The following is a 42,376-nucleotide window of genomic DNA, read 5'->3' as shown; positions in this document are numbered from 1 at the left end:
CATGTATTAGGCACGCCGCCAGCGTTCGTCCTGAGCCAGGATCAAACTCTCCAATAAAGTGTTTGACTTGCTCATTTTGAAACTGACTTGCTTACGAGAACAATGTTCTCTTTAAAAATTTAAGCGATCCATTTGTTTAGTTTTCAAGGAACTTATCTGTTCTTTATCATGTTGTAAGTTATCATGTTGTGTCGAACAGGAATTTAATAATATCATTTGTTTCGACGCTTGTCAACATCTTTTTTTCTTGTTACTTTCAAAAAAGTTATTGTCCGAAGCGGCAAGAAGTAATATACCATGATTCGACACGAAGATGCAAGCTTTTTTTCAAAATTAATATTTCACCTCAAAATACCTCATAAAAAAGCACCAAGGAATCATGAATCAAATTCAGTGATATCCTTGATGCTATTTCCTGTTATCTTCTATATATAGAGAGATTAATCATTATTCCGTCTCAGATAGCATGTGTACCGCCAAAATAAACATCGCGTGTGACCATGTCAACGGAACAACCCACGCCGTGTCGCCCGAATGACGATCCACTTGCTCTGGCAGTAATCCCATCTCCGTCTGATGATCCACAGCCCACTGCAGCAATTCCATTGCAGCTTCCTTCTGCCCATTCATCACGCGGTATTGCGCAAGCCATAGCGTCGTAAGAATCCAAGGGTTGCCTCCAATATACTGATCATTCTCATAACGCTTAATTCCACCAACGCTCGGAGATGTCAACGCACGTTCAATCGTATCCGCAGTCTGTACCGCATAGGGATGCGATGCCGGCACGACGCCAAATGGAACGGAAATGCCGAGTAGACTTACATCGACGATTGGGTCGTACTCCAATTGGTAGACTGGGTAACCTTTTTCACGCGTCTGAATGCCAGTAGGAATTCCTTGTTCCTGCGCTTGACGATAAGCAGCTTGATTTACCTCAAGCTTCAAGCCGCGGTAAAAGACGCTTTGCGATGCATTCCAACAGCGATCGGTAATGGACTGGGCAATGCCTTGTGCAGCAGTACGCCAAGCGTTCGACAATTCAGCATTTCCTGCTAGGTCAGCCAAAGATGCCGCTGCATCAAGTCCAGCATAGACCGCTGCTGCGGAATACGTATGCTGGCCATCCCGCTCTTCCCACAAATCTCGGCTTGCACGTGGCAGTCCAGTCTCACCATCGATTTGCTTCGTTAAGAAATTTGCCCCCGCTTCGACCGCTGGCCATATTTGATGAAGGAAACGTGTTTGCTCCCGCTCTGAAAGGAACAATAAGTGCTGATACATCCCCCATAGAATGGATGCTCCTTCATCTAATTGAATGCCCCAAGAAGGCGCCAATGCTCCATCATGATAATGACGTTGCTGCCATGCACCATCCGGATCTTGTGCTGTTAACGTCCATAAGTAGAAGCGATCTGATAAATCGGTTAATCCCGCACGGTCGAGTGCCGTCGTAATGAAGGCTGCATCTCTACCCCAACAGTAGGCATACCCACCACACTGCGCGAAATTCTCATCGAATTCAGGTGCAGCGATAATGCTGCCTGTCTCTTCATCCGTCATCAGCTTCATCGCAAGCAGTGATCGCTCGTAGAGTGCAGTAATTCGCTCGTCCTCCATCGGGCAAGGTTTAGCGGATTTCAGGAAATCGATCCAATATTGAACCGTTTCTGCTGTCCAAGCTTCTACGGCGCGTTCCTTCGCTTCATGCATGACACTTTTTGCTTCATCTATTGTGTGACCCGCTGTGATATAAACGGGAAGAGACACGGTCTCGCCTGGCGCGATATTCGTAAAAGTCCATTCCATCGCACCATCCGGCGCCATTTGAATGCGGCTTCCATCAAGAGCTCCATGGTTCGCGTTATCCCAAGCGTTCGCGGCTTGAAACTTTGTGCACACGTTTGCACTCGAAGCCATAAAAAAATAACGATGCCTGAAATGAACAAGCGCATCCGCTTCCACATCGAACTGCGTCGTATGATAATAAGGACTTTCCGACACGGTCATGGACGTATAATGAACGAAGTGGAATGTTGCTGGCTGCTCACTTCGGTTCGTGAATTGATAATGGAATACGAGTAAATCTTGGCTCGGAACAGCAAATGAGGTCTTTTCAACTTCAATAGGACATTGACTAGAATGTGCATTCACGCGATATAGATTCGTACGGGGTACATAAGCTGCATCATGCTGCCAGCCGTGTTCTTGCTCCGCGCTATCAAACCACGATGTCTGCGCACCCTCCATTCGAATACCTGTGCGGATCATATCCACGTGCTGCGGAAACCCGACGTTCGGCCACCATAAGCGCACCAAACGTCCAGTCCGAGTTAGAGAAGCAAGAAATTTAGAATTTCCAATGACAGCATCAACAAGATAAGGTTTACGTTCCAAATATGTCGTCAACCTATTCAACTCCTTTTCGATTTCGTATAGAGGGATGATTCGCGAATCATCAGTCGATGCGGAACGATTGTTCTCGCTTGGGATAGGGTCTCTCCCTGGATTCGCTTAATTAATAGTTGTGAAGCCATATAACCCAGTTGGTAGATACCGATATCAATACTTGATAGCGGCGGTGTCGATAATTCGGTAAGCGAGATGTTATTAAATCCAATGATATTCAAATCTTCAGGTACACTGTACCCCAGCTCCGTTAGGCCGCGCATAATACCGAATGAGACCACATCATCAATCACGACAAGTGCTGTTGGACGTTCAGGCAAGCTCATGAAAAATGACATCGCCCGATAACCGCTCTCCTGCAGGAATTCCCCTTCGACGATCCACTCCGGCTTCATGTCCAGTTGGTTCTCAATTAGCGCATGTTTGTAACCTTGAAGACGATCTTGAGAAACCGATAATGACGGCGGTCCGCTGACGAACCCGATCCGAGTATGTCCTTGCGCAATTAAATGACTGGTTGCGTCAAATGCAGCTTGAATATTGTCATTATCAACACAGAGCACCGTTGGGTCATCTTCAAACCGCCCAATGAGCACAAACGGAAACTGCTGCTCTTGCAAGAAGGCAATGATCGGATCTGATTTGCGAGATTGAAGCAAGATGATGCCGTCCACCCTCCGGCCCTTCACCAAACGTGTAATCGCTTCCATTTCATCACTCTCGCTGGACCCCGTTGTCATCAATACATCGTACCCATTCCGAGAAGCTTGTGTTGTAATCCCACGTATGTTCTCTGCAAAGAAATGATTCTGGAACAGTTCCTCAGCAGGACGTGGCAGGATCATGCCTAATGTATATGTTTTATTCGAGACAAGACTACGGGCCATCATATTCGAATGATAGCCCATCTCATTCATAATACCTTTCACTTTCAACGCCGTCTCTTTACTGATTCGGGGATGATTCGACAAGACGCGAGATACAGTTGAAGGAGAAACGCCAGCTTTCTTGGCAACATCTTTGATAGTAACTGCCATAATGCCCTCCACTTTGTGCAATCGTTTGAATTAATCTATGCATAATGTTAGCGCAAATTAACGTGCATGTAAACAGAATGAACTCACATCCAAGCTAAAATGACATTCTCTCCTAATTCATAAATGAGTTAGAAAATCGAAGAAAATCAAAGATTTAAGAAGTTAACCCCCTATTTTCCAAGCAAAAACGATTGTGCAAACGGTTTACCAAATTTCAGGTGTTGTGTATGATAGGGCATATAAAAGCGTTTTCAGACGTCGTACAAACGGATCAAACCGCTATTTTTTTTCGCATTTTGTACAAACGTTTGCACATAAACGCTTTTCATAAGAACTAGATATGTATCATACCAATTGGAGGGGTACTCACAATGAAAAAAATGTTGGTTCTCATGTTGACTTTGACGATGGTACTCGCAATCGCAGCATGCGGCGGGAAAACGAAGGAGTCCACAACGGAAAGCACGCAACAACCTACCTCACAAACAGAGGACACCGCTAAAACAGAAAAAACAGATGAGTTAGTACCTGAACCAGGTGCAAAATTAGTCGTATGGAGCAGCGGAACGGAAAAAGCGCTCGTCGACGAAGCGGCTAAAGCATTCAAAGAAAAATACGGCGTTGATGTTGAGTTCCAAGAAGTTGGACCTGACAAATCCATCGAGCGTATGACAACAGACGGACCTGCTGGCGTAGGTGCTGACGTGTTCCTAGCGGTTCACGACCGGATCGGCAGCGCGGTGCAAGCCGGTATTATTTTACCGAACGACTATTTTGAAGAAGAAACGAAAGCGAATAACAGCGATAAAGCGATCGAAGCTCTCACGATTGACAACATCCTCTACGGATACCCGAACTCCGTTGAGACAACAGCGGTATTCTACAACAAAGATCTTGTTCCTGAGGCACCAAAAACTTGGGACGATGTCATCAAATTCGCAAAAACGTTCAATGACCCGAAAAAACAAAAATATGCTTACATGTGGGAAAACGGGAACGGCTATTGGAACTTCGGCTTCCTCGGCGGATATGGCGCTTATGTATTCGGTAAAGATGGTTCCGATCCATCCGATATTGGTCTGAACTCGGAAGGCGCGGTTGAATCGATGAAGTTCTTCCAATCCTTGAAAAATTCCGTTCTACCGCTTAAAACAGCGGACGTTACTTCCGACATCAAGAAGAGCTTGTTCACCGAAGGTAAATTGGCAATGAACGTTAGTGGTCCATGGGACACGATTTCACTAAAAGAAGCGGTTAAGAACCTTGGTGTCATGGAATACCCAACACTTCCAAACGGCAACCCAATGAAACCATTCTCCGGCGTTAAAGCGTTCTTGGTTAATGCAAACTCGAAATATCCGAATGCTGCTAGATTATTTGCACACTTGATCACATCAGAAGAGTTCCAAATTAGAGATTTCGAATTGCTAGGCAATCTTCCATCGAATAAAAAAGCTGCAGAAAACGATAAGATCAAAAACGATCCATTCGCATCTGTGTTCTTGAAGCAGTTCGAGAACTCTGTACCAATGCCTAAAATTCAACAAATGAATGCTTTCTGGAGCGTACATGAAGCTACCTTCACATCGATCTGGAATGATGGCGTAGATCCAAAAGTTGCAATGGATGACATGGTTAAGAAAATGAAAGACAGCATCGCATCCAACAAATAATTGTCACATCATCATATCGGTCTAAATCACTCACCCGCCGTCCATCGGCGGGTGACACTGCTCATGGAAGGGATTGATCACATTGAATCGATATGCTAGAACAGCTGGCTGGTTATCTGTTCTCAGTATGGGATTAGGACAGCTGTATAATCGTCAATGGACCAAGGGCGTGTTATTCTTACTCGCTCATATTACTGGCATTACCTTAATTACAACCGTACTCAGTACCCATATTGTTGGCTTCTTTACCCTCGGAGAACAAGGACAACACTTCGTTAAAGTCGGAAAAATCACTAAAACCGTTCCCGCGGATCACTCGATCTTCATGATGATCTATGGACTGCTATCAATGATTGTCGTTCTACTCTACGTCTTCATCTATGTTATGAATGTACGTGATGCGATTGCGAATGGACGCTTGCGGGAGAAAGGGCTCCCAACCAAAACATTTATCGATTCGATTAGAAACGGCGTGCATAACAAATTCCCTTGGTTGATCTTAGCCATTCCAATTCTCGGCGTTCTTTTCTTCACCATTATGCCGATTCTGTTTATGATTTTCATGGCGTTCACCAACTACTCTGCACCAAACCATTTACCGCCTAAAAACTTAGTTGATTGGGTCGGCTTGCAGACTTTCAAAGATTTATTTACCTTAAACGTCTGGAGCGATACCTTCTTCGGCGTACTAACTTGGACAATTATCTGGGCTGTATTGGCGACGGTTACTTGTTATTTTGGCGGAATTCTGGTTGCACTGCTCATTAACCAACAAGGCATTAAGCTCAAAGGATTATGGAGAACGCTGTTCATTGTCCCTTATGCCATTCCACAATTCGTCTCACTGCTCGTCATGCGGAACATGTTAAATGATAAATTCGGACCGATTAACCAATATTTCCGATTCTTTGGGCTCGATGGCCTGCCATGGCTAAGTGACCCGTTCTGGGCAAAAGTGTCGGTTATCGTCATCAATATGTGGATCGGGATTCCGGTCTCCATGGTACTCGTGATGGGAATTCTGACTTCGATTCCAAAAGATCTCTATGAAGCAGCTGATGTGGACGGCGCCACACCATGGGTTAAGTTCCGTCACATTACGATGCCGTTCGTACTCTTCTCGACAGCGCCGATTCTGATCACACAGTTCGCCGGCAATATCAATAACTTTAACGTTATTTACTTGTTAACCAAGGGCGGACCATCATCCATCGATTACAATATGGCGGGTAAGACCGACCTGCTCGTAACTTGGCTCTACAAGCTTACACTTGAAAATAATAAATACAACGTTGCATCCGCCGTAGGTATTATGATCTTCTTGATCGTTGCATCGGTGTCTATCTTCAGTTATACAAGAACAAGATCATACCGAGAGGAGGATATGATCCAATGAAAACGAAACGATCGGTACGCTTATTTTTCAGTTATCTCTTGTTAATCCTGATCGGGATTGCCTCCGTCTATCCGGCATTGTGGACGGTCATGTCCTCGTTCAAAGTCGGCGATTCGCTTTTTAGTGATACATTCTTTCCAAAGCAATTTACGCTGAAGCATTATTCGGATTTATTCCATCCCGAGAATATTGCCGGAAAACAGGTTCCTTATGTGAAGTGGTATTGGAACACTCTCAAGATCGCAACAATGAGTATGATTATTGGTACATTCATTCAACTCTTAACGGCCTATGCCGTGTCTAGATTCCGGTTCAAGGGACGGAAGGCAATCTTATCCACCGTACTCGTCCTTGGTATGTTCCCTGGGTTCATGGCTATGATCGCGATTTATATATTCCTAGTTCAGCTTAACCTGCTCGATACGCCATGGGCTCTGATCATTGTGTATTCGGCAGGAGCCGCTCTTGGACTATTCGTCGCAAAAGGGTTCTTCGATACGATCCCGAGAAGCTTGGAAGAAGCCGCTACCATCGATGGTGCGAATCACTGGCAAGTATTTACGAAGATCATTCTGCCACTATCGAAACCGATTATTACGTATATTTCCTTGATGACATTTACAGGAGCCTGGATGGACTTCATTTTCGCAGGATTGATTCTACGTTCTCGTGATCAATGGACACTAGCGGTGGGTCTATTCAATCTCGTCGATTCTTACTCGAGTACAGCATTTACGCTCTTCGCAGCTGGGGCCGTTCTGGTCGCTGTGCCGATTACGATTCTATTCGCGTTCACGCAACGCTTCTTGGTGGAAGGCTTAACATCAGGGGCAAGTAAAGGATGATGAATCCGGTGAAAAACCATCGCTTGATTCGGTCGAGATGGTGGATTCGAAGTGGAGTGGCTGTATTCCTCCTCATGTTAGCGGTTGTGGCAGGCTGTGCAAATAATGGAGGATCGGAGAAATCTGCTGGTGATGCTGGAAAAGAAGCTGCAACGGTTAAGACAACTCCCGTGCAGACAGCTGCTCCCGAAATCGATGAGCAGCCTTCGACGGTCTACTATGAGATTTTCGTTCGAAGCTTCTATGATACGAATGGGGATGGTATCGGGGATCTGAATGGTGTGACAGCCAAGCTAGATTACTTGAAAGATCTCGGGATTGGCGGCATCTGGTTGATGCCGATTAACCCCTCCCCTAGCTATCACGGCTATGATGTAACTGATTATTACGGCATTCAATCGCAATATGGCACGATGGATGATTTCAAAAAATTGTTAGATGAAGCGCATAAACGCGGCATTAAGGTCATTATGGATCTGGTCGTCAATCATACGAGTAGCGAGCATCCTTGGTTCAAAGCTGCCGCCTCTGACAAAAACAGCCCTTATCGAGATTGGTACACCTGGTCAAAACCAGGCGAGACGCTCGCCTCGGACGGAGCAACCGGTGCGCAACCTTGGCATAAGTCCGGGGATGACAATTATCTCGGTATCTTCTGGGAAGGCATGCCGGATCTGAATTTCGATCACCCGGAAGTCCGTAAAGAAATGATCAAGATCGGTCAATTCTGGCTGAAGCAAGGCGTGGATGGCTTCCGTCTCGATGCTGCGAAGCATATCTATGAGGATTTCAAATCGCAAGGAAATCTCCCTGCGACAAAGGAAAAAAATCAGGCGTGGTGGCAAGAATTCCGTAAAGGAATCGAGGAAGTTCATCCTGGAGCCTATCTCGTAGGTGAGGTATGGGATTCCACGGCGAAGATTGGTCCTTTCCTAGCGCAAGCATTAGACTCTTGCTTCAACTTCGATCTGTCGAAGACGATTCTATCCACAGTAAACTCGGAAAAAGCGACGGATATAGCTTTTAACCTGGAACGAATTTATGGCTTCTATGCCAAAAACTCTAACGGCAAATTCGTCGATGCACCATTCTTAACGAATCATGATATGAATCGAACGATGTCTGAAGTAAAGGGTAATCCGGATCATGCCAAGATGGCAGCCTCGATCCTACTCACGCTGCCAGGCAATCCGTTCCTCTATTATGGTGAAGAAATCGGCATGCTTGGCATGAAACCGGATGAGCAAATTCGAGAACCGATGGTGTGGTCCGCTGCTACTGCGGGTGGTACGAAGGGACAGACCTCGTGGGAGCCTCTCGTCTATAATAAAGAGATGAAGCAAGGCGTTGCTGAGCAAGAGAAGGATAACGCGTCATTGTATAATCACTATAAGAAGATAATTCAATGGCGGAACGCTGAACCTGCACTACATGATGGCGGAATTGCTTCCTACAAATTCGAAAATGCGAATGTTCTCGCTTATCAACGTTTGACTACGCAGGCTAAGGTGCTCGTCGTTCATAATCTATCCAAAGAGGTTCAGAAGGTCGTGCTGCAAGATGATGTCTATAAGACGTTGGCTCTGCAAAGCAAAGAAGGCGCCGTGTTGGAGGGTACTTCGCTTGAACTGCCGCCATACAGCACCGTTATACTGAAATAATTGTTGGTGAAGTAAGCTTCGCGCCGAACAAAATCGGCGCGATAGCTTATTTGCGTTATATAAGATGAATTGATAAAGGAGCTTGATCTATTCATGTTACTCGAAGCGATTTACCACCGGCCCAAACAGAACTGGGCCTACGCATACGATGAGACAACAATCCATTTACGTATTCGCACCAAACGAAATGATGTGGAACGCGCTGAAGTCGTCTATGGCGACAAATATTTGCCTTGGGATCAAATGATGACGAAGGATATGCGTATTGTCGGACACGACGAATTATTCGATTACTGGCAGGCCGAAGTGCAGCCGAAATATCGACGCCTCAGCTATGGCTTCAAGCTGTATCAAGGAAAAGAAACAATCTGGCTGACAGAACGCGCACTTGGTGAGCAAACGCCAACAGGCCATCTGGGAAACTTCGAATTTCCATTCTTGAACCCTGTGGATGTGTTCACGCCCCCTGCTTGGGTGAAAGATGCAGTCTTCTATCAGATCTTCCCGGAACGGTTCGCGAACGGCGATCCCTCCAATGATCCTGAAGGTGTGGAGCCTTGGGGCGGTAAACCGACACCAAGTAATTTCTTCGGTGGGGATCTGCAAGGTGTCATCGATCATCTGGATTATATTCAAAAGCTAGGTGTGAATGCGATCTACTTCACGCCGGTCTTCGAAGCAACGACGAACCATAAGTATGATACACAGGATTACATGAAAGTGGATCCGCATTTCGGTACGAATGAGACGCTGAAGGAATTGGTGCAGCAATGCCATACTCGCGGGATTCGCGTATTGCTCGATGCGGTATTTAACCACAGCGGACGAACTTTCGCTCCATTCCTTGACGTGGTGGAAAAAGGAGCTGATTCCCCTTATGCAGACTGGTTCTATGTGCGTGAATATCCACTAACGGTTGTGGACGGCGTCCCGACGTATGAGACGTTCGCATTCGAACCGAAAATGCCGAAGCTCAACACAGAGCATCCGGAAGTGAAGAAGTATTTGCTCGATGTCGCAAAATACTGGATCGAAGAAGTAGGCATTGATGGCTGGCGCCTTGATGTGGCCAATGAGGTGGACCATGCCTTCTGGCGTGAGTTCCGTAAGGTCGTTAAGAGCGTTAATCCTGAAGCTTATGTTTTAGGTGAATTGTTCCACGAAGGCATGATGTGGCTACAAGGCGACCAATTCGATGCGCTGATGAACTATCCGTTCACGGGCGCTGTGCTCGACTTTTTCGTGAACGAGAGCACGGACGGAGCACAGTTCGCCGGCAAAATGTACGGGCAGTTGTTCCGTTATCCGCATCAAGCGAATGAAGTTACATTCAACTTGCTCGACAGCCATGACACGGAACGCTTATTAACATTATGTAAGGGCGATGTTCGGAAAATGAAGCTCGCTGCCCTCTTCCAGCTTACGTTCCTCGGTACACCGTGTATCTATTATGGCGATGAGATTGGCTTGACTGGCTCCCATGATCCGGATTGCCGGAAATGTATGCCTTGGGATGAAGCAGAATACGATATGGACTTGCTTGGATTCTATCAACGGACGATTGCGCTGCGCCATCAATATAGCGCACTACGCAGCGGAGATTTCCGATTCCTCTATGCGAAGGAAGGCGATTCACGCATTGCTTATGAGCGCCAGGATGCGGATGCCACATTCGCAATCCTCATGAATGTGGACAAGCGTGCCCGTTCTATGACTATCAAGCTGCCTGCAGGAGAATGGCAGGATGAGGTGACAGGTGTACGTTACACGTCAACAGGTAAGAGCTTAAAGTTCCCGCTTGCTGCATACGGGGCGATGGTGTTAAGAAAAATAATGTAATGTAACGAAAATACGAAAGCCCTCGGGCAATCCAGGCATACGAATGATCAATGCGCTGGATGTTCCGAGGGCTCTTTTATGTGTTACGGTAATGAATGGCTGGCGATGATGATGTAGAACTTAGACGTTCTACTCTCCCAGCAATTGCAGTAATTCTTCTTCGCTGTCGATGATACGAATGCCGAGCTGCTGCGCCTTAGTCAGCTTGCTGCCCGCACTCTCGCCGGCAATGACAAAGTCGGTCTTCTTCGAGACGCTGCCTGTCACTTTTGCGCCGACAGCTTCCAGCTTCTTCGCAGCTTCATCACGGCTGAGGGTAGGAAGCGTTCCGGTTAGTACGACGGTTTTGCCAGTAAATACGGTCTCCCGCTTCGGTTCCGATGTAGTCGGCGCTGCGGCCGGGGACACGCCAAGCTCGATCATCTTGCGAATGCTCTCTTGCATTCGCGGATCCGCAAAGAAGGATACGATGCTCTCCGCTACGATCGCGCCAACGTCTTGAATCGTGACCAACTCTTCCGCCGTTGCCGCCATCAGCTTATCCAAGCTGCCGAAGTGATCGGCAAGTGCCTTGGTAGTCGTCTTACCGGTATTCGGAATACCTAGGGCGAACAAGAAGGACGATAAATCACATTGTTTGCTCTTCTCTAACGCTTCAAGCAGCTTATTCGCTTTCTTCTCGCCAAACCGATCCAAGTCGATCAATTGATCAAACGTCAGACTGTAAAGATCTGCTGGATCACGAACGTCGACCTCGTCATAGAGCTGTTCCGCTGTCATGACGCTGAATGCCTCGATATCCATCGCATCACGTGATGCGAAGTGTGTAATCCGTCCGATCAGCTGCGGCTTGCAGCCAAGTCGATTGTTACAGAATAGATGCGCGCCGCGCTGCTCAAGCTCCGATCCGCATGCAGGACATGTCGTTGGGAAGACTATTTCTTCCCCGTCGTTCTCCTCTGTTGCTTTACCTAGAATCTCTGGGATGACATCGTTCGAACGTCGGATAAAGACGCGTGATCCGAGTGCGTACTTGAGGTTCTTGCGTTCAATGTCACCAATATTATTCAGCGTACAATTCTGCACCGTTACCCCAGCGAGTTCCACCGCTTCAACGCGGGCGACTGGCGTTATTTTTCCCGTACGGCCGACTTCCCAGGATACCGACTCTAGCACGGTTGTCGTCTCTTCCGCTTCGAACTTGAAGGCAACCGCCCAACGCGGGAATTTATCCGTATAGCCAAGCACCTCGCGCGTGCGCATATCTGTCAACTTAATAACCGCTCCATCAATCAGATAGTCCAGTTGCTCACGCTGCTCCACAATATTGGCAAGCTCCTCGATAGCCCCCTCGATCGTGTCGAAATAGGTGACGTAAGGATTAACTTTGAAGTGATTCTCATGCAAGAATCCGACCATCTCTTGATGATTGTCGAACCGAATCGCATCGGAGTAGCCCACATTATAGAAGAAGGCGTTCAGCTTGCGTTCAGCTGTCGTCTTCGGATTCAAGTTCCTGAGTGCACCTGCTGCTGCATTACGTGCGTTCTTGAGCGGCTCTGCCGCGGTCTCGTTGTACTTGTGGAGCACAGATAAGTTCATGATCCCTTCGCCCTGAACTTCAATGGTTCCGTCTCGATAAGGAATGGTGAGCGGTACGGAGCGAATGGTCTTAACTTGTGCAAGAATGCCCTCACCAACTTCACCATTTCCTCGTGTGGAGGCTTGCACGAGCTTACCGTCCGTATAGGTCAAGTTCAGGGTAAGACCGTCAAACTTCAGCTCCAGCACATAAGAAGGCTCAGGCAGTGGGGTGTCAGGATTTTTCGTATTATAGTCATTCACAAGCTTCATGACCCGCGCATTCCACGTGCGAACATCTTCGACATTCTGCGCTTTGTCGAGACTCCAAAGTCTTGCCAAATGGCGATGCTCCGAGAACCCTTTGAGTAGTTCTCCGCCTACGCGCTGTGTTGGGGATTCTGGGAAAATCACACCTGTCTCCCGCTCCATCGCAATAAGCTGATCATATAGCGCATCGTATTCCTTGTCGCTCACGGTAGATTGGTCTAACGTATAGTACTCAAAGTTGTATCGGCTCAGCTGTGTAATTAACTCCGACATCCGCACTGCCGTCTCCTGACTGAGTGCTCCTGTACTCCCTTGAACTTCATTCATCCCTGTACGATCCGCCACGCTCGCATCTTCCACCTTTCTTCGTATCCAACATGTTTATACTTTCGTAATCGGAGCAAACCCTGCAAGTAGACGCTTCACGCCTACCGGTGCCGGGAACGCAATCTGCAGCTCCATATCATTCCCTGTTCCTTTGATCGCCACGATGACGCCTGTTCCCCATTTGCCATGCGCGACTTTATCACCCGTCTGGAAGCTCTGCGCTCCGCCGCCTGCTCCACCTGATGCAGCACTTGCCGTCGCCTTCGCAGCATCCATGGTGGAAGTGACCGTCACGCGTCCGCTCGTGCTTGTGACACCGCCGCTGCGTTGACCAAATCCGCCTGCACTCGCTCCGCTGCCGCCTAGCCCCGACCGATTTCCGAACCCACTTCCGCCTCGGCTTCCCAATCCTGATCCGAAGGTAGATACATCTCGACCAAATCGATCTCTCGATGAGGAGGAAACATTCGATTCTTTGAGTTCGTCTGGGATTTCATTCAAGAATCGGGATGGCGCATTGCTCGTCGTGCGTCCGAATAGTGTACGCATCCGTGCGCTGGTTAAGAAGAGCTGCTTCTCTGCGCGTGTGATCCCTACATAAGCAAGACGGCGTTCCTCTTCCAGCTCCTCGTTATCACTAAATGCACGGCTATGCGGGAATACCCCTTCCTCAAGTCCAATAATGAAGACGGTCGGGAATTCTAGACCTTTCGCGCTGTGCATCGTCATGAGGACGACGGCATCCTTGACTTCTTCCTCTTCATCATCACCGAGTGAATCTATATCTGCAATAAGCGCCAAGTCGGTTAGAAAGGCAACCAGCGACTTATCTTCATTATTCTTCTCGAATTCTTGCGTTACAGACAGGAACTCATCGATATTTTCCATACGCGCCCGGGATTCTAGAGTATTCTCACGCTGCAGTTCCAGCTTGTACTCGGTCATTTCGAGCACTTTCTCCGTTAACTCGGTTACAGACAGGAACTCTTGCATGCGATTCAGCTGTTCGATCATCGTACGGAAATCCCGTAATGTGCCTTTGGTACGTACCGCAATATCGACATCATCCATGTTATCGATCGTGTCATAGATGGACATATCCCGTGATGCAGCAGCCACATCAAGCTTCGCCAGCGTCGTATCCCCGATTCCCCGCTTCGGAACGTTAATGATCCGATTCAAACTGATATCATCGCTCGGGTTCGAAATAAGTCGCAAGTAGGCGAGAATGTCCTTGATCTCTTTGCGATCGTAGAACTTCGTGCCGCCGACGATTTGATACGGAATATCCGATTTGATCAGAATTTCCTCGATGACCCGGGACTGCGCATTGGTCCGATAGAGAATCGCATGGTTCTGATATTGTTGGCCTTGATCATAGTTCTTCTTAATTTCACGTGTAATAAAATAGCCTTCGTCATGCTCGGAATCCGCTTGGTAATGCGTGATCTTCGCGCCTTCGCCTTGACTGGTCCATAGCTTCTTCGGTTTGCGGCCCGTATTGTTGCCGATGACTTCATTCGCCGCGTTCAGAATGTTCGCTGTAGAACGGTAATTCTGTTCGAGGAGAATCGACTGCGCATTCGGATAGTCTTCTTCAAAGTTCAAGATATTCGAAATGTCCGCCCCGCGCCAACGATAGATCGACTGATCACTATCCCCGACCACGCAAATATTATGATGCGCATCCGCGAACATTTTGCAGAGCATGTACTGTGCACGGTTCGTATCCTGGTACTCATCGACGTGAATATATTTGAATTTCTTCTGATAGAAATCTAGCACTTCTGGAACTTCTTTGAACAATTGAATGGTCGTCATGATCAGATCGTCGAAGTCTAACGCGTTGTTCGTACGGAGTCTTTTCTGATACATGGTGTATACTTTGGCAACGATGCCTTCGAAATAATCGCCGATCTTCTGCTCATACTGCTGCGGTGTGATCAGTTCATTCTTCGCGGTACTCATCATCGCTTGAACGGCCTTCGGCTCGAATTTCTTCGTGTCGACATTCAATTCCTTCATGCAATTGCGAATGACCGATAGCTGGTCCGTCGAATCCAAGATGGAGAAGTTCGAGGTGAAGCCGATCCGTTCAATATCTTTGCGCAAAATACGTACACACATCGAGTGAAACGTCGATACCCAAATGTCGCGTCCATCGGGACCCACGAGCTTCGATACCCGCTCCTGCATCTCCCGCGCTGCTTTGTTCGTAAAGGTAATCGCTAGAATTGCCCAAGGTGGCGCTTTACGCGTAGCAATTAAGTATGCGATTCGGTGCGTTAGCACACGTGTCTTACCACTCCCTGCGCCGGCCATAATGAGGAGTGGGCCTTCGGTTGCTTCAACGGCTTTGCGCTGCTCTGGGTTCAGGCGGGCAACCGCATCATATATATTCATGGATTCATGCATAAGTACATGCTCCCTCCCTATCTTCTATTCCTGTACCTCTCTTACCGCTTGCACAGTAAGCAAGGCTTGTTCCAATTGATCATATAAAATATTGCCAACAACAATGGTATCAGCGGATGCTGCAGCTTGACGGGCTTGATCGAGATTCGTAATCCCACCGCCATAAATAAGTTGTGCTTGATGAAGCTTCTGTCGCACGTTTCGAACGAGCTCCATATCACCGAACATGCCGCTATATTCGATATAAATAAACGGCAACCGCATCAAGCGATCAGCCACTTGCGCATAGGCAATAACGTCGGATGTTGCTAGATTCGCATTGGCCTCCGATACTTTGGCAGCCGTCGCATCTCCATTCAAGACAATATAACCTTCAGCGAAAACAATCTCCCACGGCAGCATGCTGCCAAACTCACGCACGGCTCGCTGCTGATGTCCGATCAACCAATCGGGGTTGCTCGTGTTGAGTACCATCGGTATCAAATAATGGTCGAACCCCGGCACCGCCGCATCCGGATTGGATACTTCGAGTACGCAAGGCACTTCGTATTGCCGGATTCGCGAGAGTAAATCTACCGTATTATCGAACGTCACACCGGACGAGCCTCCTACCAGAATCGCGTCTGTTCCAGACATGCAGATCTTGTCCAGCGCCTCATCACTAATGCTTCGATCTGGATCCAATTTAAACATGTGCCTCCACGGCATGAATCGTTGTTCCACGGCAGTTCCTCCATCTATTTTATGAAAATAGCTTAACAGAATAAGTCTAAAGGACATAGGGGGTGGTGTCAATTTACTGGGGACTATTACATAAAGAACTTCACGAATGTATGTTCTCTAAATTATAGCATATGATGGGGCTCGCAGGGAACAAAGAAATAGACCGCTCACCTCGAGAAGGTTACGGTCTACGATTACATTAAAATGGATACCAGAATCCGCTGAGCACACCAATCTTCAGCCAGATCGCACTGGCAGTTACCAATATGCACAATGCGCCTACGGTGTAATCCATGGCACGCAGATCCTCCATGGCGTACCATGTACGACGTTTATGTTTGCCGAACCCACGTAACTCCATGGCATTAGAGACAACCTCAATACGCTGGAGTGACGAGTATAACATCGGAATGGCAATCGACGTCACATTTTTCACCCGCTGTGTGAATGGGGCATCTCCCTTACGAAACCCGATTCCGCGCATTTGCATCGAATTCGTGATCCCACGGAACTCCGATTGAATATCCGGAATATAACGGAATGCGATATTGACCGCATAGGCGATTTTATAAGGAATGCCGATCCGATTCAAACTGCTCGCAAACTTACTCGGATGTGTGGTGAAAATAAAGAGCAAGCTCACAGGGAGCAACGTCAAATATTTGGCCGTCAGCGTCAATACATAGAACAACGTCTCCAGATTAATCGTATTATAGCCAATATTCAATACCGGTGTATTCGTTCCAGTCAGCTCTGAGCCATACGTCGGCGTAATGAGAATAATAAAGGCCGTGTTAAATACGTTAAAGACGATCATGACCCAGAGCAGAATCCGAATCTGCCGGAATGGTATTTTCGCGGATAATAATAGAATGGTTCCGATGAAGAGCATTACGATAAAAACGCGCAAATCTAGAAAAAGAAATGTCGTGATCGTCCATGCGGCGAACAATAACATTTTGATACTGCCATCCATACGGTGGAAAACGGAATTCCCGGGAGCATATAACGTTCCCATCTTACTCATGGTGCTTCACCTTTTTTTCATAGTTAATAAAATGCTGCACGAATCCTTCTGCTGAAGGCAGTCCGATCATTCGCGACAGCATGGAGAGTGATGTTTCTTTCAAATTCGCCCGTTCAATCACCTCAGCGTTCGTCAGCACACTCGCCACGCGATCACTCGCAATGACTTCGCCCCCCGATAGAACGACTGCACGATCTGTATATTCCAAGGCCAAGTGCATATCATGGGTTATGAAAATGAACGAAAGTCCTGTCTGCGACAAACTCGAAATAAACTCCATAAATTCGGTGTAGTGCTTATAGTCCTGACCTGCCGTCGGCTCGTCCAAAATAATCAGCTTTGGCTCCATCGCTAGAACTGCTGCAATCGTGACTCTCTTCTTCTGACCATAGCTGAGCGCAGAGATTGGCCAGTTGCGATACGGATAAAGGCCGCAAATGCGCAGCACGTGTTCCACCTTCTGATCCACGATCTCTTTGGGCACCCCACGTACCGTTAGTCCAAGTGCAACTTCATCCCAGATCATATGCTGAGTGATCATTTGATTCGGGTTCTGCATCACATAGCCAATCTTCTCCCCGCGCTGCCGTATGTTCCAAGGACGAATGTCCTCGCCTTGCAGCCGGATCTCACCAGATGTCTGACGAACAATCCCCATGATCAGATGGCTCAGGGTCGATTTGCCCGCACCATTATTACCTAGCAGCGATACAATCTCCCCTTCGTGGACTTGAAAAGAAACGCCGCGAATGACCTCCTGTGCTCCATCATAAGCGAAGCGAAGATTCTGAACGTCTAGTAGCGGTTCGCGGTTCTGGACCTCTGCTGAAGCAGCGGCGGATTCATACCACGCCTCGAGTGCATGCTCGAACTTCGGTAATTTCATGTTATTTAACTGCGTTAATTTATCGGCTGTAGAGAGCTCGCATCCGGCATATTTTAGCGCCTCAATGTAGAGGGGTTCGCGTAGTCCATGCTTGCGAAGAACATCAGAGGCAAGAATCTCATCCGGCGTTCCTATCGCTTGAATTTCACCTTCGCTCATAACCACGATCCGGTCGATAGGCTGCTCAAGAACATCTTCAATTCGATGCTCGATGATGATGATCGTCTTGCCCGTCTGCTTATGAATGTCGTCAATCATCTGCATCGCTTGCTTGCCGCTGGCTGGATCCAAATTCGCGAGCGGCTCATCAAAGAGTAGAATATCGGCTTGCGTTGAGAGAATGCCCGCTAGTGACACGCGCTGTTTCTGTCCACCGGAGAGATCATGAGGGCTTTGATCTATAAATGGAAGCATATTCACGGTCGTGAGTGCATGCTCCACTTCCTCACGCATCTGTTTGCGCGGTACGCCATCATTCTCAAAGGAAAAAGCAACGTCCTCACCGACCGATAGACCGATGAACTGTCCATCTAGATCCTGAAGAATGGTACCAACGGTTTTGCTGATCTCAAAAATACTTTTGCCTGTTGTGGGCTCTCCGTTGATCGTCATCGTGCCTTCGATCTTGCCTTCGTACGTAAAAGGAATCAGCCCATTGATACAATGGGCTAATGTCGACTTGCCAGAGCCGCTTGGGCCGGCAATTAATATTTTCTCACCGGGCTGGATCTCAAGATTGATGTTCCGCAGCGTTGGCTCGGTTAACTTCTGATATTGAAAGCTGAATTGTTGGAAGGATATCATGCTGTACTCCTATTTCTCAATGGTTAAGTTCGTGCTCTTCTTATTCACACGTAAGATAGCAAGGATGATCGGTAGACCCAGGACGGCAACAACGACGATGTTCGATAGGAATGCGCCCCAGAATTGAACGAGCATTTTGTCTAGCGGCTCACCCATGAAGAGAACGTCGAACATTGTCGCTTCTCCCATCCCTACGAGACAACCTAAGAAACCAAAAGCTACGATTTGGTATAAATGCTTCTTCGCGTAAGCGCCTGCCTTCACGTTGAAACCTTTGCTCAAATATACGAATCCACTGAATAAACCGATGAGTCCCGATCCAAGCGCCCAACCCCACCAGACGCCTCCACCTGACATCAAATCCGTAATGACGTGGCCGATAAATCCGATTAAGAAACCAATCACGGGACCGAACAATGCGCCAAAGATCGTCAAGAACGCAACCGCTGGCTTAATCCATGTCGCTGGACCTACTGTAAAACCAAAAAATCCTAAAAAGCCATACAACGCTGCGCCGATCCCGATCGCGACCACAACGAGTGTGCTGAAATTAAAAATTGACTTCTGATTCATCTAGCCAAAATTCCCCTCTCACCTGATAATAAGCTAATACTAAAGGAAATGACCCTCGGATTCAATAGTAATATTCCGAATATTCAATATTCAGAACTATGAAATTGTTAGGAATTTAGTCGGAGTCTTATTAAAAAAGTTGTCGAATGCATAGGATGATCAAAATCCACAGCAGCATGCCTAGTCCACCGCCGATGAGCCAGCCGCGGCCGGGGTTCCTGCTCTCTTCTTCGTCATACGTGTCAGATGAGTCATGCAGATGCATGGTCATAGAAAAACCCCCTCTACTAGATATCTCTAGTATCGGGAGTTTGGGGTGCGTTAATACGCGTTCTTGTTGATAAAACCGTTGATTACCGTCTTCCAGATGATCTTCACATCGAAAAGAATGGACCAATTCTCAATATAAAAGATATCATAGCGAATGCGCTCTTCGATCGATGTATCCCCGCGCAGGCCGTTGCTCTGCGCCCACCCTGTAATGCCCGGACGGACATGGTGTTTGACCATGTATTTCGGAATCTCTTCCTTGAATTGATCAACGAAGAAAGGTCGCTCTGGCCTCGGGCCGACAATACTCATATGTCCGAGCAATACGTTAAAGAATTGCGGCAGCTCGTCGAGACTTGTTTTGCGAAGGAACGAACCGAACTTCGTTTTCCGTGGGTCGTTCTCGGTCGTCCACTTCGTATCCGAGGTCCCTTGCGATTGAACGCGCATCGATCTGAACTTGAACATCATGAAGTTCCGACGATTGAGGCCTACACGCTCTTGCTTGAATATGATCGGGCCGGCCGATGTTAACTTGATACCGATTGCTGCAAAGAGCAGAACTGGTGATGTTAGTAGGATAGCAAAAAGTGCAAAAGCAATATCAAAAGCGCGCTTCAGGATGCGGTTGCTCATGAGATCAAGCGGTATGTCTCGCACGTTGATGAGCGGCATGCCTGCAAAATTATCGAACGTTGGGCGCGCTGGCAAGTAGTCGAAGAAATCGGGAATGATGAGCGTTCGAACGCCTGCTTTTTCACATGCATTGATGATTTGCGGGAATCGATGGTGCGCCTCGAGTGGAAGTGCAATAATCACTTCGTCGATTAGTCGCTGTTCGATGATCTGTTCGAGGTCGTCGATGGTCCCGAGAATTGGCTTGTATTGGAGAGCGAATTGCTCGTCGATTTCTTGTTGGTCGTCCAGGAAGCCAAAGACTTCGTAGCCCATTTCAGGATGCTGCTTCAGGTTCTTGTAAAATCTTTTGCCCAGTGTGCCCGCGCCTAGGATAAGCACAAATTGTTTATTAAAACCTTTCTCACGGAAGTGGCGGAGTCCTTTTTTGACTGCAAAACGGTAGAAAAGGATCGCAAGCACGTTACCGATCATATAAACCGCAAGGTATTCACGCGAGATATGTACGGCTTTAAAGTAGAACAATAGACTTAGGAGCACAAATAAGCTGATCAGATGCACTTGAATGACACGCCAGAAGTCGTCGGCGAATCTCTTCTTACGCTTCGGCGAGTAGAAGCTACTCATCATGCCAATGATGACGGCGATGCCGCCGTAGATAAGGCTCCATTTGGAGTATTCCGAGATCGGAAGCGGATTCTCGTGCTCCATCAGGCCGCTCTGGAATTTTATCCAATAGGCGAAGAGAAACATCATCTGAATTACTACAAAGTCAGCTAGTATATAAAGTTGCGTGAGAAAACGCTGGTTCTTACGCAGCATGCTGTCACCTCGATTGATTTAAGAAGATAGGAATTGCGTTTGATTCTATCGTAACATTTTATTTTTGATGAGTGATGTCGAAAATTTCACCAATATCCCTGCGTAGACGAGTGCATTGGTTAGGAAAGAGTATTTCTCACGGTAATGCTTACGATGGAATACATACATCGCGCGATGGAACTCATAGATGATCTTGAATGGCTTACGCCGACTGCTTGCACCTTTGTAATGCGTGATGAAGGTCTTGGAATAATAGTAGTTCTGCCAGCCTGCTTGCTTGATCCGGTAACACCAATCGATGTCTTCTCCATACATGAAAAACTCCTCATCCAGCATTCCCACCTGATCAATTGCTTCTCTGCGTACCAGCATGAAGGCACCGACGAGACAGTCGATCGGGTAAGACTCATCGGGACTGAGATAGCCTTGTTGATATTGATTGAAGCGTGGGTTGTTCGGGAACACGCGCGAGAGGCCAAAAGCGTAATAGAACGACGCAGAAGGCGTAGGAAAGCCGCGCCGACATGCTTTGTCCAGTGAACCATCTGGAAGAATGACTTTGCAACCAGAAGCCCCGACTTCAGGGTGACTGTCCATGAACTGGAGCATAATCTCGAACGTTTCTGGCTCGACGATCGTATCGGAGTTTAGTAGTAATATATATCGACCTTGCGCCACACGCATACCTTGATTGTTGGCGCGCGAAAAGCCCACATTCTCTTTGTTCGCGATGAGATGCGTTGTAGGGTAATGGCGCAGCAATTGCTCAACCGAATCGTCGGATGAGTTATTGTCGATAAGTATCACTTCGTATCGATATGACGTTGTCGAAGCGTAGACCGATTGCAAGCAATCTAGTGTTAATTGTCGTGTATTGTAGTTGAGGATGATAATGCTAAAGTCCATTAATAATCTCCCATCTCGAGAGTTGATAGGCTTATTATAGCATAGAAAAAGACTAGAGGACGAAATTAACAGGGTTAACCAGATAAAGTCTTGATAAAGATTAGACTAATGGTTAACTGTTAGATGTCGGATCTAGTCTTGTTTTGGATGACTTTCTTTTTATGCCGTAAAACAGGTAGTTCACGATAGAAACTTGTCCACGAACGAAGTACCTTAGGATCTCGTAATAAGGCATATGCAATGCTAGCTAATTCAAAGGGAAGAATATGAATTATATTCCGGAGTAGATTCCTCCAGGAATCATTTTTATAAATCATTTTATAGCGATTAATATAAGAATATTGCCGAATGAATAAAGGTTGTTGGTCACGCGAACCCTTTTTCCAACCACGTTCATGATGGGCAATAGCATCTGCACAGTAATAGGATCTCCAGCCATATTTTTGCGCACGCCAGGCGACATCCACATCCTCTTTATAAGCAAAAAAGGATTCATCATAAAATTGCCCTTCAATGCTGATATCTTCAACCATGTCTCTTAAATAGAGTGCTGCAGCGCCAGAGACGCCGAATACTTCTCCAGAATCGTTCCAAAGATCCGATGTTTCTCCTGCACCACGATCGAATGCTCTTCTTGCACGATTCATGACAAGGCCTGTACTATCAATGATGTGGGGGTTGGATTTTAGTAATAGACGCCCTGTTGCACTCCCAATCTTAGGTTTTTTTTCACAAGAATTCACAAGTTTTGATACATATTCACGATCTAACGTGACATCGGGATTGAGAACAAGAAAATAATCGGCTTGCGATATGTGCATCGCTTGGTTATGGCCTGGGGCAAATCCAAGATTCTGCGTGTTATAGATTATATGTACCCGGTCATTGTACGATTGCAGCACCTCTCGGATGTTATCATGGGATGCATTATCCACAACAATGACTTGTTGAATAGGGTAAGACTGCTTGAATACGCCATCCAAGCAATCTATTATATCTTTCGCGCTATTATAAGTAACAATATGAACACTAACTGTTCTCATAAGAAACTCCTTATTTCATTGCAAATTCTGTTATGAATTCCTTCAATGCTTCTCTCCAGGACCGTAGATCCCGTAGTCCGTTCGTTCGGATAGACAAATGCTCCATCACAGAGTTACTTGGTCTTGGAGCTGGACGCGGAAATTGATCCGTTGTGCACGGCAATAATTCAGTCTTTAAGCCTGACTCATCGAATATTGCTTGTGCGAACTCATACCACGAACAAGAATCTGTATTCGAAGCATGATAAATACCATAATACTCCGTCTGAATCAGTTCCTCCAGGAAGTAAGCTAGATCAACTGTATACGTTGGCGATCCCACTTGATCATGAACTACTTGGAGAGATGGCTTCTCGGCTCCCAGTTTCAACATTGTTTTTACAAAGTTATTACCGTGGGCCCCATATACCCAAGAAGTACGCACAATATAGTATTTCGAAGAGAGCGTTTGAACAAGATGCTCCCCTGCTCGTTTGGATTTCCCGTAAACTGTATGAGGGTCCGTATTATCATATTCACGATAGGCTCTAGGAGAATTGCCGTCAAACACGTAATCCGTGCTAATATAGCAGACTTTAGCTCCGGCTTTTTCAGCTGCCACTGCAATGTTACGACTACCGACTGCATTTACGAGATATGCACTATCTTCATCCGTCTCCGCTGCGTCTACAGCTGTGTAAGCTGCGCAATGTATGATGGCATTTGGTTGATAGGCAAGAATGACAGATTCACATTGCAGTTGGTCCGTAATATCTAATTCTTTGCGTGAACACGCGAGTACATTATGCCCCTTTTCCGTAAAAATACGAACAACATCCTGACCCAACTGGCCATTTGCACCCGTAACAAGGATCTTCATATTACTCACCTAGACGCTCGCCATATTGCTTGGCGTAATATTCTTGATACGCTCCAGATTGAATCCGCGTCCACCAGTCTTTATTGTCCAAATACCACTGTATCGTTTTCTTAATTCCCATCTCAAAATGATACTGTGGCTGCCATCCCAATTCTGTGCAAATCTTCGTCGCATCAATGGCATAACGGCGGTCATGGCCCAGACGATCTGCTACGTAAGTAATCAGTGATTTAGGTTTATCTAGCGTTTCGAGAATCGTCTCCACGATTTGAATATTCGTCCGTTCATTATTACCACCAACGTTGTATACTTCACCGCTTTTACCGTTATGGATTACCAGATCGATCGCACTGCAATGATCTTCAACATACAGCCAGTCACGGACATTTAATCCATCACCGTAGACCGGAAGTTGCTTGTCATTTAAAACATTTGAGATCATTAACGGAATTAATTTCTCTGGAAAATGATAAGGACCATAATTATTCGAACAACGTGTGATATTCACATTCATCCCGTAGGTTTCGTGATAGGCACGAACAAGCAGATCCCCACCTGTTTTACTTGCCGAATATGGACTGTTCGGTGCTAACGGTGTAGTTTCTGAAAACATTCCCGTATCCCCGAGCGTACCATAGACTTCATCTGTTGAAATTTGAACATATTTTTGAACGTTATACTTACGCGCTGCATCAAGCAACACTTGGGTACCCATGACATTCGTCTGTACAAAGATACCTGGATCCAAGATGCTACGGTCAACATGAGACTCGGCTGCAAAGTTAACTACAATGTCAACGCCTTGTTGAAAGATCTCGTCTACTTTTCGCGCGTCAGCGATATCGCCTTTAATGAAGAAGTAGTTCGGTTGATTCTCAACACTCTTCAAGTTTTCTAAGTTTCCGGCATACGTAAGAGCATCTAGATTGACAATCTGGTAATCCGGATACTTATTTACCATGTAAATTACAAAGTTACTCCCAATAAACCCAGCACCGCCTGTGACCAATAACTTCAACATCGTCTCCCCCTTACTCAAAATTGATGTCTGCATCACGTAATAACGGATGTTTTGTGTCTTTTTCCGATAGAATTGGTTGATCCGTTGGCCAGTCAATACCTAGCGCAGGATCATTCCATAGGATCCCCCGATCGTGTTCAGGGGAGTAGAGTTCATCGACTTTATATAGCACTTCCGTATTGGGCTCTGTCGTACAGAAACCATGAGCGAAGCCCTGAGGAACAAGCAATTGACGCTTGTTTTCTGCGCTCAAATGAACACCAATCCATTGGCCGAATGTAGGGGAGTTGCGTCGAATATCAACAACAACATCATAAATCGCACCAGCCACTACGCGAACTAACTTCGTCTGTGCTTCCGGATTCAATTGATAGTGCAAGCCTCGAATAACCCCTTTTTCGACTGAAAGAGAATGATTGTCTTGGACAAAAACATAATCAATATTATATTCACGAAACTTCGCACTGTTGTAACTTTCCATAAAAAACCCGCGATGGTCCCCATGGACCGCGGGTTCAATGATTTGGACGCCTTGTAACTTCGTATAGATTACATTCATGGCACACCTCTATAATTTTAACTTACCGAATTCTTCAGGAAACATGATTTCCTTTGCCAGTTCATTCGCTTTAGCCCAAGACACATGTGTTCCCGCATCCGTCCACCAGCCTTGGAGAATATCATATGTAAGATCACCACGTTTAATATATGCATTATTTACATCCGTAATCTCTAATTCACCACGCTCTGAAGGTTTAAGTGTTTTTACGATATCAAATACAGAACTATCGAACATATATATCCCTGTTACTGCATAGCTACTTTTAGGGCTCTGTGGCTTTTCCTCTATAGACACGATTCGATCTCCGTTAAGTTCGGCCACTCCATAACGTTGAGGATCATGAACTTCTTGGAGTAGGATTTTAGCGCCTGATTGCTGCCTACGGAAGTTTTCTACATAAACCGAGATATCATCTTGGAAGACGTTGTCCCCGAGAATGACCACCATTTGGTCTTTACCTACGAATTGTTCTGCAAGATCTAATGCTTGTGCGATTCCACCTGCTTCATCTTGAACCTTGTACGTAAAGGTAACGCCCATATTACGTCCACTGCCTAATAGATTTACAACGTCCCCCATATGTTCTTTACCCGTAACGATAAGGATGTCATGGATGTTAGCTTGTTTGAGTTTAAGAATAGAGTGAAAGATCATAGGATATTTACCTACGGGAAGTAAGTGTTTGTTGGTTACCTTGGTTAATGGGTATAAACGCGAACCAGTGCCTCCGGCTAGGATAATGCCTTTCATTTTAATATCCCTTCTCTCACACTATTTTTTTATATATATATAACAAATCTAAAAGAGACATATAACAGAAAGATACTAAATACGAATTACGAAACCTGGTTCGTTTTCATCCAATCGTTTAATTTTAGTTTCATTTCCCTTCAATATTTTATCAGATATTATTCTACCAAGTTCTCTTTGTAATTATTACAAAAAAAGTAGTACTTTCTTTTTCCTCACCACCCAGACTCCCTTTTTAAAATATAACATTTTAAAACCAAATGTTACAAATAAACATTCGTTCGTAACCAATAATTCAAATATGGAAAACAGCGGATTTCAAATTGTGATTCCGCTGTTTTAGTTATTTAAGTAAATAGTATTCTTTTGTATCTCAATTACCTTTTTTTTTAAATTTGATTGCTCCGTATATAAATAACAGAAAGATAACACAGTTTATTATGAATATAAAAGGACTTTTACTAATAGATGTAGTGATCGTGTTTATGAATTTTTTAAGAAAATTATTACTGAATATAAGCTTTTCAGAAGAAATCTTGATACTAGGATTAATTGAAAACCAATAAATGTTTTTTTCATCAACTAAGTCAAATTCTAAAATACCCGTCTTCAAATTAGTTGTTGCAGTATGCTGCGTCATATTTATTGTAATATTTGTTTTTCCAATCCCTTTTTCATCTACTTTGATAGGAAATCTTTCACCTTCCCACAAAATTTGTTTATGATTTTCATCATAAACGTGGTATGACAGAAATACTTTATCATTGTAAAGTTCTTTCTTGGTAAAATGAACATTCAAATCAACATCAAACTGCTTTGTATATTGTTCTTTCTCGGAATTAATGACTATACTTACATCAGACGAAGAACTTGCTAAGACAGAGGTGCTTAAAGCAATTAGCAAGACTATCAACATTATAGAAGTTATTATTTGCTTTTTATTCATAATCCACCTTGTTACATATATCCTCTAAACACTCGATTATATTCGCCAACAACTTTTCCCCAGTCCCTTCTACTAAAATTCTCATATAACTCAGCTTGAGCATCAAAAAGCACTTGTACATTTTCCGTTGCCCATACGATTCGATTGGCAATTGATTTGGGATTGTAAGGATCGAATAACATAATCTTTTTTAAATATGGATTAGCAATTTCATTTTCCACAACAGGTATACAGCTCATAACAGACGGTGTTCCCACAGAATATGCTTCGGAAAATGTGAAAGGAAATCCCCCTTCAAATAGCGTTGGATTTACTGCACATGTTGCCAACTTATTAAAGGCTGCCAATACCTCAGACGGCAAACCATTCATTATAATAATATCATTTTGCAAATAATTTAATTCCATATATCTCTGAATATCAACACTATCAGATATATTTCCTGTTAAGATCAACTTCACATTTTTATACATATCTTTATTGATTATTTTTATGGCTTTTATTAAATTGAATATATTCTTATGTGGCCTATTTTGAGATGAATATATAATATAATCCAATTTTGTAATGTCACAATTATAAAGGATATGTCCCGGTGAAAAGTATGCTTTAATATATCTATTAACAATTTGTTGAGCATTCTGATTAGCCGTAAAATACTTTTCTATCGAGTTTGAGACTTTCAAGTGTTCACTCATATCTACGTTTGCGTGCTTTATCACAGTAACTTTTTGTTCATTAACTCCACACTTATTTACCAAATGATGATACTTCACCGTTTCACTATAACAAATCAAATGATCGGCAACATCAATACTTTGACGTATCCTTCTGTGAATTTCATCTACACCTTTGAATTGTGTTGGAAAATCATAGAAAACAATATCTGGTGCTGCAAGTACTTTTTTAGCATTTAAATATGATATTTGTGGCCATATCATAGATGGAATAAAACATATGGTAATGTCCTTACGAGTATTTATTTTTTTCACAAGCCTATTCAATTCATTATCTAACACTATTTGATAAATCTTTCCCTGACCCTTTGACAATAACGACCTTAACGAGACTGTAAAGGATTCTACTGAAACTGTCTTTTTAACAATATATTTTACCGACTTTACCAACAACTGAGTAATAATATAAATAAGATATATGACTATCGAACATAACAATAGCGGAGATAGAACTAATAAAGCTATTACGTAAATGAAAAATTTACACATTAATAAATACCATGAAGAAGTACTAAAAAAATCTGAGATACTATTTCGGATAAGATTAATTACACTTTTTTTAATACTTTGGATTAATCTATTCTTAGAACGTTTTTTCTCTTTTCTTTGCCTTAATTTTATCCAACTTTTAACCCTAACTCCAATAGGTACATTATCAGTAGACAATACTTCAAATCTATCAGTTGGTATTTTATTATCTTCTAGAAGGATATTTACAGATTCTTTTAGCCAGGATGGACAAAGCAGTATGATAGACATACTATTTTCCCCATTCTCTTTTAGAATAAAAGCAAGTAGCCTTCCAATACCTTCTGTCGTTAAATTTACACCTGGCTGAAAGCCTAAGAAAACTCCGATTTTTTTCATAGTATTCTCCTCCAAAAACGGGATATTTCAGTTAGATCGATATCTTTCATGCGATCAAATTCACTTTTTGAAGGTATTGATTGTATAGGTTCTGAAAGAACTTCCATTAATGCATTTTCATGTTGCAAGAAGTTTACATACTGAATATTAGTTGAAAAAACTTCCTCAAAATCTTTGTAGAACGGAAAATCATTAACAATAACTGGTTTTGAAAACAACATCGCTTTTGCTAATTTAAAGAATATCCCTGTTTGATCATATGGAATAATAATTCGCTGAGCATGGGCATATAGGGCATCATACTCATTAGCTCCAATATTCACATAGATTGTTACATTGTTTTTCAAAATGTCTGATTGTTTAATATATTTATTTAAGTCATTTACGAAACATTGATCCCGTTCCGAGGAATAACTACTTAGACATAATTTAATTTGTTGATTATCACGATATAATCTATAATAATCGCTGATATCATTAATTAATCCCATTATCATTGAACTTCTATTCAAATCTGCCTCAATTAGTGAATACTCCTCTTTTGGAGATAACCTTTCATTTATTTGTGGCGTTGAATAAATAAATGGAATAACAAATATAGATTCCCCATTAATTCCCAAATGTTTTATTAAATCGATTTTAGTATTCCTTGAGCTCGTCAAGATAAAAGATGCATTCTTAAGATTTGCAATTCGTATATTAGATATAGTTTCGTAGAATCGATCTCCCAAGGTTTCAACAAAATACCCGTAAGGCTTGATAGGTGCTATGGGCTCATCAATACACCAATCCATAAATAACCAATAATCAGTGTCAACAAAGTTTTGCGCATGGTCAACTGGTATAACATAATTGCTATACCACATGTGTTTGTGAACAAACATTAAATCTAATGAGTCAGAAGTATCCATTGAAGAAATCGACTTGAATTCATATTCTCTCGATTCTATATTCTTAGATATACAATGTAAGCTGTTAAATTGTTCTCTGTCCTTTTCATTATAATAATTATTAAATATAACTCTATTTAATGGATTACATTCCTTTATAGTCATATTTAACACTTCAATCATTTTCATGTAATCACTATTATGTTGCTTAGCTGGTTTAGCCGAATTAAAAATAGCTACCGTATTGGATTTAGTATATGGATAACTTGATTGTTCAATGATAGGGAGAAAGTTTTTTTCCCACATCTGCCTATTGTATTCGTATGAAAATTGATATAAAATCCCCTGTTGATCCTGTTTAATATCTTCAATTAGTTGCGTATCACCAGAAAATATCCTCTGAATTTTACTTCGAGCTTCATTAATACTTTTACAACAACCGGATTGTTTCTTTCCTTTAGCAAGTATGCTGAGAAGACCACCATCCATATAAATCACAGGCATACCTGCTATCATCGCTTCCAATGGATGATAATGTAAATGGCGCGGATTAGTTGCATGATAAAACATGACTTTACATTTTTTATATAGCTCATTCAATTTTTCTCTTTCAAGAAAACCGATAACTTTATCATCATCTACTGGAATAGGTTGATTCCCAGCAACTATATAATCAAAACCTTTAAAATCTTTTTTAAACTCGTTGTAGACTTGTTCAGATTCAGGTACATATTTTATTCTGGTACAAAAAAATAATATTTTATTGTCTTCTCCATACCACTCATTTTTAATTTCATAAAATTCCGAAGGGAGTCCTAGAGGCATGAACACTGCTCTTTCTTTATAAAGCTCATCTTCTATTTCATATATATTTGGGTAACACTGAGAAAACCAAAATCTATTTTTAATTTGTTTTAATCTGTATTTCTCACTCTGTTCAAAATAATGGTCAATTAACTGAGAATAATTTTTAAATTTGGAAGCTCCTACTCCAAAGGCACGAAAAAAAATATCTCCGTCAAAATTATAAATTAATTTCCGTAGTATTGCGAAAGTCGTATCTGTATATGTCATCGCTGTAGCAAAATGAGTATTAATAATTTTACGAATATGCAGTGGCATATTGTTCGTACTTGAGAAAAAATCATACTTATTTAATTCTTCTAAATCTTCAATTGGAATTGTAAGTGTATTGTCAAAGTCATACGTAATTGATCCACTTGACTGAAAAACTTCCTTTATAGCGATCTTTGGAGTGAAAATTTCAAATCCCAAATCTCTGATAAGAGGCAGTTCAAACTTGCTTAATGTATCATGATTCAGTAGCCACATTATTCTTTTCTTTCTCATATTAACCCCTCAACTGATAATGTTAAATTAAACTTTGATAATACTTAATGACTTCCTCCGGTAAACCGTCTTTTATTATTTGGCCTTGCTTAATCAAGATAACCCTGTTACACACTTCTTCTATCGTTGAAAGATCATGTGATACAAGCACAAGAATCTTCGCATTACTCATAAGACCTGTCATTCTTTCTTTTGCTTTTGCTGCAAATGAAGCATCACCAGCACCTATTACTTCGTCAAGCAATAGGATCTCCCCTTCAATTGACGTCGATATTGCAAATGCAAGTCGAATCAACATACCTGATGAATAAGAGCGAATAGGATAATCTATGAATTCACCTAATCCAGCAAAATCAATAATTTCTTGTTCTTTAGAGCGAATTGTACTTGGAGTCTCTCCAAGTAATAGGCCACGATACATGATATTCTCTCGTCCTGTAGATTCAAGATCAAATCCTAAAGCTAGATCGAAGAGCGATCGAATCTCACCCTTCACCTCTAAAACCCCTGACTTAATTGGATAAATCCCTGCAATCGTCTTTAACAAAGTACTTTTACCAGCACCATTATGTCCTATAATACCTAATTTTTCTCCTTCATTTATTTCAAGACTAAAATTTTTCAATGCATGAACATTATCTAATTTTTCTTTTTTCTTTTGTAATTTTAACAACGAGAATACTTCTTGTTTTAAAGTTGTCGCGTTATATATATGCGATGGGTAAAATAAATCAACATTTTTCATGTGAATATAACATTTTTTCATAGTATACCCTCTAATAATATTTTATAAATAGAATATTACTTTATCTTGATTTTTTTGATTAATGATCACTGCCAACAAGAAGAATACGATAATTGTACCAATCGTGAATAGATAATCAGAAACAGTTGGCATAGAACCATATAAGAAAGGTGCCCGAATCAAATTAAGCAGATGTGTAATTGGATTAAGATTAAAAAACGCTTCTAAATAAGGATTAGAAGTAAACATTTCCTTTTTGAAGAAAACTGGAGAGACATACCACACAGCTTGGATAACTAATGCCGTAACTTGTGGATAATCACGATATTTTGCATTCGAATAGCCTGCGATAGTAGTTATCGCCCATGAAAGAAGAAAATACAATAATGTTGTTAAAGGCAATGTAACAATTCCTAACACCACATTTTGTGGACTCTGTAATAACATCCAAATAGCAAGTGACATCATAGCAATTGCAAAAGTTATCGTAAAAACCAATGATGACTTTAATGTATATATACTAATAGGATGATTAAACTGACGAATATATTGTTCTCCTTGCATAATAGAATACCCTCCTCCAATAAAGGAGGAGCTTATGAGTTCCCATACGATTAATCCTGATAAAACATAAGGAGCATAATCAGCAAATGTAATTTTAAATACAGTACCAAATACTGCAGACATTAATAAAGTCAGCAGTAGTGGATTCATAAATGTCCAAAGAATACCTAACTTCGATCGTCTAAATTTATTCTTTAACTCTGCTCGAACAAGATGAGACCAGAAATATCTGGTTTGGTAGATTTTTTTCACATAGTCACTCAAGACCTTACCTCCGTACAATCATCTATTACTTATAAATTGTTCTGACAATGGTAAACCACTCTGCTACAAATATAAGCAATCTCTTCATCTGTTAATAACCCATTCGTTGGAATATTAAATCCACGAACAGAAATCTGATCAGCAACTGGATATGTGCTTTCCTCATAATATGGAGGCATTTGATGCATTGGATAAAATAATGGTCTCACTTCAATACCATCTTCTTCAAGAAATTGCATAATCGTATCACGATGTGCTTTAACCTTATCTGTTAATAGAATAGAAACCATCCAATACGTGTGCTTAGCCCAATGCATTTCTGGCTGTAGGGTAAAAAGTTCGCTATAAGATGAAAACTGTTCAATATATGCTTTTGCTACTCGTCTTCTTTGATCCAAATGCCACTTAATATTTTCTAATTGACCTAATCCTACCGCTGCTTGTAAATTCGTCATTCGATAGTTATATCCAACAACATTGAACCAATATCTTTTGTTCGGATCCATTCCTTGACCTCTAAGCAACCGCATTTGAGCAGCCAATTCATCGTCATTTGTTGTTATCATACCACCTTCACCGGTAGAGATAACTTTATTTCCAAAGAAACTAAATGTACCTACATGCCCGATTGAACCTACCACTTTACCTTTATATTCCGCACCATGTGCTTCAGCTGCATCTTCAATCACAAAAAGATTATACTTTTCGGCGATTTCCATTATCGGTTGCATATCGACAGGATGTCCGTACAAATGAACAACGATAATTCCTTTTGTTTTCGGGGTTATTTTCTTCTCAATTTCTTTAGGATCTATATTCCAAGTATTAGGTTCAGAGTCTACTAAAACGGTTTTTGCTCCACAATACTGAATTGCGTTCGCTGTTGCAATATAAGTAAAGGTAGGAATGATCACCTCATCTTCAGGACCAACTCCATATGCTAATAGAGGTAAATGCAAAGCGACAGTTCCATTTGCACATGTGATTGCATGTTTTACACCACAAAATTCAGCAAATTTTTGTTCGAATTCATTTACATATTTTCCATTCGCTGAAATCCAACCTGTATCAATACAATCAAGAACATACTTTTTCTCATTCCCGTTTAACACAGGGCTTGCAAGTGTAATTCTTTTTGTTGCTTTCATTTTCCTCATCCTTTATTTTAATTTTTTTGCAGGTATCCCTACTACTGTAATATTTGATACAACATCCGAAATCACTGTTGCTCCAGCACCTACAACTGACCATTCTCCAATGTTAACATTCGGCACAACATTGCTTCCCATTCCTATAAATGCGCCTTCCCCAACATGCACACATCCAGCTAAAGAAGCACCAGGAGCGATATGGGAATGAGAACTTATAAAACAATCATGATCCACTCCTGAGCGAGTGTTGAGGATCACATTGTCATTAACTTCAGCATAGGCGTTCACTGTTGCACCAGGCATAATTACAATACCCGTTCCCAAACTTGCAAATGGAGAAATATATGCAAATGGACTTATCGCATTAACAGCTGTAAACCCCATATCTTGTAATTGGTAAAACAATTTTTTCCTGAGGCGATTATTACCGGTAGCTACAGAATAATGTCGTACCCCTTTTTCGTACAATGATGGTAAAACTGAATCATCCCCCAAATATGGAACACCACATAAACTATATTCTAGGTCGGAGTTAGAAGTGAAACCTACTACTTCATACTCACCAGCGCTTCGAAATACATCAATAACCACTTTTGCATGTCCGCCACCGCCTACAATTACGACCTTATCACGATGCATCAAGCTACCACCTCTCAATAATTCATGCGTATTTCGCTTCTCCAATAATCCAACATTTCCCTCATAGTGTCACTTAGGTCAAACTCCTGTTTCCAACCCGTATCTCGTCTTAACTTAGAGTTGTTACCAATACGAACAATTGCATCATTTACTCGAAATTTACTCATATCTAATTCCACTTTAGGCTCTTTTATATTGGAAAATAGAAAAAGAAGATTTAGTAATTCTGATATGGCGATAGCTTGGTTCGCTGAAACATTGTACACTTCACCAGCATTTCCTGTCTCCATCAATAAATAATAAGCATTCACAACATCTCTAACATCTAAAAAATCACGTTCTACATTAATATTTCCTACGCGAATCGTGTGACGACCTTCGTACTCCATAAGTGCAATTTGTTTAGCAAAACTAGAACAAACAAAATTCTCGGATTGCTTTGGACCTGTATGATTAAAAGGTCGCGCACGTACGATATTCATTTGATACGTCTTAGCATATTGTTCACTGATCAAATCGGCACAAGCTTTCGCGCCTGCGTATGGGTTTTTAGGGTGAAGAAGGTTCCACTCATTAAACGGGAGCCCTTCCCCTACTCCGTATACCTCAGCAGAACCTACATACAGTATCTTTGGATCTATATCCAGCTTCCTTATTGCTTCGTACAAACTAAGCGTTCCATTCACAATGGTACTATAGGCATGCATAGGCTCATTGTACGAATACGGTATAAATGCTGACCCCGCCAAATGGTAAATAACATCGGGCCTTATAGACTTTAATGTCATATCAACTTTTGCAGAATCATTAATATCGCAAGCAATGAAGTTCACATCCTTATTCGCCGGTTGTGAACGAGACAGCCCTATAACTTCGTAATTTTCTTCTAGTAGTTTCTCTGTCATATAGTTCCCTACAAATCCACTTACTCCAGTTATTAGAGCTCTCATTCCCAATCACTTCCTACAAATATCACATTAGTAAATCCTACGTTTTATATTCTCCAGATCAGAATCTACCATTAACTGAACTAACTGTTTAAAAGTTGTCTTTTGAGGAACCCAACCAAGTTGATTTATCGCTTTGGATGGATCACCAAGCAACAAATCAACTTCTGCAGCTCTGAAAAATTTAGGGTCAGTAACAACATAATCCTGATAATTAAGTCCCACATGACCGAATGCTATTTCACAGAACTCTCTCACTGAATGTGTCTCACCTGTTGCAATAACATAATCATCAGGTTTCTCTTGTTGAAGCATTAACCACATACACTCAACATAATCTTTTGCAAAACCCCAATCTCTTAATGCATCTAAATTCCCCAGTCTTAGCTCACTCTGAACACCTAACTTAATTCTTGCTACCGCATCAGTTATTTTACGTGTTACGAACTCTATACCTCTGCGGGGAGATTCGTGATTGAATAGGATCCCTGAACAAGCAAACATATTAAAACTTTCACGATGATTCACAGTCATCCAATGTCCGTATACTTTGGCAGCACCATATGGACTTCTAGGATAGAAAGGAGTTGTTTCCTTTTGCGGAGTCTCTACTACTTTCCCAAACATCTCACTACTAGATGCTTGGTAAAACCGAGCATCCGGTTTCACGATTCTTACAGCTTCTAGCATGTTCGTAACACTAATCGCTGTGACTTGCCCTGTCAGGATCGGTTGGTCCCAAGATGTCCCCACAAATGATTGCGCCGCCAAGTTATATACTTCATCTGGATTTGAAATCTTAACTGCATGTATAAGAGAACTTAAGTCTTGTAAATCACCATCAATAAATTCAATTTGATCTTGAATATGTTGTATATTCTCTAGAATAGGCACACTCGTCCTTCTACGCAATCCATAAACCTTATAACCCTTTTCAAGTAATAATTCAGCTAAGTATGAACCATCTTGTCCTGTAATCCCTGTAATAAGCGCACGTTTTTCCATATGATATTTCTCCCTTTTATATAAATAAATAAATATTTATAAGTATTGTTCTAATTTCTGAATTTTGAGCTCTTTTATTAGAGATTTTATCTCTTGTGCTTTATCTTTCTTACAAATTAATGTGACATCTTCTGTTTCAACAATAATAAGATCTTCGACTCCAAGAGTGGCGATCAACTTCCCTGAACTCTCTATGATGCACCTTCTTGTATCGATGCTAAGCGTATTCCCACGAATAGCATTTCCATTTTCGTCGAGATCATTTATACGCTCCATTGCAGTCCAATTCCCCACATCATCCCACCCAAAAAGGCACGGAATTACATAGATATCGTCTACCTTTTCCATAATTCCATAATCAATTGATTGATCCGGCATTTTAGGGAATTCCGATTTTATCACGCTGTTTCTATCACCTTCTTGAAATGCCAACCTCATCGTTTCTAGCACGTCATGCATTTCAGGCATTAATTGCCGTATATATTCCCTAATTACGGCAACTCTCCAAATGAAGATCCCACTATTCCAATAATAGTTACCAGCTTCAACATAAGCAGCTGCTGTATCCAAGCTTGGCTTCTCAACGAATTTATTGACTTTGTAAGCTTCGAGCCCATTTACTAATATCACGTTGTTCGTACTTTGGATATAACCATACCCCGTTTCTGGATATGTTGGAGTAATACCTAATGTGACCAAATGATTACCTCGTTGGCTTACTTCTGCAGCTGCTTGTAAAATCGCAACAAACTCGTTTTCATTCGTAATAATATGATCCGATGGAAGCACGATCATCGTGCTATCCGGAAATTTTTCTTCGATTATTACGGATGAAAGCCCAATACATGAAGCTGTATTTCGTCCGATAGGCTCAATAATGATATTATTTATTGGTAAACTTGGGACTTGGGCTTTAATTAACTCAGCATATAATTCATTGGTTACAATAAATATCTGCTCATAGGGGATGAAAGTTAACAAGCGATCTATTGTTTGTTGTATCATCGATTTATTCCCAGATATGTTTAGAAACTGTTTTGGCAGATTTGTACGGCTTTTTGGCCAGAATCTCTCCCCCTTACCCCCTGCCATTATTACACAAGTAACTGTCATATTAACCTCCCGCATTCCATAGTTGAATGTACTTAAGTCTTTCGCTTATCATTTCCCCAATTGCGTCGGGTGAAAAATGTTTTTTTATATATCTTTCTCCATTTAAAGCTATTAGTTTGTAGTATTCTTCATCTTCCACTAACTTTTTCATGTAATAACTCGCGTGCCCAATATCTGGGTCGGCCCAATACTGATGAGCTTTATATGGACCGTAATCTCTCCCTAGTTCTATTAATTTATAATCAACGATACATGAGTTCTGATAGTTCATAAAATCAACAGTAGATGACCAATTAGTACCTATAGCAGGTTTACCAAGATACATAGCTTCTGCTAACCCCAGCCCGAAGCCCTCACTCCTATGTAACGATATGAAAGCATTTGTAACAGATATCAAACTATTTGTATCATTTCTAGTCAACATTTCTTCAATCAAATAGATATTTTTATAATTTGAAATAAGTTCTGATAGAAACTGGGACTCATTTGTTTTACTACTATAACTGTTGACTTTTATTACTAAGCCTACAGAAAAATCATCCGGCTTAAATGCACGTTTGAAAGCTTCAATGGCAGCGCGTGGATTTTTCCTCTCCTGGAAACTATTAACGTCATACATAGTAAGAAACAAGAAGGGATCATTAGGTAAATTGAAATAATCACGATCACGTAGCTCATTTATTATAACATCTATAGAATGTGGTATTTTCACAACAGGAACTGGGCTCTTTTTTGATATTGAATCGTACACAAAACTAGAAGGAGCCCAAACCTCATCTACTAGTTTAAAACTCTCTCTCCAATCATCTGGGAATTCTGGTAATTCCCAATGCCACACCGCTATATTATACCTTCCTTGAAATAGAGAACCATTAAATTGAGCATAAACTTCTGGCATTTGCTCAGCATTAATATGAAAAATATTGATATCATAAATCGGTCCACTTATTTCTTTATTTACCAAAGACAAATCAGACATCCTAGCACCACTAGTCCCTTTGTAAGAAATTACACCAAACGGTATATTAGCTGCATCTATACCTCTTGCAGCTATTCGACAAGATTCACCAATACCCATTTCAGCCCTCGAATACCCTATTAAATTAACACCTTGTTTTTTTAATAGTTTTATTTGCTTTTTACTATCTTTATATACTCCCTCTAAGAGCAACCTCTTGACCTTTCTACTAAAACTAATTGGCAGAACTCTTAATAATATAGGTCTTAATAAGACTGCAATTTTATATACTAACCTTCGAAAAAATCTAATCTCTTACACCACCCATTTTCCGACACTTTCTTACCCATTGACTGGAATTGTCGACAAGTAAACACTTTTGCTATTATACCATTCATATATACGCAACTCTACCTTATTTGTAATTCAATAATCTCCACAACAAAAAACATATCCATTTCCCTTCCTCACTACAGATATGGTAAAATAATGTCGTCATTTCTGAACGAAGAAGGGGATTGTAGAACAATGTCATATCCATCATATGGAAAAAAGAAGAGCACTACAAGCACGATAACTAATCAAGAACAAAATTCACCTTTATATTGGATTCTTATGGGTATATTTGCATTATTCTTACTCTGGTCTCCACTATGGGCCGCGTTGTTTAATGGACAACAGCTTGCTTTTGAAAAACCTCTCTATGAAGCAATGCGCTGGGTATCAGTTATTATGTTGCTATTGGGCATCTACCTATTTAAAAGTTGGAAGCCAAAAGACATGAAAGATTGGTATGCACTTTTGATTTTTGCATTACCATTGACTTACCTAATCGCATTAATTCCAGCAGCTTCACATTATCAAGCGTTAAATATGGTTTATATTTATTTAATCTACGCTGTAGTTTTTATCGTCGGACTTTATTTTACACGAAATACACGCAGTAATTCGATTATTCGCAACACTTTGCTAGTTTCGACATATTTCACTGTCTTCTTCGGACTATTCCATTGGTTCGGCAATGGTAAAATTATGTCCAATGTAATTGGATGGCTAATTCCACTTAACCCTGCAACAGGAATCTATAACGAAGCGGTGATGGCAGATTCAAACGGCCTCCGGTTAACTTCGTTCTTTCAATATGCGAATACATATGCGGCATTTTTGATCGCAATTCTATTTGCAGGGGCGTTCCTTCTCGTTAAAAGTCGGAAATGGTATGTTTCGGCGATCCATGCATTTATGCTGGTGCCTATTATTCTATCCTTCTTCTTAACATTGTCCCGTGCAGCATACGTAATCCTACCAGTCGTGTTCTTGATTGTCATTCTGTGCCTTAAACCTTATCGACAAATTATGTATACCGTCCACGTAGCACTCGCGTTCATTGCTTCGATGGCCATATTAAATAAGGTAACAACGATTGGTATTACTGTAAACGAGCAGTTTAATGGATCTGAGTCCTTAAAAGGATGGATGTTAACTCTCGGGGTTTCAATCCTTGTCGCGATAATCGCAACATTGCTACAACACTTTGTAACACCATGGCTGCAACAAAAACTTAGCAGCTTTGGGCAACATAAAGCATCATCGCTTATTATGCCGGCAGCCGCAGTCATTTTAGGCGGCGTGATGGTATTCATTTTCATTGGCACAAGTGCGAAAAACCTACTCCCTGAGAACGTGAAAATCCGTCTCGAGAATATTAACTTCCAACAGCACAGTGTGCTTGAACGCGGAACTTTTTATAAAGACGCAATGAAACTTGTAGCTGACTATCCTGTATTCGGTGCTGGCGGTGGCGCTTGGTATTCCATGTATGAGAAGTATCAGCATAACCCTTATATAAGCCGTCAGGCACATAGCTTCTTCTTCCAAAATATCGTTGAGGTCGGAATTGTTGGTTCCATCGTACTTATTGGTTTATTGATTCTTTTCCTCTACACGTATATTAGAAATTATTTTAAGAGCGATGAAGCAAGCCGTGATTCTCATTTCTACTATTTCATTATTGCGATCGCGCTTCTCATTCATAGTATTCTAGACTTTGATATCAGTTACGTGTACGTGGGTGTACTATTATTCTTATGCCTTGGAGCTATGCTATCAAATATACAGCCTAAAGAATCCGAGAAGCTGAAGAAGGTTCCGGCCATGAAATGGGCATATCCTTCACTGATCTCAGTGCTTGCCATTGTCATGTTTATCTTTGCTCAAATGTCGCTAAGTGCAAATGCAAGCTTTATGAAATCGCTTGGCATGGTTCAGCAGCAGACAAGTAAAGACTACAATGAAATTGTCACGCCGATTAATAAAGCATTAGGACTACGTGAGAATCCTGACTATGCGCAACTAAAAGTTCAATTACTTCAATCCGTGTATAGCCAGAACCAGAACCAACAGTTCTACGATGAAGCACAGAACCTATTAGTTAAAACATTAGCGAAAGAACCTTATAATTTCCAATTAATAAGCTTGCAAATGAAGCAATACGAGCTGCTTGGTGACAAGAAAAACTTACTTAAGCTTGTTGAGGAGCAGTTATCGAACTTCCCTTGGAACATGTCCCTCTATGAGAAATCGATCCAATTGAACACGGAGTTGGAAAGCTACGATGCGGCATTAGCAGCTTATCAAAAAATTCTCGATCAAAAACAAGTCCTTGCTTCATTGCCAAAAGAGCAACTCCAAGGTCGAGCATTTGATATAACACCGAACATCAACTTGAATATTGCCCACATTTATTTCAAGCAAGCTGACTATGCGAAAGCCGCAGCTTTTATTAAGCCTCTGTTAACAGCTGATTATAACGATGCGGTTAACAAAGATATGGCTCGCTGGTATCTCGTTTCCTTGCAAAAACAAGGCACGACAGATCAAAGTGTATACGATGCGCTTATAGCAACAGATGCTAGTGAAAAAGAAGTACTTGCTGCAATTGCAGCAAGCGCAAAATAGAAAATATTAAACGCCTTGAGCAAGGTATAACAGCCTTGCCAAGGCGTTTGTTATTATTATTCCGTATCCAAAATCCCTCTCATAAAACCAATCAATTCTTCCCTCAGTTCTTCCTTCTGCAGCGCATACTCAATCGTCGTCTTAATGAACCCCAATTTCTCCCCTACATCGTGCCGCTTACCAAGAAAATGATACGCCAACACTTGCTCTTGTTGATTCAATCTAGCAATGGCATCCGTCAGTTGAATCTCTCCCCCTGCACCTACATCTTGCTGATCAAGGATGTCGAAGATCGCAGGTGTAAGAATATAGCGCCCCATAATGGCCAAATCCGAAGGAGCTTGCTCTGCAGGTGGCTTCTCAACAAATCCTCTCGCTTGGTACAAACGTTCATCTATTGCTAATCCATCTACAATACCATAACGCGATACTTCTGCATGTGGAACGGGTTGAACACCCACAACCGAAGCATGGTGCTGATTAAAGACTTCGATCATTTGCTTCAGACAAGGTTCATCCGACTGCACGATGTCGTCTCCTAGAAGAACAGCAAAAGGTTCATTCCCAATGAACTTGCGGGCACACCATACTGCGTGTCCAAGGCCTTTGGGTTCTTTCTGCCGGATATAATGGATATCCGCCATCTTGGATGACTTCTGTACTTCTCCTAGAAGCTGTATCTTGCCTTTTTCTAATAATGTATGTTCAAGTTCAAAGGAGTTATCGAAATGGTCTTCAATCGCACGCTTGCCCTTACCCGTTACAATGATAATATCTTCAATGCCAGAGGCTACCGCTTCTTCAACGATGTACTGAATGGTTGGCGTATCTACGATCGGAAGCATTTCCTTAGGCATCGCTTTTGTTGCCGGTAAGAATCGCGTTCCTAACCCTGCGGCTGGGATAA

The 42,376-nt window shown here is 42.3% G+C and carries 34 protein-coding genes (1 of these 34 cut by a window edge); 6 read left to right on the top strand and 28 right to left on the bottom strand.

Features of this window, described 5'->3' with window-relative positions; all coding sequences use genetic code 11:
• Positions 1-447: 447 nt before the first annotated feature.
• The gene (locus AC3WU2_RS18615) at positions 448-2,409 is read right to left on the bottom strand and encodes a glycoside hydrolase family 15 protein (protein WP_492456590.1); all 1,962 of its coding nucleotides are present in this window, start codon (positions 2,407-2,409) and stop codon (positions 448-450) included.
• 5 nt (positions 2,410-2,414) lie between these two features.
• The gene (locus AC3WU2_RS18610) at positions 2,415-3,446 is read right to left on the bottom strand and encodes a LacI family DNA-binding transcriptional regulator (RefSeq protein ID WP_492456589.1); all 1,032 of its coding nucleotides are present in this window, start codon (positions 3,444-3,446) and stop codon (positions 2,415-2,417) included.
• 371 nt (positions 3,447-3,817) lie between these two features.
• On the opposite strand from AC3WU2_RS18610, the gene AC3WU2_RS18605 reads away from it, so the two are divergent.
• The 5 genes from AC3WU2_RS18605 (at position 3,818) to AC3WU2_RS18585 (ending at position 10,860) form a co-directional block, all read left to right on the top strand.
• Complete coding sequence (locus AC3WU2_RS18605; protein WP_492456588.1) at positions 3,818-5,119, top strand: sugar ABC transporter substrate-binding protein; 1,302 nt, start codon at positions 3,818-3,820, stop codon at positions 5,117-5,119.
• A gap of 82 nt (positions 5,120-5,201) precedes the next feature.
• Entirely contained in the window at positions 5,202-6,515 is a 1,314-nt protein-coding gene (locus tag AC3WU2_RS18600) for a carbohydrate ABC transporter permease (protein ID WP_492456587.1), read from the top strand.
• Positions 6,512-7,360: a sugar ABC transporter permease gene (locus AC3WU2_RS18595; protein ID WP_492456586.1), complete on the top strand. Its 849-nt coding sequence runs from the start codon at positions 6,512-6,514 to the stop codon at positions 7,358-7,360. The genes AC3WU2_RS18600 and AC3WU2_RS18595 overlap by 4 nt, the downstream gene beginning before the upstream one ends.
• Positions 7,357-9,021, top strand: a complete 1,665-nt coding sequence (locus tag AC3WU2_RS18590) for an alpha-amylase family glycosyl hydrolase (RefSeq protein WP_492456585.1) — start codon at positions 7,357-7,359, stop codon at positions 9,019-9,021. Before AC3WU2_RS18595 ends, AC3WU2_RS18590 begins: the two co-directional genes overlap by 4 nt.
• Before the next feature lie 93 nt (positions 9,022-9,114).
• Positions 9,115-10,860 carry an alpha-glycosidase gene (locus AC3WU2_RS18585; RefSeq protein ID WP_492456584.1) on the top strand — a complete coding sequence of 582 codons (1,746 nt, stop codon included), beginning with the start codon at positions 9,115-9,117 and terminating at the stop codon, positions 10,858-10,860.
• 129 nt (positions 10,861-10,989) lie between these two features.
• On the opposite strand, the gene ligA is transcribed toward AC3WU2_RS18585, so the two are convergent.
• The 25 genes from ligA to AC3WU2_RS18460 all read right to left on the bottom strand — a co-directional run bounded on the left by ligA (position 10,990) and on the right by AC3WU2_RS18460 (position 38,724).
• Positions 10,990-12,984, bottom strand: coding sequence for an NAD-dependent DNA ligase LigA (gene ligA / locus AC3WU2_RS18580; RefSeq protein WP_492456600.1), 1,995 nt, complete (start codon positions 12,982-12,984; stop codon positions 10,990-10,992).
• A gap of 108 nt (positions 12,985-13,092) precedes the next feature.
• A complete protein-coding gene (pcrA, locus tag AC3WU2_RS18575; protein WP_492456583.1) occupies positions 13,093-15,453 on the bottom strand; it encodes a DNA helicase PcrA in 2,361 nt (786 codons plus the stop codon).
• Between the two features lie 24 nt (positions 15,454-15,477).
• The gene (gene pcrB, locus AC3WU2_RS18570; protein WP_492456582.1) at positions 15,478-16,176 is read right to left on the bottom strand and encodes a heptaprenylglyceryl phosphate synthase; all 699 of its coding nucleotides are present in this window, start codon (positions 16,174-16,176) and stop codon (positions 15,478-15,480) included.
• A gap of 199 nt (positions 16,177-16,375) precedes the next feature.
• Positions 16,376-17,203, bottom strand: a complete 828-nt coding sequence (locus AC3WU2_RS18565; RefSeq protein ID WP_492456581.1) for an energy-coupling factor transporter transmembrane component T family protein — start codon at positions 17,201-17,203, stop codon at positions 16,376-16,378.
• On the bottom strand, positions 17,196-18,893 hold the full coding sequence (locus tag AC3WU2_RS18560; RefSeq protein ID WP_492456580.1) for an ABC transporter ATP-binding protein: 1,698 nt from the start codon (positions 18,891-18,893) through the stop codon (positions 17,196-17,198). Before AC3WU2_RS18560 ends, AC3WU2_RS18565 begins: the two co-directional genes overlap by 8 nt.
• Positions 18,894-18,902: 9 nt before the next feature.
• A complete protein-coding gene (locus AC3WU2_RS18555) occupies positions 18,903-19,451 on the bottom strand; it encodes an ECF-type riboflavin transporter substrate-binding protein (protein WP_492456599.1) in 549 nt (182 codons plus the stop codon).
• A gap of 145 nt (positions 19,452-19,596) precedes the next feature.
• Positions 19,597-19,737 (bottom strand): hypothetical protein, encoded by a 141-nt coding sequence (locus AC3WU2_RS18550; protein WP_492456579.1) that lies wholly within the window; start codon positions 19,735-19,737, stop codon positions 19,597-19,599.
• A gap of 50 nt (positions 19,738-19,787) precedes the next feature.
• A complete protein-coding gene (locus AC3WU2_RS18545; protein WP_492456578.1) occupies positions 19,788-21,194 on the bottom strand; it encodes an undecaprenyl-phosphate glucose phosphotransferase in 1,407 nt (468 codons plus the stop codon).
• 45 nt (positions 21,195-21,239) lie between these two features.
• Positions 21,240-22,100 (bottom strand): glycosyltransferase family 2 protein, encoded by an 861-nt coding sequence (locus AC3WU2_RS18540; RefSeq protein ID WP_492456577.1) that lies wholly within the window; start codon positions 22,098-22,100, stop codon positions 21,240-21,242.
• Positions 22,101-22,219: 119 nt separating this feature from the next.
• Entirely contained in the window at positions 22,220-23,143 is a 924-nt protein-coding gene (locus tag AC3WU2_RS18535) for a glycosyltransferase family 2 protein (protein ID WP_492456576.1), read from the bottom strand.
• A gap of 10 nt (positions 23,144-23,153) precedes the next feature.
• Complete coding sequence (gene rfbD, locus AC3WU2_RS18530; RefSeq protein ID WP_492456575.1) at positions 23,154-24,002, bottom strand: dTDP-4-dehydrorhamnose reductase; 849 nt, start codon at positions 24,000-24,002, stop codon at positions 23,154-23,156.
• A gap of 1 nt (position 24,003) precedes the next feature.
• Complete coding sequence (rfbB, locus tag AC3WU2_RS18525) at positions 24,004-25,020, bottom strand: dTDP-glucose 4,6-dehydratase (protein ID WP_492456598.1); 1,017 nt, start codon at positions 25,018-25,020, stop codon at positions 24,004-24,006.
• Between the two features lie 13 nt (positions 25,021-25,033).
• Complete coding sequence (rfbC, locus tag AC3WU2_RS18520) at positions 25,034-25,582, bottom strand: dTDP-4-dehydrorhamnose 3,5-epimerase (RefSeq protein ID WP_492456574.1); 549 nt, start codon at positions 25,580-25,582, stop codon at positions 25,034-25,036.
• Positions 25,583-25,591: 9 nt separating this feature from the next.
• Positions 25,592-26,335: a sugar phosphate nucleotidyltransferase gene (locus AC3WU2_RS18515; RefSeq protein ID WP_492456573.1), complete on the bottom strand. Its 744-nt coding sequence runs from the start codon at positions 26,333-26,335 to the stop codon at positions 25,592-25,594.
• 373 nt (positions 26,336-26,708) lie between these two features.
• Positions 26,709-27,281 (bottom strand): hypothetical protein, encoded by a 573-nt coding sequence (locus AC3WU2_RS18510; protein ID WP_492456572.1) that lies wholly within the window; start codon positions 27,279-27,281, stop codon positions 26,709-26,711.
• An 11-nt stretch (positions 27,282-27,292) separates the two neighbouring features.
• Positions 27,293-28,885, bottom strand: coding sequence for a glycosyltransferase (locus AC3WU2_RS18505; protein ID WP_492456571.1), 1,593 nt, complete (start codon positions 28,883-28,885; stop codon positions 27,293-27,295).
• Positions 28,882-31,125 (bottom strand): glycosyltransferase family protein, encoded by a 2,244-nt coding sequence (locus AC3WU2_RS18500; protein WP_492456570.1) that lies wholly within the window; start codon positions 31,123-31,125, stop codon positions 28,882-28,884. Before AC3WU2_RS18500 ends, AC3WU2_RS18505 begins: the two co-directional genes overlap by 4 nt.
• 22 nt (positions 31,126-31,147) lie before the next feature.
• Positions 31,148-31,891: an ABC transporter ATP-binding protein gene (locus tag AC3WU2_RS18495; protein ID WP_492456569.1), complete on the bottom strand. Its 744-nt coding sequence runs from the start codon at positions 31,889-31,891 to the stop codon at positions 31,148-31,150.
• A 21-nt stretch (positions 31,892-31,912) separates the two neighbouring features.
• On the bottom strand, positions 31,913-32,698 hold the full coding sequence (locus AC3WU2_RS18490) for an ABC transporter permease (RefSeq protein WP_492456568.1): 786 nt from the start codon (positions 32,696-32,698) through the stop codon (positions 31,913-31,915).
• A 29-nt stretch (positions 32,699-32,727) separates the two neighbouring features.
• A complete protein-coding gene (locus AC3WU2_RS18485) occupies positions 32,728-33,846 on the bottom strand; it encodes a DegT/DnrJ/EryC1/StrS family aminotransferase (protein WP_492456567.1) in 1,119 nt (372 codons plus the stop codon).
• 12 nt (positions 33,847-33,858) lie between these two features.
• Complete coding sequence (locus AC3WU2_RS18480) at positions 33,859-34,488, bottom strand: acetyltransferase (RefSeq protein WP_492456566.1); 630 nt, start codon at positions 34,486-34,488, stop codon at positions 33,859-33,861.
• 14 nt (positions 34,489-34,502) lie between these two features.
• A complete protein-coding gene (locus AC3WU2_RS18475; RefSeq protein WP_492456565.1) occupies positions 34,503-35,438 on the bottom strand; it encodes a GDP-mannose 4,6-dehydratase in 936 nt (311 codons plus the stop codon).
• 27 nt (positions 35,439-35,465) lie between these two features.
• Positions 35,466-36,440, bottom strand: coding sequence for a GDP-mannose 4,6-dehydratase (gene gmd / locus AC3WU2_RS18470; RefSeq protein WP_492456564.1), 975 nt, complete (start codon positions 36,438-36,440; stop codon positions 35,466-35,468).
• Positions 36,441-36,476: 36 nt separating this feature from the next.
• Complete coding sequence (locus tag AC3WU2_RS18465) at positions 36,477-37,553, bottom strand: mannose-1-phosphate guanylyltransferase (protein WP_492456563.1); 1,077 nt, start codon at positions 37,551-37,553, stop codon at positions 36,477-36,479.
• Between the two features lies 1 nt (position 37,554).
• Positions 37,555-38,724 (bottom strand): glycosyltransferase, encoded by a 1,170-nt coding sequence (locus AC3WU2_RS18460; RefSeq protein WP_492456562.1) that lies wholly within the window; start codon positions 38,722-38,724, stop codon positions 37,555-37,557.
• Positions 38,725-39,291: 567 nt separating this feature from the next.
• Here AC3WU2_RS18460 and AC3WU2_RS18455 point away from each other — a divergent pair.
• Entirely contained in the window at positions 39,292-41,469 is a 2,178-nt protein-coding gene (locus tag AC3WU2_RS18455) for an O-antigen ligase family protein (RefSeq protein WP_492456561.1), read from the top strand.
• Positions 41,470-41,525: 56 nt separating this feature from the next.
• On the opposite strand, the gene galU is transcribed toward AC3WU2_RS18455, so the two are convergent.
• Positions 41,526-42,376, bottom strand: partial view of a UTP--glucose-1-phosphate uridylyltransferase GalU gene (gene galU, locus AC3WU2_RS18450; protein WP_492456560.1) — the 3' portion only. The gene runs 19 nt beyond the window's last position; the window shows 851 of its 870 coding nt (coding positions 20-870); its start codon lies beyond the right edge, outside the window — the gene reads right to left on this strand; the stop codon is at positions 41,526-41,528.

It is taken from the genome of Paenibacillus sp. EB106-05-06-XG162, from assembly GCF_058791655.1.
This window is presented reverse-complemented; position numbering and strand designations above follow the sequence as displayed.

Coding starts and splice junctions, on each gene's coding strand:
- ligA (WP_492456600.1), bottom strand. CDS start 12,984: ATGTCGGAGTTAATTACACAGCTGAGCCGATACAACTTTGAGTACTAT.
- AC3WU2_RS18475 (WP_492456565.1), bottom strand. CDS start 35,438: ATGAGAGCTCTAATAACTGGAGTAAGTGGATTTGTAGGGAACTATATG.
- AC3WU2_RS18560 (WP_492456580.1), bottom strand. CDS start 18,893: ATGATATCCTTCCAACAATTCAGCTTTCAATATCAGAAGTTAACCGAG.
- AC3WU2_RS18495 (WP_492456569.1), bottom strand. CDS start 31,891: ATGAAAAAATGTTATATTCACATGAAAAATGTTGATTTATTTTACCCA.
- gmd (WP_492456564.1), bottom strand. CDS start 36,440: ATGGAAAAACGTGCGCTTATTACAGGGATTACAGGACAAGATGGTTCA.
- AC3WU2_RS18565 (WP_492456581.1), bottom strand. CDS start 17,203: ATGAGTAAGATGGGAACGTTATATGCTCCCGGGAATTCCGTTTTCCAC.
- rfbC (WP_492456574.1), bottom strand. CDS start 25,582: ATGAATGTAATCTATACGAAGTTACAAGGCGTCCAAATCATTGAACCC.
- AC3WU2_RS18610 (WP_492456589.1), bottom strand. CDS start 3,446: ATGGCAGTTACTATCAAAGATGTTGCCAAGAAAGCTGGCGTTTCTCCT.
- AC3WU2_RS18605 (WP_492456588.1), top strand. CDS start 3,818: ATGAAAAAAATGTTGGTTCTCATGTTGACTTTGACGATGGTACTCGCA.
- AC3WU2_RS18590 (WP_492456585.1), top strand. CDS start 7,357: ATGATGAATCCGGTGAAAAACCATCGCTTGATTCGGTCGAGATGGTGG.
- AC3WU2_RS18485 (WP_492456567.1), bottom strand. CDS start 33,846: ATGAAAGCAACAAAAAGAATTACACTTGCAAGCCCTGTGTTAAACGGG.
- AC3WU2_RS18500 (WP_492456570.1), bottom strand. CDS start 31,125: ATGAGAAAGAAAAGAATAATGTGGCTACTGAATCATGATACATTAAGC.
- AC3WU2_RS18455 (WP_492456561.1), top strand. CDS start 39,292: ATGAAAGATTGGTATGCACTTTTGATTTTTGCATTACCATTGACTTAC.
- AC3WU2_RS18540 (WP_492456577.1), bottom strand. CDS start 22,100: ATGGACTTTAGCATTATCATCCTCAACTACAATACACGACAATTAACA.
- pcrA (WP_492456583.1), bottom strand. CDS start 15,453: ATGCATGAATCCATGAATATATATGATGCGGTTGCCCGCCTGAACCCA.
- AC3WU2_RS18480 (WP_492456566.1), bottom strand. CDS start 34,488: ATGCATCGTGATAAGGTCGTAATTGTAGGCGGTGGCGGACATGCAAAA.
- rfbD (WP_492456575.1), bottom strand. CDS start 24,002: ATGAAGATCCTTGTTACGGGTGCAAATGGCCAGTTGGGTCAGGATGTT.
- AC3WU2_RS18505 (WP_492456571.1), bottom strand. CDS start 28,885: ATGAAAAAAATCGGAGTTTTCTTAGGCTTTCAGCCAGGTGTAAATTTA.
- AC3WU2_RS18535 (WP_492456576.1), bottom strand. CDS start 23,143: ATGAGAACAGTTAGTGTTCATATTGTTACTTATAATAGCGCGAAAGAT.
- AC3WU2_RS18545 (WP_492456578.1), bottom strand. CDS start 21,194: ATGCTGCGTAAGAACCAGCGTTTTCTCACGCAACTTTATATACTAGCT.
- AC3WU2_RS18585 (WP_492456584.1), top strand. CDS start 9,115: ATGTTACTCGAAGCGATTTACCACCGGCCCAAACAGAACTGGGCCTAC.
- AC3WU2_RS18550 (WP_492456579.1), bottom strand. CDS start 19,737: ATGACCATGCATCTGCATGACTCATCTGACACGTATGACGAAGAAGAG.
- AC3WU2_RS18510 (WP_492456572.1), bottom strand. CDS start 27,281: ATGAATAAAAAGCAAATAATAACTTCTATAATGTTGATAGTCTTGCTA.
- AC3WU2_RS18595 (WP_492456586.1), top strand. CDS start 6,512: ATGAAAACGAAACGATCGGTACGCTTATTTTTCAGTTATCTCTTGTTA.
- AC3WU2_RS18515 (WP_492456573.1), bottom strand. CDS start 26,335: ATGAAAGGCATTATCCTAGCCGGAGGCACTGGTTCGCGTTTATACCCA.
- AC3WU2_RS18465 (WP_492456563.1), bottom strand. CDS start 37,553: ATGACAGTTACTTGTGTAATAATGGCAGGGGGTAAGGGGGAGAGATTC.